Source organism: Synechococcus sp. W55.2 (genome assembly GCF_047461635.1).
GTDB lineage: Bacteria > Cyanobacteriota > Cyanobacteriia > Thermostichales > Thermostichaceae > Thermostichus.
On the sequence record NZ_JANSHM010000008.1, the window covers coordinates 1 to 57501 of the forward strand.

The 57501-nt window shown below is 59.1% G+C and carries 53 protein-coding genes and 1 tRNA gene (1 of these 54 only partly in view); 21 read left to right on the plus strand and 33 right to left on the minus strand.

Annotation, left to right across the window (positions count from 1 at the left end):
* Positions 1-106: 106 nt before the first annotated feature.
* Positions 107-244, minus strand: coding sequence for a hypothetical protein (locus NW828_RS03095; RefSeq protein ID WP_414350758.1), 138 nt, complete (start codon positions 242-244; stop codon positions 107-109).
* Between the two features lies 1 nt (position 245).
* Here NW828_RS03095 and murD point away from each other — a divergent pair, with 1 nt between their 5' ends.
* Both murD and NW828_RS03105 read left to right on the plus strand, forming a co-directional pair.
* On the plus strand, positions 246-1688 hold the full coding sequence (murD, locus tag NW828_RS03100) for a UDP-N-acetylmuramoyl-L-alanine--D-glutamate ligase (RefSeq protein WP_414381409.1): 1443 nt from the start codon (positions 246-248) through the stop codon (positions 1686-1688).
* Positions 1633-2757 carry an FtsW/RodA/SpoVE family cell cycle protein gene (locus NW828_RS03105; protein ID WP_414381412.1) on the plus strand — a complete coding sequence of 375 codons (1125 nt, stop codon included), beginning with the start codon at positions 1633-1635 and terminating at the stop codon, positions 2755-2757. Before murD ends, NW828_RS03105 begins: the two co-directional genes overlap by 56 nt.
* Before the next feature lie 457 nt (positions 2758-3214).
* On the opposite strand, the gene NW828_RS03110 is transcribed toward NW828_RS03105, so the two are convergent.
* Positions 3215-3826, minus strand: a complete 612-nt coding sequence (locus NW828_RS03110) for a hypothetical protein (protein ID WP_414343849.1) — start codon at positions 3824-3826, stop codon at positions 3215-3217.
* A gap of 331 nt (positions 3827-4157) precedes the next feature.
* Here NW828_RS03110 and NW828_RS03115 point away from each other — a divergent pair, with 331 nt between their 5' ends.
* Positions 4158-4337: a hypothetical protein gene (locus NW828_RS03115; RefSeq protein ID WP_414381414.1), complete on the plus strand. Its 180-nt coding sequence runs from the start codon at positions 4158-4160 to the stop codon at positions 4335-4337.
* A gap of 191 nt (positions 4338-4528) precedes the next feature.
* Here NW828_RS03115 and NW828_RS03120 read toward each other — a convergent pair whose 3' ends face one another.
* Both NW828_RS03120 and pdhA read right to left on the minus strand, forming a co-directional pair.
* A complete protein-coding gene (locus NW828_RS03120; RefSeq protein ID WP_414381417.1) occupies positions 4529-6115 on the minus strand; it encodes an NAD(P)H-quinone oxidoreductase subunit 4 in 1587 nt (528 codons plus the stop codon).
* A 256-nt stretch (positions 6116-6371) separates the two neighbouring features.
* Positions 6372-7373 (minus strand): pyruvate dehydrogenase (acetyl-transferring) E1 component subunit alpha, encoded by a 1002-nt coding sequence (gene pdhA, locus NW828_RS03125; RefSeq protein WP_414381420.1) that lies wholly within the window; start codon positions 7371-7373, stop codon positions 6372-6374.
* 326 nt (positions 7374-7699) lie between these two features.
* Here pdhA and NW828_RS03130 point away from each other — a divergent pair, with 326 nt between their 5' ends.
* Positions 7700-8512 (plus strand): phosphatidate cytidylyltransferase, encoded by an 813-nt coding sequence (locus NW828_RS03130; RefSeq protein ID WP_414381423.1) that lies wholly within the window; start codon positions 7700-7702, stop codon positions 8510-8512.
* A gap of 60 nt (positions 8513-8572) precedes the next feature.
* Here NW828_RS03130 and NW828_RS03135 read toward each other — a convergent pair whose 3' ends face one another.
* Complete coding sequence (locus NW828_RS03135; RefSeq protein WP_414381424.1) at positions 8573-8713, minus strand: hypothetical protein; 141 nt, start codon at positions 8711-8713, stop codon at positions 8573-8575.
* Between the two features lie 606 nt (positions 8714-9319).
* Between NW828_RS03135 and NW828_RS03140 the strand changes: the two genes are divergently transcribed.
* Positions 9320-12058: a valine--tRNA ligase gene (locus NW828_RS03140; RefSeq protein WP_414381427.1), complete on the plus strand. Its 2739-nt coding sequence runs from the start codon at positions 9320-9322 to the stop codon at positions 12056-12058.
* A gap of 224 nt (positions 12059-12282) precedes the next feature.
* Complete coding sequence (locus tag NW828_RS03145; protein ID WP_011431969.1) at positions 12283-12606, plus strand: RNA recognition motif domain-containing protein; 324 nt, start codon at positions 12283-12285, stop codon at positions 12604-12606.
* A gap of 205 nt (positions 12607-12811) precedes the next feature.
* Here the strand turns inward: NW828_RS03145 and cobN are convergent, their stop codons facing one another.
* The 11 genes from cobN to NW828_RS03200 all read right to left on the minus strand — a co-directional run bounded on the left by cobN (position 12812) and on the right by NW828_RS03200 (position 25699).
* Positions 12812-15028 (minus strand): cobaltochelatase subunit CobN, encoded by a 2217-nt coding sequence (gene cobN, locus NW828_RS03150; protein WP_414381429.1) that lies wholly within the window; start codon positions 15026-15028, stop codon positions 12812-12814.
* On the minus strand, positions 15016-15282 hold the full coding sequence (locus NW828_RS03155) for a hypothetical protein (protein ID WP_414374432.1): 267 nt from the start codon (positions 15280-15282) through the stop codon (positions 15016-15018). The genes cobN and NW828_RS03155 overlap by 13 nt, the downstream gene beginning before the upstream one ends.
* A 253-nt stretch (positions 15283-15535) precedes the next feature.
* Positions 15536-16843 carry an SBBP repeat-containing protein gene (locus tag NW828_RS03160; protein WP_414381431.1) on the minus strand — a complete coding sequence of 436 codons (1308 nt, stop codon included), beginning with the start codon at positions 16841-16843 and terminating at the stop codon, positions 15536-15538.
* 184 nt (positions 16844-17027) lie between these two features.
* Positions 17028-17192: a hypothetical protein gene (locus NW828_RS03165; protein ID WP_414381434.1), complete on the minus strand. Its 165-nt coding sequence runs from the start codon at positions 17190-17192 to the stop codon at positions 17028-17030.
* Positions 17193-17220: 28 nt separating this feature from the next.
* A complete protein-coding gene (locus tag NW828_RS03170; protein WP_414381437.1) occupies positions 17221-17742 on the minus strand; it encodes a gamma-glutamyl-gamma-aminobutyrate hydrolase family protein in 522 nt (173 codons plus the stop codon).
* Positions 17743-17909: 167 nt separating this feature from the next.
* On the minus strand, positions 17910-18974 hold the full coding sequence (locus NW828_RS03175) for an ABC transporter permease (RefSeq protein WP_414381440.1): 1065 nt from the start codon (positions 18972-18974) through the stop codon (positions 17910-17912).
* Positions 18975-19017: 43 nt separating this feature from the next.
* On the minus strand, positions 19018-20835 hold the full coding sequence (locus NW828_RS03180; protein ID WP_414381443.1) for an ArnT family glycosyltransferase: 1818 nt from the start codon (positions 20833-20835) through the stop codon (positions 19018-19020).
* 109 nt (positions 20836-20944) lie between these two features.
* On the minus strand, positions 20945-22696 hold the full coding sequence (locus NW828_RS03185; protein ID WP_414381445.1) for a DUF2254 family protein: 1752 nt from the start codon (positions 22694-22696) through the stop codon (positions 20945-20947).
* A 27-nt stretch (positions 22697-22723) separates the two neighbouring features.
* Entirely contained in the window at positions 22724-24232 is a 1509-nt protein-coding gene (ftsY, locus tag NW828_RS03190) for a signal recognition particle-docking protein FtsY (protein ID WP_414381447.1), read from the minus strand.
* A gap of 103 nt (positions 24233-24335) precedes the next feature.
* Complete coding sequence (locus NW828_RS03195; RefSeq protein WP_414381448.1) at positions 24336-25163, minus strand: DUF2993 domain-containing protein; 828 nt, start codon at positions 25161-25163, stop codon at positions 24336-24338.
* 68 nt (positions 25164-25231) lie between these two features.
* The gene (locus NW828_RS03200) at positions 25232-25699 is read right to left on the minus strand and encodes a hypothetical protein (RefSeq protein WP_414381450.1); all 468 of its coding nucleotides are present in this window, start codon (positions 25697-25699) and stop codon (positions 25232-25234) included.
* A gap of 327 nt (positions 25700-26026) precedes the next feature.
* On the opposite strand from NW828_RS03200, the gene NW828_RS03205 reads away from it, so the two are divergent.
* From NW828_RS03205 to NW828_RS03225, 5 genes are all read left to right on the plus strand, one after another.
* Positions 26027-26392, plus strand: coding sequence for a hypothetical protein (locus tag NW828_RS03205; protein ID WP_414381453.1), 366 nt, complete (start codon positions 26027-26029; stop codon positions 26390-26392).
* A 406-nt stretch (positions 26393-26798) separates the two neighbouring features.
* Complete coding sequence (minC, locus tag NW828_RS03210; RefSeq protein WP_414329647.1) at positions 26799-27533, plus strand: septum site-determining protein MinC; 735 nt, start codon at positions 26799-26801, stop codon at positions 27531-27533.
* A complete protein-coding gene (gene minD, locus NW828_RS03215) occupies positions 27530-28336 on the plus strand; it encodes a septum site-determining protein MinD (protein ID WP_414381456.1) in 807 nt (268 codons plus the stop codon). The genes minC and minD overlap by 4 nt, the downstream gene beginning before the upstream one ends.
* An 82-nt stretch (positions 28337-28418) precedes the next feature.
* Positions 28419-28721, plus strand: a complete 303-nt coding sequence (minE, locus tag NW828_RS03220) for a cell division topological specificity factor MinE (protein WP_011431985.1) — start codon at positions 28419-28421, stop codon at positions 28719-28721.
* 397 nt (positions 28722-29118) lie between these two features.
* On the plus strand, positions 29119-31392 hold the full coding sequence (locus NW828_RS03225) for a cation:proton antiporter (protein ID WP_414381459.1): 2274 nt from the start codon (positions 29119-29121) through the stop codon (positions 31390-31392).
* On the opposite strand, the gene NW828_RS03230 is transcribed toward NW828_RS03225, so the two are convergent.
* The 5 genes from NW828_RS03230 to NW828_RS03250 all read right to left on the minus strand — a co-directional run bounded on the left by NW828_RS03230 (position 31370) and on the right by NW828_RS03250 (position 36259).
* The gene (locus NW828_RS03230; RefSeq protein ID WP_414329655.1) at positions 31370-31738 is read right to left on the minus strand and encodes a gamma-glutamylcyclotransferase; all 369 of its coding nucleotides are present in this window, start codon (positions 31736-31738) and stop codon (positions 31370-31372) included. The genes NW828_RS03225 and NW828_RS03230 overlap by 23 nt on opposite strands.
* A gap of 42 nt (positions 31739-31780) precedes the next feature.
* Entirely contained in the window at positions 31781-32392 is a 612-nt protein-coding gene (gene plsY / locus NW828_RS03235; protein WP_414381462.1) for a glycerol-3-phosphate 1-O-acyltransferase PlsY, read from the minus strand.
* Between the two features lie 219 nt (positions 32393-32611).
* Positions 32612-34540 (minus strand): DNA topoisomerase (ATP-hydrolyzing) subunit B, encoded by a 1929-nt coding sequence (gene gyrB, locus NW828_RS03240; RefSeq protein ID WP_414381465.1) that lies wholly within the window; start codon positions 34538-34540, stop codon positions 32612-32614.
* A 201-nt stretch (positions 34541-34741) separates the two neighbouring features.
* A complete protein-coding gene (rimM, locus tag NW828_RS03245; RefSeq protein WP_414381468.1) occupies positions 34742-35281 on the minus strand; it encodes a ribosome maturation factor RimM in 540 nt (179 codons plus the stop codon).
* Positions 35282-35293: 12 nt separating this feature from the next.
* Complete coding sequence (locus tag NW828_RS03250; RefSeq protein WP_011431991.1) at positions 35294-36259, minus strand: SPFH domain-containing protein; 966 nt, start codon at positions 36257-36259, stop codon at positions 35294-35296.
* A 217-nt stretch (positions 36260-36476) separates the two neighbouring features.
* On the opposite strand from NW828_RS03250, the gene NW828_RS03255 reads away from it, so the two are divergent.
* The 3 genes from NW828_RS03255 to leuC all read left to right on the plus strand — a co-directional run bounded on the left by NW828_RS03255 (position 36477) and on the right by leuC (position 40261).
* Positions 36477-37499, plus strand: a complete 1023-nt coding sequence (locus tag NW828_RS03255; protein WP_414381470.1) for an NAD(P)/FAD-dependent oxidoreductase — start codon at positions 36477-36479, stop codon at positions 37497-37499.
* Positions 37500-37567: 68 nt separating this feature from the next.
* Positions 37568-38668 (plus strand): polysaccharide deacetylase family protein, encoded by a 1101-nt coding sequence (locus NW828_RS03260; RefSeq protein WP_414381472.1) that lies wholly within the window; start codon positions 37568-37570, stop codon positions 38666-38668.
* A 189-nt stretch (positions 38669-38857) separates the two neighbouring features.
* Entirely contained in the window at positions 38858-40261 is a 1404-nt protein-coding gene (leuC, locus tag NW828_RS03265) for a 3-isopropylmalate dehydratase large subunit (RefSeq protein ID WP_414329830.1), read from the plus strand.
* 18 nt (positions 40262-40279) lie between these two features.
* Here the strand turns inward: leuC and NW828_RS03270 are convergent.
* From NW828_RS03270 to NW828_RS03285, 4 genes are all read right to left on the minus strand, one after another.
* Positions 40280-40353: transfer RNA gene (locus NW828_RS03270), tRNA-Met, on the minus strand.
* A gap of 13 nt (positions 40354-40366) precedes the next feature.
* Positions 40367-41116 carry an XdhC family protein gene (locus NW828_RS03275; protein WP_414381475.1) on the minus strand — a complete coding sequence of 250 codons (750 nt, stop codon included), beginning with the start codon at positions 41114-41116 and terminating at the stop codon, positions 40367-40369.
* Positions 41044-41403 (minus strand): XdhC family protein, encoded by a 360-nt coding sequence (locus tag NW828_RS03280; protein WP_414381477.1) that lies wholly within the window; start codon positions 41401-41403, stop codon positions 41044-41046. Before NW828_RS03280 ends, NW828_RS03275 begins: the two co-directional genes overlap by 73 nt.
* A 355-nt stretch (positions 41404-41758) precedes the next feature.
* On the minus strand, positions 41759-42910 hold the full coding sequence (locus NW828_RS03285) for a serine hydrolase domain-containing protein (protein WP_414381480.1): 1152 nt from the start codon (positions 42908-42910) through the stop codon (positions 41759-41761).
* A gap of 134 nt (positions 42911-43044) precedes the next feature.
* Here NW828_RS03285 and NW828_RS03290 point away from each other — a divergent pair, with 134 nt between their 5' ends.
* Entirely contained in the window at positions 43045-44007 is a 963-nt protein-coding gene (locus NW828_RS03290) for a LysR family transcriptional regulator (RefSeq protein WP_414381483.1), read from the plus strand.
* A gap of 108 nt (positions 44008-44115) precedes the next feature.
* On the plus strand, positions 44116-45147 hold the full coding sequence (locus NW828_RS03295; protein WP_414381486.1) for an anthranilate phosphoribosyltransferase family protein: 1032 nt from the start codon (positions 44116-44118) through the stop codon (positions 45145-45147).
* 102 nt (positions 45148-45249) lie between these two features.
* Here the strand turns inward: NW828_RS03295 and NW828_RS03300 are convergent, their stop codons facing one another.
* Positions 45250-46530 carry a DUF4912 domain-containing protein gene (locus NW828_RS03300; RefSeq protein ID WP_414381489.1) on the minus strand — a complete coding sequence of 427 codons (1281 nt, stop codon included), beginning with the start codon at positions 46528-46530 and terminating at the stop codon, positions 45250-45252.
* 454 nt (positions 46531-46984) lie between these two features.
* On the opposite strand from NW828_RS03300, the gene NW828_RS03305 reads away from it, so the two are divergent.
* From NW828_RS03305 to NW828_RS03315, 3 genes are all read left to right on the plus strand, one after another.
* Positions 46985-47791 carry a hypothetical protein gene (locus NW828_RS03305; RefSeq protein WP_148202674.1) on the plus strand — a complete coding sequence of 269 codons (807 nt, stop codon included), beginning with the start codon at positions 46985-46987 and terminating at the stop codon, positions 47789-47791.
* A gap of 195 nt (positions 47792-47986) precedes the next feature.
* Positions 47987-49108 (plus strand): glycosyltransferase family 9 protein, encoded by a 1122-nt coding sequence (locus NW828_RS03310; RefSeq protein ID WP_011432002.1) that lies wholly within the window; start codon positions 47987-47989, stop codon positions 49106-49108.
* A gap of 248 nt (positions 49109-49356) precedes the next feature.
* The gene (locus NW828_RS03315) at positions 49357-50298 is read left to right on the plus strand and encodes a DMT family transporter (protein WP_238376852.1); all 942 of its coding nucleotides are present in this window, start codon (positions 49357-49359) and stop codon (positions 50296-50298) included.
* A gap of 24 nt (positions 50299-50322) precedes the next feature.
* On the opposite strand, the gene NW828_RS03320 is transcribed toward NW828_RS03315, so the two are convergent.
* The gene (locus NW828_RS03320; RefSeq protein ID WP_414381492.1) at positions 50323-51450 is read right to left on the minus strand and encodes an iron-containing alcohol dehydrogenase family protein; all 1128 of its coding nucleotides are present in this window, start codon (positions 51448-51450) and stop codon (positions 50323-50325) included.
* Positions 51451-51673: 223 nt separating this feature from the next.
* Between NW828_RS03320 and NW828_RS03325 the strand changes: the two genes are divergently transcribed.
* Both NW828_RS03325 and NW828_RS03330 read left to right on the plus strand, forming a co-directional pair.
* Positions 51674-51946 carry a hypothetical protein gene (locus tag NW828_RS03325; RefSeq protein WP_414381495.1) on the plus strand — a complete coding sequence of 91 codons (273 nt, stop codon included), beginning with the start codon at positions 51674-51676 and terminating at the stop codon, positions 51944-51946.
* A gap of 123 nt (positions 51947-52069) precedes the next feature.
* A complete protein-coding gene (locus tag NW828_RS03330; protein ID WP_414381498.1) occupies positions 52070-52321 on the plus strand; it encodes a hypothetical protein in 252 nt (83 codons plus the stop codon).
* Between the two features lie 23 nt (positions 52322-52344).
* Here NW828_RS03330 and NW828_RS03335 read toward each other — a convergent pair whose 3' ends face one another.
* From NW828_RS03335 to pgeF, 6 genes are all read right to left on the minus strand, one after another.
* The gene (locus tag NW828_RS03335) at positions 52345-53634 is read right to left on the minus strand and encodes a PLP-dependent aminotransferase family protein (protein WP_414381500.1); all 1290 of its coding nucleotides are present in this window, start codon (positions 53632-53634) and stop codon (positions 52345-52347) included.
* Between the two features lie 22 nt (positions 53635-53656).
* Positions 53657-54778 carry a hypothetical protein gene (locus tag NW828_RS03340; RefSeq protein WP_414381502.1) on the minus strand — a complete coding sequence of 374 codons (1122 nt, stop codon included), beginning with the start codon at positions 54776-54778 and terminating at the stop codon, positions 53657-53659.
* Positions 54779-54956: 178 nt separating this feature from the next.
* Positions 54957-55541 carry a hypothetical protein gene (locus NW828_RS03345; protein WP_414344494.1) on the minus strand — a complete coding sequence of 195 codons (585 nt, stop codon included), beginning with the start codon at positions 55539-55541 and terminating at the stop codon, positions 54957-54959.
* Between the two features lie 131 nt (positions 55542-55672).
* On the minus strand, positions 55673-56380 hold the full coding sequence (gene pyrF, locus NW828_RS03350; RefSeq protein WP_414381505.1) for an orotidine-5'-phosphate decarboxylase: 708 nt from the start codon (positions 56378-56380) through the stop codon (positions 55673-55675).
* Complete coding sequence (locus NW828_RS03355; protein ID WP_369791761.1) at positions 56377-56805, minus strand: DUF6464 family protein; 429 nt, start codon at positions 56803-56805, stop codon at positions 56377-56379. The genes pyrF and NW828_RS03355 overlap by 4 nt, the downstream gene beginning before the upstream one ends.
* A 485-nt stretch (positions 56806-57290) precedes the next feature.
* Positions 57291-57501, minus strand: partial view of a peptidoglycan editing factor PgeF gene (pgeF, locus tag NW828_RS03360; RefSeq protein ID WP_414381507.1) — the 3' end only. The gene runs 590 nt beyond the window's last position; the window shows 211 of its 801 coding nt (coding positions 591-801); the start codon falls outside the window, past its right edge; the stop codon is at positions 57291-57293.

Here is a 57501-nt window from a genome sequence, read left to right on the forward strand (position 1 = left end):
GGTAGTAATCCGTACTGAACATATTATACATTATTTTCAGTATAGTTGAGCTTATTATTGACTAGAGTCATGCTCCAGCCTATTCCCAAGTTAGCCATCCAGGCGGCTAGGAAAACTCCATCCACTCCACCAACTGGTTACCCCCATAAGCAAGGGGAGTGTCGAACAAAAACATGCGGGTCAAGGACGTGACCGGTAAGATCCAAGCAGGGATCCCCAAATAAAGAAACGAAGTAGAAACCAACGTGCAACATCAAGTTTTGGGGTTAGGCATTGCGGGGCTGGCGGCAGCGCGGCTGTTGCGGGCCCAGGGCTATGAAGTGCTGGTTTGGGATGAGCAAGATTCCCCTCTTCTCAGACAGCGGCAGGCTGAGCTCAATCAAGAAGGGATCCCGGTTCGGCTGGGGCAGCCTTTTCAACTGGCCGAAGGGGTGAAGCAGGTGGTGGTCAGTCCAGGCATTGCTTGGGATCACCCGCTGCTGCAGGAGGTGCGTCAACAGGGAATCCCGGTGGTGGGGGAGGCGGAGCTGGCCTGGATCTATCTTGACCACCTACCCTGGGTGGGGATCACCGGCACCAACGGCAAAAGCACCACCACAGCTCTGGTGGCGGAAATGTTCAAGGCGGCGGGGCTGCAAGGGATCCCCTGCGGCAACATCGGCCTGCCCCTGTCGCAGGTGGCTTTGGAAACGCTCCAGGGAACGCTAGAGCCGGACTGGATCGTGGCGGAGCTGAGCAGCTACCAGTTGGAGGCCAGTAGCCGCCTCATGAGCAGCACTCCTGGAGGGCCGCCGCGCATTGGGGTGTGGACCACCTTCACTCCCGATCACCTAGAACGGCATGGGACGCTGGAGCGCTATGCCAGCTTTAAGGCTCGCCTTTTGGATCGGGCCCAGTGGCGGGTGCTCAACGGCGAGGATCCCTACCTGTGCTGCCGCCGGCAGGACTGGGAAAATACCTATTGGACTTCCCTTGTTGCTACCCAAGGCTGTTGTGACCGGGATCCCACCGCAACCCTTGACCTGCGGGAAAACCGCCTCTACATCCAGGGGGAGATGGTGGCGGAGCTGGAGGACTTTGCAGAACGCTGTCCTGGCCAACACAACCTGCAAAACCTGCTCTTGGCGGCAGCAGCAGCACGTCTAGCTGGGCTCCCCAACGCTGCCATTCAAAAAGCCATCCGATCTTTTGCCGGCATGCCCCATCGGCTGGAGCGGGTGGCGCAAATCCAGGTGGGATCCACCCCTATCCGCTTTGTCAACGACAGCAAGGCCACCAACTACGAGGCCGGCTGGGTGGCGCTCAACGCCCTTTCCCCACCCATTATTCTGATTGCCGGAGGAAGGGCTAAGCAGGGGGATCCCGGCGCCTGGTTGCGGTTGATTCGGGCCAAGGTGGCCCGCGTGTTGCTGATGGGGGAGTCTGCCCCAGTGCTGGCAGAGGCCCTCCAGGGGATCCACTATACTGACGTTGAGCTGGTGCCAACCCTAGATGTAGCGGTGGAAAGAGCCTTTGCAGCGGCTTGTTCCCTTTCGCGTCAAGCTCAGAGCTTGGGGAAGCCCGCTCAACCCATCACCATTTTGCTGTCCCCCGCCTGTGCCAGTTTTGACCAGTACTCCAGCTTTGAACACCGTGGCAACCATTTCCGAGCCTGCTGCCAAGCTCTCCAGGGATCCCTGGAATGCTGAAGCTCGCTGGCTGCGCTGGCTCACCTTGATCTGGCTGGTGCTGGGGCTGATGATGCTGTTTTCCGCTTCCTACCCGGTGGCTCAGCGGATCACCGGCGATGGCCTCTACTTTTTCAAGCGGCAATTGCTCTGGGCCGGGTTGGGTCTGGGTTGCTTCTGGGTTCTGGTGCGGATCCCATTGCGGCGCTGGTTCCCCTGGGCCGGGATCCTCTGCTTGCTGGGAGTTGGCTTGGTGTGGGCCACCCAGGTGCCGGGATTGGGGGTTTCCCGCCTGGAGGCCAGCCGCTGGCTGGATTTGAAGGTGATCCCTGTTATCCAGCCTTCAGAATTGCTCAAGCCCCTGTTGGTGTTGCAGGGATCCTGGATCTTTGGCCGCTGGTTTCACCATCCCCTCTGGTTCCGCGTCCTCTGGGCGGGCATCTTCGCCTTTGCGCTCTTGGGGATCCTCGCCCAGCCCAACCTGGGCACCACGGCCATCTGCGGCCTCACCCTCTGGGTCATGGCTTGGACTGCCGGGATCCCAGCTTTCACCCTTTTGGTTACAGCGGGGCTGGGGATTCTGGCGGCTGTGGTGAGCATTCTCAGCAAAGATTACCAACGACGGCGCATCTTGGCTTTTTTGGATCCCTGGAGCAATGCCCAAGGGGATGGCTACCAGCTGGTGCAAAGTCTGTTGGCCATTGGCTCTGGCGGCCTGTGGGGCAAGGGATATGGCCTCTCCCAGCAAAAGCTGTTCTACCTGCCCATCCAATACACCGACTTCATCTTCTCGGTGTATGCAGAAGAGTTTGGCTTGGCCGGATCCCTGTTCTTTCTGGGGTTGCTGACCTTCTACACTCTGCTGGGCTGGCGGGTGATGGGGCGCTGTCGGGAGTTGACCATTCGCTTAGTAGCCTGCGGCTGCCTGATGTTTCTGGTGGGGCAGTCGCTGATGAACATCGGCGTGGTCACCGGGGTTCTGCCCACCACAGGTGTGCCCCTGCCTTTGTTCAGTCATGGCGGCAGCTCTATTCTGGCAGGGCTGATCACAGCAGGATTGTTGGTGCGGGCAGCCCGCGAAGCAGGGTAAAGTAAGGCTGCATGTTGCCAACCCAGCAAAGGGATCCTTTCACGCAAGCAGCAAACCCAGAGGGCCAGGGATCCCTATTGGATTGGTTAGTCTCTGCTTTAGAGCGGCTTCTTATGCAGCAAAACCAAAGCTGAAGTTGAAACCGAGCCTAGATCCAGCCCATTTCATCCAAAACGAGGGTAAACACCGTCGCGCAACAGGCCACCAACAGCGACACATAAGCCGGCTGACCGTGGGCAATGCAAACACCGGCTGCCACCGAAGCGCCCGCAGCTGCAGAAAAGGTACGACCTGCCCAATTGCCTTTGGAGGGTTTGTCAGAAGGATTGAATTTGTTAAACATTTTTACAGCAGAAAGAGGATTCAAAGGGAATCAATTCCATAGGAAACGGCCTCAGATTATCACCCCCCGACTCGATTCCAGAGGGATCCAAGGCCATTCTCAATATTTCTTCGCTTAGGCTTCAATCTTTCGTAAAATTGCGCTGAGATGCTCATAATCACCCCGCAACAGACAGCTCAACTGCCGACCTGCCTGTAGAAGCCAGTTGCGATCCCGGTTCAGGATTCGGTAAGTTTGGCGAATCACGGCAGCCACCAGCTCATCGGTTGGGATCCCGTTGACCCGTAGCAGGGTGCGCAAAAACTCGAAAGAGCGGCAGAACTCCCTCACTTCCGTATCGGAGCAGAGATAAACCGGCTGGTGAATCTGGGGAGGGCGTGGCGGCAAGTACTGATAGACCCGTCCCCCGCTGACAAAGCCGACAATGGCCGCGCGAAAATCGGTGCGCAACATAGCAAAAATCTGGGGCTGTTGCTCCCGCAGCTCCTGAGGGGAGAGGCCCAAAGCCCTGGCGCGATGGACGGTGTCGATGGGGGCGATGGCGGCATAGCAAACCACGCCATAGATCAGGTTGCCGGTCTCTTCGTCTTGGGAGCGCGTCCAACTGCCGAGAGCAGGCATGGGCGGGAAGGTCAGGCGTTCCGGCTCGAAGCACTGGGCCACAAAGGTTGTGGTGTCGGCCTCCACCACTTCTCCAAAAGCAGAGGCAGGCTGGGGGGCTCTCATCGGGATCTCAGACTTCTCAAGGGTTGCTGCTGCAAAGGCCGACGGAGGGAGACAGAGGAGTCAGGAGAAAATGGAATTTTTCCAGGTTTTAAGACTTGTGAAGATAGGGGCATCCCCTTGCCCAACATTTTGCCCCTTTTGCAACGTTTTGTCCGATCCCCGGACGGCAAATCGGCAACTCAACGGCCTATGAGATCTTCATTGCTAAGAAAGTTAGCCGACTCTGGGGATCCCTGCGTAATATATTTTTTCACACGCTCCCGCGCAAATTCGCCATCCTAAATATTAGCCATTCTAAGTATTGAGCAGTTGGCGAGCGGAGGGAGAAACAATGAATGCTCAGCAACGCGGCCAAATCATCGCTTCTGAGTGGATGATCGACAGCCAAAACCCAGTACACTCCATTTCTCGGCTCAAGCGTCGGGCGACCTACTCCGATGTAACCCTCTGGTGGTTGGTGGTGCAACTCAACCTGATGGAACAAAACTCTATCCCCACCGATCACCGATAGGATGGACGGCACAAGAACAATCGGCTGCACGAAAATCCCAGCCCAGGAACATCCCGGATCCTAAATCCAATCTTAAAACTTAAAAAAAACAAAAGAAGAGCTGAAAGTTGAGTCGGGTTGCACCTCGAACACCAGCTCTTCTGGACAGAGTAAGGAATAGAGATAAAGAAGAACCGAGTCTCGACCCCCCTTTAATCCTCCAGAGGCAAAGCCGCCACCTGAGCCGATTGCACTGGCAAGGGGAAGAAAGGCCGCTGCACAATCTCAGTTGCCAACACACTGCGCAACTGGGCAGCTACCGCCACCGTTGTGACATCGTAGGTTTGGGTAGCCAGGCGCGGGTAGAAGCCAATGCCGAGAATCGGCAACAGCAGACAGAGGGCCACCGCCATTTCTCGCGGGCGCATATCCCCCAGGTAATCTTCCAAAACTAGGCCGGGATCCTGAGCCCCGTAGAACACCTGCCGCAGCATGGAGAGCAAGTAAATGGGCGTCAGAATGATGCCCACTGCCGCCAGCAGGGCAATTCCCGCTTTGAAGGTCGGCGCATAGGCATCGCTGGTGGTCAAGCCCAAGAACACCGTCAGCTCACCCACAAATCCGCTCATCCCCGGCAGCGCCAGAGAGGCCAGGGATCCCGCTGTAAACAGGGCAAAAGCCTTCGGCATCTGCTTGGCCAACCCTCCCAACTTGTCGAGGGCAAGGGTGTGGGTGCGCTCGTAGGTGATCCCCGTCAGGAAGAACAGAACCGCGGCAATCAGACCGTGGGAGATCATCTGCAGCACTGCCCCATTGATGCCCAGCTCCGTGAAGGCGGAGATCCCGATCAACACAAAGCCCATGTGGGCAATGGACGAATAGGCCAAGCGCCGCTTGAGATGGTTCTGACCGAAGGCGGCCAACGCCCCGTAGATGATGTTCACCACACCCAACACCGCCAGCACCGGGGCGAAGTACACGTGGGCTTCCGACAACATGCCCACATTCATGCGGATCAGGCCATAGCCCCCCATCTTGAGCAGAACCCCCGCCAAGATCATGGAAATGGGAGCAGAGGCTTCGCTGTGGGCATCCGGCAGCCAGGTGTGCAGCGGGAAAATCGGCAGCTTCACCCCAAAGGCGATCAGCAAAGCCGCATAGGCCAACAGCTCCAAGGCCAGTGGGTAAGACTTAGCGCTCAGCTCTGCCATCTCCAGGCTGAAGCCCTCGCCGTAGAAGGCCATCGCCAGGGATCCCACCAAGATAAAAATGGAGGCGGCGGCGGTGTAGAGGATGAACTTGGTGGCGGCGTACTGGCGCTTCGGCCCACCCCAAATGGAGATGAGCAGATAGACCGGCACCAGCTCAATCTCCCACATCAGGAAGAATAGAAGCATGTCCTGCGCCAGAAATACGCCCACCTGGGCGCCGTACATCAGCAGCAGCAGGAAGAAAAACAAACGCGGCTTGTGGGAGAGATTCCAAGCCGCCACAATCGACAGGGTCGTGATCAAACCGGACAGCAATACCAGCGGCAAGGACAGGCCGTCCACCGCCAGCGACCAGTGGAATCCAATTTGGGGCACCCAGGCGTAGCGCTCCGCCAGTTGCAGAGAAAAGTCCTGCAGGTCATAGTGCCGCGCAAAGACATAGGCCATCAGGCCCAAATCAAAAGCCCCCACAGCGAGGGCATACCAACGCACCCAACGGCTCTGGGGGATCAAGGGGATCCCAAAGGCTGCCAGCAGAGGCAAGAGCACCAGCACCGACAGCCAGGGAAACTCAAGAGAATTGCTCATGACCGGGAATAAATACTCATGCTCGATACCTCAATGATATGAAGCTGTGTAAACAAATGGGAAGCGATATTTACAAAAAAATCTGCGCCATCGCGCAGATCTCGAGAAAGTTTCTCTGATGCCGATCCTCGAGAAGCCTCGAGGGATCCAGCAGGACAGCACTCCGCCAGGTGGATGAGCCACCCGAGTTGGCCAGAGAACCTTGTGGGGATCCCCCGGCAAGCGACTCCCCCGCTACCGGGGAAGTGGCCAGGATCTACTCGTCTTCGGCAAAGACAAAACGGTGCAGCTCGTCCAGGGTTGGCTCTGGGCTTTCCAGAGCAAAAAGAACCGCGTCCTCAATCACGGCGCTGACCTCCGCGTGGATGGCTTGGAAGTCTGCCTCGGTCATTAGGTTGTGCTCCAGGGCATAGCGTTCCAGTTGCTTGATGGGATCCCGCTGCCGCCAGAACTCTTTTTCCTCAGGACTGCGCAGCTCGTCAGGGTCGGCCAGAGAATGGCCCCGGAAACGATAGGTGATGCACTCCAGCAAGGTGGGGCCTTCTCCGGCACGGGCGCGGGCGATGGCCTGTTGGGCGGCCTCTCGCACTGCTAGCACATCCATCCCATCCACCTGGTAGCCGGGCATGCCAAAAGCCGGGCCTTTGCGGTAAATATCGGTGTCGGAAGTGGCGCGTTCATGGGCCATGCCAATAGCCCAGAAGTTATTTTCCACCACATAGACGATGGGCAACTTCCAGAGGGCGGCCATGTTGAGGCACTCGTAAAACTGGCCGTTGTTGCAGGCTCCATCCCCAAAGAAGCAGGCGGTTACCTGGTCAGTGCCCCGGTATTTGGCAGAAAAAGCAGCCCCCGTCGCCACTGGGATCCCTTCGGCCACAAAGGCATAGCCCCCCAAGAAATTGTGCTCCGCCGAGAAGAGGTGCATGGAACCACCCCGACCCTTGCTGCAGCCGGTGGCCTTGCCGAACAACTCTGCCATGACCGCCCGCGGCGGGATCCCGGTGCTGAGGGCATGCACATGATCGCGGTAGGTGCTGCACACGTAGTCGGTGGGCTTGAGCGCCTTGATCACCCCCGTAGAGACGGCCTCTTGGCCGTTGTACAGATGCACAAAGCCGAACATCTTGCCCTTGTAGTACATTTCGGCGCACTTGTCTTCAAACAGGCGGCCCAGCACCATGTCTTCATAAAGAAGACGAGCCTCTTCGGCAGAAATGCGAACAGTTGTGGAGCGCGAAGTAAGTTCTTGAACCATGCTGCAGTGCAACGAATTAGGAGTATCTCAGGCGGTCAGCTGTGAGCTTTGCGGTTTGCCCATTATCTCATGCTCCAGTCTGTCTGCCACCTTACCTGGAAATCCCATCCTGCAGGGCCGAAAGCGGTTGTTTCGAGGCCAAGGGAGTTAAACTGAAAGGCTAGGGCAAGAGGCGTTTCCATTGCAGCAGCCGCATCAGGACTCCGTCCCGCAAACGCGAATCTTGAACACCAGAGGGGGGGTTTCTTCTGCTCTCGGCTTGGACGTCGATCTGCTGGAGCCGGGGGCAAGAGGTATTTGGCCAGCCAACGTGACGGGGTGCGCCTATGGGAGCCCGTTGGGTTAGCGGTTTTGCGGCCATGCTGTTTGCGTTGGCGGTCACCCTTTTGGGGGGCTGGTATTTCACCGCAGCCATTGGGCTAATCATTTTTTTGGCCCAGTTGGAGTTTTTTCGCTTGGTGCAAGCCAAAGGCAATGCGCCGGCCATGCGCACCACCATGTTTTCCAGCCAGGTGCTGGTTGTTTTACAGCAGGTCAAGCCGGAATGGACGAGCCCTGCTTTTATTGTGGCGGGATCCATCATCTGTTTTTATTTGCTCTTTAAGCCCAAGGTGGCCACCATTGCCGATATTGCCACCTCAATTTTGGGACTGTTTTACTGTGCTCTGCTGCCCAGTTTTTGGATTCGGGTCAGGGCTTTGTCTTTATCCAAGGGCATTGGCGAAGGGCTATGGATTACGCTGTTGGCCATTGGCTGCGTGATCGCTGCCGATGTGGGGGCCTACCTGTGTGGTCGGGCCTTTGGGCGCACCAAGCTCTCCATCCTCAGCCCGAAAAAGACGGTGGAAGGGGCGGTAGCCGGGATTGCCGCCAGCATGACCCTTGCGGTGGTTGGAGCCTATTACCTGGGCTGGCCGTGGAGCTGGTTGAGTGGGGGCATTCTGGGGTTTTTGATTGGGTTAACCAGCCTGCTGGGAGATCTCACAGAATCTCTGATGAAACGGGATGCAGGGGTGAAAGATTCCGGGGATCTAATCCCGGGCCACGGTGGCATCTTGGATCGGGGAGACAGCTATGTGTTCACCGCGCCACTGGTGTTTTACTTCATGGAATGGCTCAACGCTTACTCCGGGCTCTAGAGCCATCTCGTAAGCCTGCCAAAACCCAAGAACGCACACCAGTTACAAGTGGAGGAGTCCTCAATTCAAAATGGCTTGGCACTGGGGATCCTCTAAAAACTCGTCCGGCGAAATGAGGTATCCTGGAGGCGCAGTCACAGGCACGAACCCCTCCAAGTTCAACTCGGTTTCGTCGTAAACCACCAGTTGGTCGTAAACCACCAGTTGGCTGATACTGAAAGTGTGTTTGTATATCTCGAGAATGCGGGCTTTTCGCTGGATAATCTGGGGGGTTTCTACTTCTAGTTCAGAAGGGGTTGAGGGGCTATCTAGGCCAGAGATGAGCTCTCCACTTCGACCGACGAGAATTGCCTCCAGGCTACCGGGCTTTCTTGCACCTACAAAGCAAAAAGAGTAGTCAGCGTGCGGGATAAAATACAGGCCTATCAGGGGTAGTGGAGGCGGCCAGGATTGTTCATCCGGATGAAGGCGAGCACTGAAGCAAGCTTCATAACCTGCCAGAGAGCCTGGTTCAAAAGGCTCCCCACGACAAAGTAGGATGTCTCTCTCTGATCTCTTCCAGTCCTGTTGCGCGAGGGCAGGGATCCCAGGGGATAGAGCCATCAGAGCCATCAGGACCGTTGCCGTCAATGATCTGGACATAACGCCGTACCCAAAGCTGAGGATGGTAGTACCCTAGCTCGAAATCCCTCTCTAGCCGTGTGATTAGGGTCAAGACCGATGGGCCACTCTACCCCGAAGGGCAAAGGGTTGAACTGCTACTCTATAAAGTGATTCATCCTTCTCAGCCGTTGGCCTATTCTCCCCATGACTGCTGCAATTTCCTCTGTCAACCTGCCCAGCCAGTACAACCCCTTCGAGACCGAGCCGAAGTGGCAGCGCTTTTGGGAGGAGAAGGGCTTTTACGTGGCGGATCCCAAGGCACCGGGAGAGGCCTTTAGCATGGTGCTGCCCCCGCCCAATGTGACGGGCAACCTGCACATGGGCCATGCTTTTGCCTTTACCCTGCCGGATGTGGTGACGCGCTACAAGCGGATGCGCGGCTACAACGTGCTCTGGCTCCCCGGCACGGATCATGCCAGCATCGCCGTGCACACCATCCTGGAAAACCAACTGCGCCAAGAGGGCAAGACCCGCTTCGATCTGGGCCGCGAGGCTTTTCTGGAGCGAGCTTGGGCTTGGAAGGAGCAGTCGCAGGGAGCCATCAAGAGCCAGTTGCGGCGGCTGGGTCTCTCGCTGGACTGGACGCGGGATCGCTTTACCCTCGACGAGGGGTTGAGCCGGGCGGTAACCGAGGCGTTTGTGCGGCTGTACGAGGCGGGGCTAATTTACCGGGGGGAATATCTGGTGAACTGGTGCCCGGCCACCCAGTCGGCGGTGTCAGACATTGAGCTAGACGACAAAGAGGTCAAGGGCCACCTGTGGCATTTTCGCTATCCCTTGGCCGAGGATCCCAGCCAGTATCTGGTGGTGGCCACCACTCGGCCCGAGACCATGCTGGGGGATACGGCGGTGGCGGTGAACCCCCAAGACGAGCGCTATTGCCATCTCATCGGCCAGTTCATTCGCCTGCCCATTAAAAATCGCCTCATCCCCATCATTGCGGATGAGTATGTGGATCCCTCCTTTGGCTCCGGGTGTGTGAAAATTACCCCGGCCCACGACCCCAACGACTTTGAAATCGGCAAACGGCACCAATTGTCCTTCATCAACATCCTCAATAAAGACGGCACCCTCAACGAAAACGGGGATCCTTTCACCGGCCTAGATCGCTTTGTGGCCCGAGAAAAGGTGGTGCAGTGGTTTGCCGAACATGGCCTGCTGGAGAAGGTGGAGGACTACAACCACACCGTTCCCCACAGCGACCGCGGCGGCGTGCCCATCGAGCCTTTGCTTTCCATTCAGTGGTTTTGCGATGTCTCGGGGATGGGGGCTCGCTGTTTGGAAGAGGAATACCAACGAAATAGCCCCCGCTTTATCCCTGAGCGCTGGACCAAAGTCTACACGGGCTGGCTGGAAAAGCTGCGCCCCTGGTGCATTTCTCGGCAGTTGTGGTGGGGCCATCAGATCCCAGCTTGGTATCCAGTCCTCAATGGCCAGCTTCTCGAGGATCCCCAAGCTTTTGTGGTGGCCCGCAACGGCGAGGAAGCGCTGCTCAAGGCACGGGAAAAGTTTGGCCCAGAAGTTGAGAGGGTAGAGCAGGATCCGGATGTGTTGGATACCTGGTTTAGCTCTGCCCTGTGGCCCTTTTCAACCCTGGGCTGGCCGGAAGAGACCGAGGATTTCAAACGCTACTATCCCAACTCCCTGATGTCCACGGGCTTTGACATCATTTTCTTCTGGGTGGCCCGCATGGCCATGATGGGATCCCAATTTACCGGCCAGATTCCCTTCAAAGACGTGTACATCAATGGCCTGGTGCGGGATGAGCACGGCGCCAAAATGTCCAAGACCAAGGGGAATGGTATCGATCCCCTGGAGCTGCTGGACAAATACGGCACCGACGCCCTGCGCTATGCCCTGGTCAAGGAGGTGGTGGGGGCAGGGCAGGATATCCGCCTGGCCTACGACCGCAAGACGGGGGAGAGCGCCAGCGTGGAGGCCGCCCGCAACTTTGCCAATAAGATCTGGAACGCCTCCCGCTTTGTGTTGATGAACTTGGAGGGACAGACCCCCGCCCAACTGGGATCCCCTGTTCCTGAAGCGCTGGAATTGGCCGATCGCTGGATCCTGTCGCGGCTGCACTCCACAGCCACCCAAGTTATCACCGAGCTGGAAGCCTATGGCCTGGGCGAGGGGGCGCGCCTGCTCTACTCTCTCATTTGGGATGACTTTTGCGACTGGTACATCGAGCTGGTCAAGCCCCGGCTGCGGGGAGAAGACCTGGCTTCCAAACGCGCAGCGCAGCAGGTGCTGGCCACCGTTTTGGAAACCATTCTCAAGCTGCTGCACCCCTGGATGCCCCACATCACCGAGGAGATCTGGCAGCTGCTCACCCAGGCCAACCAAACCACCTCTATCTCCGTGCAGCCCTATCCCACCCCAGATCCCAGTTGGATCGACCCTCAACTGGAGCGGGAGTTTGGCTTGGTGATCCAAACCATTACCAGCCTGCGCAACCTGCGGGCAGAAGCCGGCCTCAAGCCCCAGCAGGCCGTCACCGCCCTCCTGGTTACCGACGATCCCACCCAGCAGCAAATTCTCAGGGCTGCCCAAGCCTACATCCGGGATCTAGCTAAGGCTGAGGCTTTGGAGATTACGGGATCCCTGGCCACGGAGCCCAAACAGGTGGCGGCTGCAGTGGTGGGCACGGTGCAGGTGCTGATGCCCTTGGCAGGACTGGTGGATGTGGAAGCGCTGCGGGCCAAGCTGCAAAAAGACCTGGCCAAACTGGAAAAAGAGGCCCAAGGGATCCGCGCCCGCTTGGAGAACCCCAATTTTCTCAACCGGGCCAACCCTGAAGTGGTGCAAGCCAGTCAGGAACAACTGGCGGAGCTGGAAGCCCAGATGAGATTGCTGGGATCCAGGCTGGAGAAGCTGGGCTGAGATGGCATCAGCGCAGGCAGAGCGGCGGGGTGATGAAGGCAATCTTCCCAGGATTTGGAAAAATCGGAGTGGCGAGCCCCTACTTCTGTGTTAGGATAGGGGATGAGATCGTTGTCGGTTGTAGTGCTCGTTTCTTCTGGTCTTGACGGATTTTCACGTTTTGTATTGGCAGACGGCTCTCCGAACATCTCACCCTTTGTTACTCTCTCTTTCGGAGATCGTCTATGTCGATTTATGTTGGCAACCTTTCCTTTAAGGTGACAGAAGCGGATTTGACCGCTGTTTTTGCTGAGTACGGTTCTGTCAAGCGGGTGCAAATCCCCACTGACCGCGAGACAGGCCGCATTCGGGGCTTCGGGTTTGTGGAAATGAGCTCTGAAGCAGAGGAGCAAGCCGCCATTGCTGCGCTGGATGGGGCGGAATGGATGGGGCGCGACCTCAAGGTGAACAAAGCTCGCCCGCGAGAAGAACGCCCCACCTCAGGTTTCCGCTCTGGTAACGCGAACAGTGGCGGTGAGCGGCGGCGGAGTTTTCAATCTCGCTATTGAAACGCCCGCTAGGGCTTCCCGGTAGCTGGCCAGGGGGCACCTAGGCGCGAGCCGGTCTTGGGCTACGATTCCGGGATCCAGCTGTTTCTCTAGCCTGCTTCCATTGTTCCAACAGAGGAGTTGATGAGGGATCCCGATCAACTCCTCTTACTCTTAAGATTCTTCCTTGCTCCCTGAGAGAGGAAAATAAAACGCTTGGCTTGGGTTACGGCGAGTTCGGGGATCCCTCTGGCCAAGGATCTGTCAGGTCGGCGGTCAAGGGATCCCAGTCCCATCCCCAATCGCGGGCAATGGCCTGAGTAATCCCCAGTTGCCCGTGGCCAGGGTAGCGGGCCAGGGCTACCACCAGATCAACAAGCTGCTCACCGGCAGGGATTCGACCAAAGATGTGCAGCCCATCGCGAATCTGAGATTCTTTTAGCTCGCAGAGATAGCCATCCAGGCGATTCCAATCTTCTTCTTTTTCCAAGTTGAACTGCTGGTCTAGATGCTCGGCTCGAACCAGCTCCTGAATCTGGGCGCGAATCAGGGGACAACGACTGGGATCCAACTGTTGGGCCTGCACGTACTCATCCATCAACCGTTCCAAGTCCGCCAGGGGGCCGTACAGCTCAGCACGAGTAAGGGGCGGGGTGAGGTGGTCGATAATCACTGCCTGGGCTCGCCGCTTGGCCTGGGATCCCTCTCCCGGATCGTTGACAATGAAGGGGTAGAAGTGGGGCAGCGGCCCCAGGGCCATCTCCGGGTAGCAGGTGGCGGAAAGGGCGGATCCCTTGCCGGGCAGCCATTCCAGGTTGCCGTGCTTGCCCACATGCACCACCGCTTGAGTGCCGAAGACCTGCCGCAACCACAGGTAAAAAGCCAGGTACTCGTGGGGGGGCACCAGATCCGGGGCGTGGTAGTTCAACGAGGGATCCCGGTCGTAGCCCCGCGGGGGCTGGATGCCAACAAACACCTGCCCTAACTGCAGTCCCACCACGGGAATATCTCGAGAGGGCGGATCCCCCCACTGCCGGACGAGGTCGGTCTGGATGGGCTCAGGCAAGCGGGCAAACCACTCTCGATAAAGGGCAGCAGAAAGGCATTGCCGAGCCGGGCGCAGGGATCCCAAGGGGTCGTAGGTCTGGCCTTCGGTTAGCCAATGGATGAGTTCATCTCCAGTCTGGGGCAGGGGATCTACTGAGTAGCCAGCTCCCGCCAAAGCTTTGAGAATTTCCACACAACTGGCAGGGGTATCCAGACCCACCCCATTGGCCAGTCGCCCGTCCCGACTGGGGTAGTTGGCCAGGATCAAAGCCAGTCGCCGCTGGGAAGGGGGGGTACGCCGCAATTTCACCCAGTTGGCCGCCAAATCGGCTACAAACTCCACCCGATCCGGCACAGCCACGTAGGCCACCACCTCCGTTTGCAAGTGGGGATCCCGCTGTTGAACCGCCTTGAAGGAAACGGCGCGGCTGATGATGCGCCCATCCACCTCCGGCAAAGCCACATTCATGGCCAGATCCCGCGCTCCCAGTCCTCGCGTGGAGTCCTCCCAGCTCTGGCGGGATCCGCTGCTAAGGATTACCTGCAAAACGGGCACATCCAATTCCTGCCACAGGCTTACATCGGGCTGGTGGCTGTCCAACCGCGCCAGCGAAAAACTGGTGGTGTTGAGCAACAGGTCAATCTGGCCGCCGAAGTGATCCCGAATGGCTGGGGGCAAGTCTGGGTCTTGAAGGCTATAGGTATACAGGCAAAGGGGTTGTAGCCCCCGCTCCACCAAGGCTTTTGCCAATTGATCCACCGGCTCTATGTTCCCCGCCAGAACATGGGCTCGGTAGAGCAAAATCCCCACCTTGGGAGCTTGGGGATCCGCCAGCGGAGCTATGGGGGGTTGATAGATCCCTAGACGAGGCAGCACTTGAGGATCCGGCACCGAATATTGGCCCCCCAGAAACTCCCTAGCCAGAAACAGCAGGCAGGCGGCCACATTCTCCGCTCCCCCCTCCAGCCAGTACCGCCACACCCGATCCGCCACCGCCAGGGGCACAGTGGAATGGCTCACCAAATCCCAGTCGGGGCGATCGTCCCCAGGAATGACGATCAGGGTGGATCCCTCCTCGGCGGCCACCTGCTTGGCTACCTCCAGGCCATAGCTCCAGTAGGCCCTTCCCCCCAACAGGCGAAGGAGCACCACCTGCGCCCGCCGCAGCACCCTCTCGGCATAGTCATCCAGGCTTAGGGGCTGTTGCAACTGCAACAAATTGGCCGCCCGCACCGCCGGAAAATCGCCGGGCAACAGGCGCAGGGCTGCGCTCAAGGCCGTGAGATCCGTATCGGCTGCCGAAAGGATAACGATGGGAGCGGGATCCTGCTCCAAGAAAATGACGCCGGATTGGGAAGGATCCCATCCCCCTGGCAAAGCAGCTATTCGGTGCATGGCCGCTCTCCCAAGGGAAGGAAGCTCAGGCTTAGCGACTGTACTTGAAGCACAGAAGCACCCCAGCTCCCAGCGCTCAACTGGTCAGGAAGGGCTCCCGTAGTGGTTCCCGCTACCCAAGCATTGCCCTGTCCAAAGTGCTCCGCACCGCTGGCGCGAAAGTGCTCCGCACCGCTGGCGCGAAAGTGCTCCGCACCGCTGGCGCGAAAGTGCTCCGCACCGCTGGCGCGATCGACAGCAATAGAGTCAGCCACCTCATTCGCAGGAGTTCCGAACTGGCGAGCCCACTCGATTGAATGCGAACCGTAGGCTCTCAGAAGAATTGAACTGGCAAAAAAAGTTAAAGCACTTGCGAAAACTACCCTGCCCACCCTTTTTTTCATATCCTTCAAGTCGCCCCTTGCCGACTAGGGCAGCACCGCCTAGAGCCTAGCATGGGGCAGCTTTCTGCTGGCTACTGGGGTGTTGAGCTGCCGCAGAGGGATCCCGCCCTGGCAAAGCCTCAGCCTAACGAGCGTATTTGAGTACCAAGACATCTTTCATGCCCGCTCGGGGTTGGTCAGGAAAGGCTCCCCAAGTTACCCCCGCCACCCAAAGATTTCCCCCTTTGTCCGAAGCAAGAGAACGGATCCATTCAAAGTCAGGGGTTCCAAACTGGTGGCTCCAGAGTTCATTGCCGTTGACGTCGTAAAGGCGCACAAAGGCATCGCTAGGCAACTGACCCGCTGGGGTTCCCTGGGTATGTCCTGCCACCCAAATGTTCCCGCTCCCATCCACAGCGATGGCCAGGACTCGTTCCCTCTGTTTGCCTGGGAATTGGCGGTTCCAGAGTTGGTTGCCGTAGGCATCGTACTGCTGCACAAGAACGCTGTACTCCCCTGCCTGGCCGGTAGGAGCTTCTTGGATGAATCCCGCTATCCAGATCCCCATCTCGCCCACAGCGAAAGTGCTCCGCACCGCTGGCGCGATGGAAAAAGCCCCGTCACCCCTCCCGCCTGAAAACTGGCGAAGCCAGAGCTGGTTGCCCTCGGGATCATACTTGCGCACAAAGCCTCCCGCTCTGGGACTCCGTCCCGCTGACGCGACCGACTGTCCCGGAAGGCTTTCTTGAATGGATCCCACCACCCAGACATTTCCCTCCTCGTCGGCAGCCAGGGCACCGGCCCGCCGATGGAGCTCGAGCTCTCGAGTCCAGAGCAGGTTGCCATTGGAGTCATACTTGTGCACAAAGCTTTTACCCCTGGATTGGCCGGAAGGGGCTAAGGACTCCGTCCCGCTACCGCGAACGGCATCCCCCGCCACCCAGACGTTGCCCTCTGCATTCACGGCAAGAGCCGTGACCCCGTCCAACTCCCCACTGCCGAACCGACGAGTCCAGAGTTCCCTGCCCTGGGGATTGTACCTGCGCACGAAAGCTTCCTTCCCCCCGGCACTGACCTGGTGGGGGAAAGTCCTGTAGGTAACCCCTGCCACCCAGGCATTTCCCCACCTGTCCACCGCTACGGCTAGCGCTTCGTCAAGACTGGAAGTTCCAAACTGGCGGGTCCAGAGTTCCTTACCTTGGGCGTTGTACTTGCGCACAAAGGCATCTCCCCCACCTGCCCCGGCCTGCTTGGGAAGAGTTCCGTGGGTAACTCCCACCACCCAGGCGTTTCCCCTCTCATCTACAGCGATGGAGTGGGCCTCGTCGGAGCTAGGGGTTCCAAACTGGCGGAGCCAAGGAGCAGGATCCTCGCCGCAGGCACCCAAAAGAGCCGAGCTGGCAAAAGCCAGCCCTAGAGAGACAACCCTCTCCAGCGGTCGCTTCCTGTTCATATGCGTACGGCACCCTGACGGGAAAGGACTCCGTCCCGCTACCGCGTTCGCGTTAGCGTCGCGTAGCGACAACGGCGCTTCTTGACAAGGGGGCACCGCCTAGAAGTTAGCACGGGATAACTGACGGGATAACTGTTGGATGATTCTCCAACGGCAGGACTGTCCTCTGGCTGGGAACCTTCCTTTAGGCGACTTGGGGTACGGGCTCAGGGTTGGGCAGCAGGCCAGCTAGGCGCGGGGAAAAACGCAGTGCTGCCTGCACAAAGGCTTGAAACAGACGGAAGTGCAAGGACTCCGTCCCGCTACCGCGAACGGCTTCTTCAAAGGTGAACTCGGAGTGCCACTGCACGGCAACAGCCTAGGGGTGGGTTTCGTGTTCAATGGCCTCGAAAGGACTCCGTCCCGCTACCGCGATCAGCGGGGTTGAAGTGATCCAGCTCGTCGTACACATCAGGCACATGGGGGAAAGGACTCCGTCCCGCTACCGCGAACAGCTTGCCGCCACTGACCACATTTAACAATTGCATCCCCCGGCAAATGCCTAAAACAGGGATCCCCTGGGCCAGCACGGCCTGAGCCAAGGCCACCTCAAATCGATCCCGCTCCGCGTTCACATAGCGCACCTGGGGATGTTGCGGATCCTCTCCAAAGGACTCCGTCCCGCTACCGCGAAAGGTGCTGGGGCAGAGGTCGCCGCCACCAGTCAACACCAGGCCATCCACCCAAGACAGCAAAACCTGGGGCTCGCTTTCGCCTGGGGGAAAAAGAACAGGGATCCCTCCGGCAGCACGAATGGCATCCACATAACGGCCTGGCGCTACAAAGTCTCCCTCGTCATTGCGGTTGCGGGTGGTAACGCCGATGAGCGGTCGATTTGAAAAAGGGGATGTCCGATTCATCCTTCTACGATAGCCTCATTTCCCAATGTTGATGGTGCTATGCCTACGGCAGAGGAACCGCACCACTGTCCTGAGCAGAAAAATCCAAAGTTTTCCCCCGCGATAGGAGTTAAATCTCGTTGTTGCGCAACGCTAACGCAAAGGGATCCCAGAAATCGCCGAAGCCATTAACCTTTCTCAAGGAAATAGCGGCGGCTGATCCCTTGGGCCAGCAAGACGAACAACACCAGGGATCCCTGAATCACACCGGCCAAAGAAGACTCCAATTGCAAAGAGAGAGGCAGTTGCAAGCTGCCGATGTTAAGACTGCTGAAGAAAAAGGCAATCGGCAAAATCAGCAGGGGGTTAAAGCCTGCCAGCATCACCACCAACAAGGCCAGAAAGCCCAAATTGCTGGAGATATTGGGGATGAGGCGATGGAACAGAGCCAACACCTGCAAGGCGCCCGCCAGCCCTGCTAAGCCCCCACAGCAGGCAAATGCCATGAGCAACCTGCGGGTAGCCGGGATCCCCAACCGGAAAGCAGCTACAGGGTTTTTCCCCACCGCCCGCAACTGCAGGCCGAAGCGAGTGTTGCCCACCACCAGCACCGTCAGGGCCAAAGCCAACAGGGCCAGCAGCAACGCCACCGGACTGGCCTCTGACCGCCCCCAGGTGGGCAACCACAGACGGGGATCCAACACTTCCGTCCCGCTCATGGAAGCCACCCCCGGCCTTTTCCAAGGGCCGAAGATCAGGTAGAGAACCCAACCTTGGGCAACAAAGTTCAGCCCCAGACCGGCGAAGATCTCGTTGACCCGCCCCCACACATTCAGGATCCCGGCCAACAAGCCCCAGCCCGCCCCGCCCAGGATCCCGGCCAAAAGCGCCAAGGTAATGACCAGTGGCGGCGGCAACCATCCCGCTTCCAGACGCACCAGAAACGTGGCCGCAATTGCCCCGACCACCATTTGCCCTTCGATGCCCAAGTTGTAGAGACCGGCAACAAACGTAAACACCAGCCCACAGCAGCAGAGGACAAGGGGAGCCAGCGTCGCCAAAACCCGGCCAAACTGAGCTTCGGTGCCAAAGGCCCCCTGCCACATGCTGGCCGCTACCTGGAGAGGGGAAGCCCCCGCCAGCGGGATCACCCCCGCCACAAATAGCAGCGCTGCCAGCCAAGCCAATCCCTGGATTACCCAGGTACGCTCTAGAGACACCCACGACCGGCCCGATTCCGCTATTCCCGCCATGCTTTAACACTTCCTAGGATTCTTAAACTTAAGATTTTTAAACTCAAAGAGGCTCCCCGCTGCCCTGCTCCAAGAGGGGATCCAAACGGCGCACCAGTTGCCAGCCCTCCACCTCCGCCAGAGGTTGTAACCCCAAATCCCGGATCTCCACCTTCTCTGCCTGCACCGGAGAAACCCAAAGGTAGTCTCCATATTCCCCTCGTTGCAGAGCCTGATCATCCACCCATCTCCCCGGATTAGGGGTATAAAAAGCGATGGCCTGGGCCTGACAGACATCCGGCAAGCCGCTGCGGCCAATATCCACCACCGTCTCCCCAGCCTCTGTCGAGGACTCCGTCCCGCTAACGCGAACGGACGGGGGCAGCATTTGGTTCCAATCCATTTGGGCAAAAGCAGGGCTGAAGTTGCCGAAATCAGGCCGCAAGACGATGGTGATCATGGCGAGAATCCCGGCCAACAAGAGGGTTCCCACCCACAGACTGCCGGCACAGCGCAACACCCGCCGCCAACTGCAGATCCCTGGCAGCAAGAGGTACAAAACACCCATCACCACCAGCGGCCAAGCATGAGGCTGTAGGAGCTCCAGACCGTCTACACCTAGCCGGACGGCCACCCCCAAACCCAACAGCAGCAGCCCCACCGCTGCCAGTCCCCAAGAGAGCACCTGAGCCAGACGGGGCTTTAAGTGCAAGGACTCCGTCCCGCTAACGCGATCCGCACCGCTGACGCGACCCCGCATAGCCAACGCTTGATCCAAGGCTACCCCGGCCAAGAGAGCCAGCCAAGGGTAAAGCTGCACGGTGTAGTAGGGGGTTTTGGTGGGATAAAGCTGCAACAACAACAGCAGCAGCAGGGGGAAAGACCAGATCAGCAGCGTGGATCCCGGCTGCTGGCGCACCAGGAGAAAGCCACCCACCAAAGCCAAAACCGTCCACGGGAAGCCATGAACGGGAATGTGCCAAAAGTAGTACCAGCCGGTGGCATCCGCATGGAAGGGCTCTTGCCCCAGATCCCACACCTTCCCCACCAGGGTGGTCAGCACCTGTGGGCCATACACCTGCATGGCTGGACCTAGCCAGAGGCCAAAAATCCCCAAGCCCAGCCCAAGCGCCAGCCAAAATGGGGCGGATCCCATCCAGCGGCGCCGTTGCTGCACGAGATAGGGGATCAAAGCCGCCCCCGGCAGCAGGATCATGGCACTTTTCATCAGCAGGCCCAGCCCGAAGGCCACTCCGGTTAGCCAAAACCAAACCCTGTGGCCGCGGATACCGTTGACCAGCCCCAGGATCCCCAGCAGCTCCAGAAAGGTCAAGGGCACATCCTGCCCCACCAGCCGCCCCTGCTGCACCCAGAGGTAGCACAGGGGCAAAACCGCCATCCCCAAAAAGGCCGCCCGCATCGGCAAAAAAAACCACCCAATCCAACCCACCAGGGGAATGGAGAGCAAAGCAGCGAGGATCCCTGGCAGCCGCGCTGCCCACTCGTTTACCCCGTACAGGGCAAAACTGAGGGCCACGCTCCAGGTGAGCAGAGGGGGTTTCTCGAAAAAAGGCTCCCCCAAAAAAGTGGGCCCCAGCCAATGCCCTCCCCGCAGCAGCTCGCGGGCCATTTGGGCATAAAAGCTCTCGTCGCAGCCAGCCAAACTGGGATCCGCCCCCGAAAGCACAAACAGAGGCACTGCCAGGCCCATGACTAGTAGGCTTAGGCCCCAAAAGGGCACAAGGACTCCGTCCCGCTTACGCGATAGGTGCGGGTCGCGGCGAAACTGAACGAAGGAGCTGGATCCCGGCAGGGATCTGCGGCTAGGAGAACTGCCCAGACGGTTGGGGTTGCCGAAAGGACGCATGGGACAAGTCAGCAAGGGGCGGCTCTAACCAGACTAGACAAGGACTCCGTCCCGCTTACGCGAGCGGCAGAATTTTTTAGGGAAGCTCCAGAGATCCAGAGGAGCTCTAAGGACTCCGTCCCGCTTACGCGATCAGCTTATCTGCCGGCAAGGTTAAGCCCTGAAACCAGCTAAAAAACTGCTCGGCATAGGGCCAAAGAGCGGGCTCCAAGTAGTAGAAGTTCTCCCCCCGGTCGGTAAACTCCCAAAACTCTGCAGCCGTAGAGAGCAGCTCTTGGTGGATGCTCTGCAGGCGCGCCAGGGGCTCGTGCTGCATATCCTGATAGATCAGCCTGGCCCAGTCCTCCCGGCCACGACTGAGGAAATAGGCTGCCAAGCGGACTTGGGTTTTGCGGATCCCACGCAGGGTGGTTTCCTGTTGCTCGCTTTCGGGATCCTGATCCAGACGTAACAAGGCTTGCACAATGGCTTCCGTTGTTTCAGAGCCCAGAGCACAGCTCGACTGGGCCAACATTCCCAGATCAAAGCCAAAGGTTTCAGATAGGAAAAAGAGGCCAGCTTTGTAGGCAATTAAGCTGTAGTAGCGAAAGTAGCCAACAATCTGCAAGACCAGAGCCGACTGGCGGTGTTGTAGGGCTGCCTCGGCCAACAAGCGGTACTGCTTGAGCAGGTTGTAGCCGCTGCGGATGTCTCGCGCGTTGATGACGGCCCGCAGATAGGTATTGAAAAACTTGATCACCCACCCCGCTACCGTGAGTTGTTGGGTTTCCAGGGCGCGGATCCCCAGCTCCCGGCTGTGAATGGCCACCAGGGTGCTCGCCTGGCGCATGCCGTTTAGTCCTTCGGCAAATAAGGCTTGATACTGCCGCAGGATCTTCAGCTCCAGCCAGGATCCTTCTGCCTCAATCTGGCTCAAGAGTCCCTTATCCACCGAAGCAAAGTCTGGATCCCGCCGCAGAGCAGGGGTAAAGAGAAACCAGGCAGGGGGCAGTTGTGCTTTGTGAGCAGCATAGAAGACCCACAGAGACTTCAAGCTGTCCAAGGCTTCCAGGAGAATGCTCCCCTCCTGCTGACGGAGAGCACTGGTGGCGATGCTTTTGATTTCATCCAGAGCCGAGAGGCAGCGCTGATGAGCTGGCGAGCATTCGCCCATTGGAGAGTGCTGCTCTGTTGCTATGCCTACGGCACCCTGTATTCCTGCGCATCGCTGTTGCTGCACAACGTTGTCGTGACGAGGCCGCAGTTGCAGTGAACAACGGGAGAAATAGCCCCTCTTGGATCCGGAGTCCGATCCTGATCTCCTGGAAGCAAGGGATCCCAGGATGGCCTGCCGCACTTGCTGCTCAATGCGATGGATAATCGAGGCCGGTTGCAAGAAGTGAAACACGAAGCGAAAGTAGGGGATCAGCATCAAAAACGAGGCTGTGCCCAGCAGCAAATTCAGACCGATGAGCAGCCCCAGACGTTGTTGCTCCACACCGCCGACGCGAACGTAAAGGCTCAGGGCTGCCGAACTCCACAAACTGACCACATTGGCCAGAATCAGGAAAAAGAAGAGGTAGAAATTGACTTTCTCGCGCAAAAACAGCTCCGTGACCTTGGGGGTGAAGCGATCCGCGCTCAACTGCACCACAATGGCCACCACCGAGAGGGTAAAGCCCAGCACCCCCGACAACACCTGAGCCAAGGTGGTTACAAATTCCTGCAAAGCCCCTGCATCCTGCGTGGATCCCGCCCGAACCAGGTTCAACCCGCTCTGGATCCAGCGGTGCCCACCCCAAGCCCAAAGCAAACCTGCCCCCACCACTGCAGCACTCCAGGGCAGAAAGCGGGGGCGACGCCCAACAAAGCCTGGATCTGTGTGTCTCTCTTTCACAATGGCCCTTCTCAGAGAGGGGGTGCCTCAATACTCGCTTAGAAGAGCTTCCACAAACTCGTAGCTGGAAAAAGGCCGCAGATCTTCTAGCCCCTCGCCGGCGCCGATAAAGCGGATGGGTAGGTTCATCTGCTGCGTAATGGCCAGGGCAATCCCCCCCTTGGCGGTGCTATCCAGCTTAGTCAGGATCACGCCGCTCAACTTGGCAGCCTCGGCAAACACCTCGGCTTGGCGCAACCCGTTTTGCCCTTGGGTGGCATCCAGCACCAGAAGGCTTTCTACTTTGGCTTCGGGAGCTTTTTTATCGACGATGCGGCGGATCTTGGCCAGCTCGTCCATCAGGTTTTTCTTGTTTTGCAGACGGCCTGCCGTGTCCACCAACAGCAACTCGGTGCCCCTGGCCTTGGCGGCTGTGATGGCGTCAAAAACCACCGCTGCCGGATCGGCATTGGGAGAGGGATTGGCGATCACCTCTACCCCTGCTCGCTCTGCCCAAACCTTGAGCTGCTCCACAGCAGCAGCCCGGAAAGTATCAGCAGCAGCAATCAGACAGCGGTATCCAGACTTGCGGGCGACATGGGCAATTTTGCCAATGGTGGTGGTTTTGCCCGCCCCATTCACCCCGACAATCAGCCAAATGTTGAGCGTGTCCCGTTGTGGGGCAAAGGTGGGATTCCCCACCGTCAACATCTGCCGCATCTGCTGCTTGAGGTATTTGACGGCCTCCTCTGGGGGCACCACCTCCTCTCGCATGCGCTTTTGTAGGGCTTGGATGATCTGCTCGGTGGCGTCGATCCCCACATCGGCCTGCAGCAACAGGGCCTCAATTTCTTCCACAGCCTTCTGATCCAGAGGGCCGCGGCCTACCAGGGCTTTCAACTGGTTGATCAGGTTAAGGCGGGTTTTGCCCAAGCCTCGCCGCAGCTTTTGCAGCCAGGAGATTTCCTCAACGGAAATCTCTTCCGGTTTGCGCCCTTGAGCCGCCAAGATCTCGGCTGACCAGCGGAAGCCCTCATCGAAGACCAGCTCTTCCGGCCCCGTCTCTGGAGAGGGAGCAACGGCTGGAGTCACCGGCTCGGGTTTGGGCTCATCCACGGCGCTGGCTTGCAGGGCTTGGAGACGCTCAGCAGCACGGGGAGCCAGATCGAAAAACGAGGGAGCTGCCGCCGGCTGCACAGGGGGCGATTCTGGAGATGCTGGTTCTTGTGTTGGAGTGGAGGACTGGACGGGTTCACGGGGTTCTGCTTGGGCAAGTGGGCCGGAGTCCTCAGTCGAGGCCGGTGGCTGTGGCTGGACGGATTCTGCAGGGATCCCTTCCGCTGGCGCAGGTGGGACAGAGTCCTGGGTTGCCGGTGGGGCTTGGGCAGCAGCACGGGCCTTCAGGTTGGCATAGGCGGCTTTGGCAAAAGCCAAATAGTCTTCAGGGGAGATCTCCGCCGGTTCTGTGGCTGGCGCGGGGGCTGGTGGCGAAGACTCCGCTTCACCAGGAGAGTCGGTAGAGTCGGTATAGCGGCGGCGAAACCAATCGAAGGCCATAATCCCATCTCCAGCCTGGCTGATCTTTATCCAGTTTGACAGAGCAGCTCTCCTGCTAGAGCGCAGCCCTGGGGAGCTCATCCCTGCTCAATGGGGATCCCCGTTAGCGGGACGAGGTCCTTTCCAACCCTTCCACCCGCACAAACCCAATCACCTGCAACTGGTCAGGCTCTATCTCTAGGCTGAGCACCCGCATCAGGATCCCAATCTCTTCCAGCTCTTGCAGGTCAAGCACCTCATTGAGCCCGCCCAAAAACGCTGCTGAGATCTCATCGGGAACCCGCACAGAACCGATCACAAACTCCGGATTCTCCAGCTTTAGGCTGCGCCCTTCTTCCACGCGGATCCCGGTGTTAAACACCACCTCCACTGCTCGCGTTGGCTGGACGGAGTCCTTCTGCTCGGTACCGCCGTCTTCCTCCACCAAAAGGGCAGAGAGCTGAATGCGGCTGGGATCCAAAAACTCGACGCGGGGCTGACGCAGATCGAAACGGCGAGCTTCCCTTCCCGCTCCCCCAAAAGGCAGATCGGCGCGGATATCCTGAAACTGGCGGAGCACCTCTGGCTTGTTGAGGGCAGCATTCAAGTCCTCTTCTCGCACCACCACCCGCACCGCAGCTTGCAGAGGTCGCGTCAGGCGCAAGGGAGCCCCCTGGAAAAAAGAGGGGTCAATTGCCACCGGATCGGTTTCCAGCTCCAGAAGCTCGATGCGGGGAAAGGGCGCTCGATAGAGCCCGCGACCGGCAATCAGCAGGCGATCCGCTTGGCCATTCAGCAGCCGGTAATTGGGCTGGCTTTGAATACGCACCTCCAAAACCTCTGCCCGATCCAACTGATCCAACAGAAGCTGCCGCGCCGTCTGATCCGCCAGATAGCCCGCTCCTCCTCCCAAGCCCGCCAACAGCCCCAAGAGAACTGCCAGGATCTCCATGATCACTAACCGGATGTGCCCCAACCCAGGTTAGCAAGGGGATCCCTGGCCCCCCTTGAGGATCTGGGCTAGCGCAGCACCTTGAGAGGGCTGGCCTCAATGGGTCGGTTGCCCATAAAGGTTTTGGCAATTTTCAGGCCATCGGCCATTATCGGCCGATTGAGCGCGGGGTCATGGATGAATTTGGCGCCAGAGGCAACCGTTGGGCGTCCCTCCCCCCAAGTGTCCACGACTTTGAGAGTTGCAGCAGCAACTGGACGTCCGTCGGCATAGTAATCCACCACTTTCAGGGTTGAAGCCCCAACCGGACGGTGGTCAATCTCAATTTCGCTGAACTTGACAGGGCTGGGAAACACGGGCGGGCCGGATTTCTCCCCCAGCAGTACCGGCATCTGAGCAGCCGCAGAGGCCCCATCAGCAGGCAGGGGAGCCAGGTTTAGAGCGTTACCCGTTTGCGTTAGCGGGAGGGCGTCCTTTCCCATAGAAGAAGCCTCTTGCTCTGGAAGCGTGCCGGGATGACCATTTGGAACGGCCATAAGAAACTCCTGAGTTGGTAGAGATAATGAACAAAACAAGACGGGAAAGGGCAGGAAGCTAGATCCCAGTGGAGCGCTGCAGAAGAGGGATATCCTTGGCAAGGCTAAAGGTTGGCCTCCCCAAGTTCAAATGAGTGAGACTAAATCTCGAATCTAAAAATATTCTAAACCAAAGTTTGGCATGGGATCCGCCGGCTGTGACCCAACGGTTCCTGAGACGATGCCGGCCAGTCGCGTTAGCGTTGCGTAGCTATGACGTCCTCTTCGCTCCAGCCACCCCCTGGCAAAATCCAAAGCGGACGGTACACTAGTGAGTTAGCAAAGTCTATGGCAGGGATCCCCTATTCCTATTGGCGCTGGGCAAGGTGGCCGGCACCGGCTCTGTGGGCGTTGCTGCTTTGGTTTGCTCCTGCAGCTCGAGCTTCTACCCTGGACGCGCCCCCATTTGACCTGAATGTTGTCCGCTCCCGTTCTCTGCCGTGGAGACATCCTCTTCTTGTTCCCGAGCAGAAGGATCCCATCCCATCCGCTCGCGTTGGCGAGACGGAGTCCTGGGTTGAGGTCGAGGTGACAGAGCATCCCTTTCTGGAGTTCACCCTTGAAGAAAGCAACGCAGCTGTTGCCCTATTTGGATGCGATTGCCCGGCCCACCTCAACCAGTTGCGGAGACTACGCGGTCTGCCTTTGCTGTGAAGCACAGCTCCACCAGTAACTGTCCCTGACAAAGAAACACAGGGAGCCATCCAGCCGGTCTTGGGCAGAAGGGATCCCCCTGGGCCGGGTTAGGGCAAGGCAGGGAGTACCGGCAGGATCTCAATCCCGTCAACAGTCCTTTTTCATGGGCAATAAACTCATTTTCACGGCTCTGCGGGCGCCGTACCCCCAATTCCAGGGCTAGAGCAGCCAAGGTACCGTCGTCATCAGCATTGGCTCCATCCGAGACAGCTTACCCTCAAGTTAGCGATCCCGAAGCAAGATTGTCCTGCCACCCAAGCGAAACCGCTTTGCTATCAAGGGCAACCGCCGAGAGAGGCTCCCCTGGTTTGGCGGAATGGAATAGGATAGGGCTCTATATTCAGGCAGACGTTTAAGGGCGGTCATGACGGGATCCCCTACATGGAACCCTGAAATCTCCCCATCTCCAGACTCCTGGGCCACGGGCAGCGTTTACTTTCGGTCGGATGCACAAGGGATTCATCTGCACTTGCCCAGCACCTTGCCTTGGGAGGAGCTTTGGGAAAACCTGGTTTGGCAGTTGCGCAGCCGCAAACCCTACTGGGCCGGGGTCGCTCCCCTCACCCTCTGGAGCCAGCAGCGAGAGCTGGACATGCCCACCCTACAACTTCTTGCTGCCCTATTGTCTCAGCATGGACTGCAACTGTGGCGCGTTCAAACTCGATCCCGCTCGACAGCGATTGCAGCAGCGACGTTGGGGTATTCTGTGGAGCAATCTTCCCTTTTGGAGGCAGTTCCCCCTGCTCCCCCAGACACCACACCTCTGTACCTACGTTCGACGGTGCGCTCTGGCATGTCCGTGCGTCACAGGGGCTCGGTATTCCTGTTAGGGGATCTCAACCCCGGCGGCGAGATCATTGCTGGAGGAGATATTTGGGTTTGGGGACGCTTGCGGGGCCTGGTTCACGCGGGGGCCGACGGCGACAAGGGGGCTGTAATTTTGGCTTTGCAGTTGGAGCCCACTCAGTTGCGCATTGCCGATCAAGTGGCCCGTCCGCCAGAAGGTGGATCCCTGCCCAACACCCCTGAAGTGGTTTACCTGCAGGAGGATGTCATCTGCGTCGCCAGCCTTCAGGATTTTCTGCGGAGAGGAGTATGAGCCGAGTCATTGTCATAACCTCTGGTAAAGGTGGAGTCGGCAAAACCACCGTGACGGCCAACCTGGGCACTGCCTTGGCGCGCTTGGGTCGCTCGGTGGTGGTGGTGGATGCAGACTTTGGCCTGCGCAACCTGGATTTGCTGCTGGGGCTGGAGAATCGGGTGGTGTACACAGCCCTAGAGGTGATCGCCGGGGAATGTCGCCTCGAGCAAGCTTTGGTGAAAGACAAGCGCACCCCCAATCTCTCGCTGTTGCCGGCAGCCCAAACCCGCAACAAAACGTCGGTGCATCCGGATCAGATGCGCCAGTTAATCGAGAAGCTGGCCAGCAGCCATGACTATGTGCTGATCGATTGTCCGGCAGGGATCGAACAAGGGTTTCGCAATGCCATCGCCGGAGCCAACGAGGCCATCATCATCACCACCCCAGAAGTGGCAGCGGTGCGGGATGCAGATCGCGTGGTGGGCCTGCTGGAAGCTGCACAAATTTCATCGACTCAGCTGATTGTCAACCGCCTGCGCCCGGACATGGTGGCAGCCGGCCAGATGATGTTGGTGGAAGATGTGGTGGAGGTGCTGGCCATCCCCTTGGTGGGTATCATTCCAGAAGACCGCGAGGTGATCGTCTCCACCAACAAAGGGGAGCCCCTGGTTCTCTCCGCCAATCCAACTCTGGCTGCTCAGGCCATCCAGCGCATTGCCCGACGGCTGGAAGGGGAAACAGTGGACTTCCCCAAGATGGCCAGTTTGGGCGAGTCCTTTTGGGAGCGGGCCAAACGGTTTTTAAACCAAAAGGTGCTCTGACGACTGTTCCATCTCTAATTCATCCAGGTTGCAATGGCAATTTTGACCTGTTTACAACTGAGTAACAAAGCCAACAAAACCTATGCTCCTCGATTTTTTGGATCAGCTTTTTTCTCGGCACTCCGGCAACAGCCGCCAGCAAGCCAAGCAACGGTTGAAGCTGATCTTGGCCCATGACCGCGCTGACCTCACCCCGGCGGCGCTGGAATCAATGCGCCTGGAGATTTTGGGGGTGGTGTCCCGCTATGTGGAGCTGGATTCAGAAGGGATGCAGTTTCACTTGGCCACGGAAGGGGGAACGACTGCTCTTATTGCCAATCTGCCTATCCGTCGCGTTAAGCCCTTAGAGACCGGTCTCAGCCGCTCAGAAGGCGAGAAAGCCTAGAAGGGGAGATTTCTGGCAGCATGTTAATTGGCCTTCATTCCAACAGGGCTCCCAATGCCAGAGTGGTCGTCAAGCTCGCTCTGTGATAGGTTGAGGTAAGTCGTGTGTACTGTAGAAAGAGTGGATCTGGGTGTAGCTTTTGCAACTTTATGGAGCCAGCACACAGAGGCTAACTAAATGTTAACTCTGCATGTTCGAGCTCATGAACTGCTGACGTGATGGGCAGAGCCACCTTGACGATTGGAGACTTTCCAGCAGTCTGTATTGGCGTTAGCGTTGCGGAGTAATAACGACGTTAACGATGGAAACAAAACGATGGAAACAATGAGAGGGTTGGCGTTCAGTAGCTGGAAAGGTAAGGGCTCCGTCCCGCTATTGCGTTCGGTTAAGCCTCAATATGCAAGATTCATTTGAGCTGACGACCCTGTTTACGCTAGCCCTGGTGGCTGGGATCGCTGCTCAGGTGCTGGCCAATTTTGTCAAAGTGCCTAGCATTGTATTCCTGCTGCTGTTTGGCCTGTTGCTGGGGCCAGATGGCTTGGGCTGGGTTCATCCCCAAGTCATGGGATCCGGGCTGGAAGCGCTGGTGTCGTTGGCGGTGGCTCTGATCTTGTTTGAGGGGGGACTGAACCTGCGGCTGCAACGTCTCAATCAGGTATCCGATAGCCTGCGCAATTTGGTTTTGTTGGGATCCCTGCTGACCTTGGTGGGGGGAGCGGCAGCAGCTCACTATCTGGGGGAGTTTCCCTGGCGGCTGGCTTTTTTGTTTGGATCCCTAGCGGTGGTGACGGGGCCGACGGTGATCAACCCTATCCTGAAGCGGGTACGAGTCGATCCGGCAGTCAGCACCCTCCTGGAAGGAGAAGGGGTGCTCATCGATCCCATCGGGGCCATTTTGGCGGTGGTGGTGCTGCAGGTGGTGCTCTCTGGCCATCCCAGTTTTCTCATGGCCCTGGAACAGTTGTCCAGCCGTCTGGCCATCGGGTCGGCGGTGGGAGCGCTGGGGGGCTGGCTGATGGGATCCTTCCTGCTTTGGTCGCGGCAGTTTTTAACCGAGGAGCTGCGCAACTCGGTGGTGCTGGCGGGGGCGCTGGGGGTGTTTGCCTTGGCCCAGTCGCTGCGATCGGAGGCGGGGCTGATGGCAGTGGTGATGGCGGGCCTGGTGGTGCGGCAGAAGGCGGCCATTGCCGAGCGGGGTGTGCGGCAGTTTCACGGCCAGTTGGTGGTGTTGGCCATCTCGGTGATCTTTATTTTGCTTACCGCCACGCTCTCCCTCAAGGCGGTGTTTGCCCTGGGCTGGGGATCCCTGGCCACAGTGCTGTGCTTGATGCTGGTCATCCGCCCCTTGAGCGTGTGGCTGTGTACCTGGCGCAGCGACCTGAATTGGCGGCAGAAGCTGTTTGTGGCTTGGCTGGCTCCTCGGGGCATTGTGGCGGCTTCGGTGGCCTCCTTGTTTGCCATTCTGCTGACAGAACGGGGCATTACTGGGGGGGATGCCCTCAAGGCGCTGGTGTTTTTGACCATCTCGGTGACGGTGACGGTACAGGGGCTGACCGCGGCTTGGGTGGCCCGTTGGCTGGGTCTGGATCAGGGCAGTTCCACCATAATCATCGGCGATCATCCCCTCACCAACCAATTGGCCCAGTTGATGCGCTCGCTCAACCAGACGGTCGAGGTGATCCCACTGCTTTCTGGGGCTTCCAAAAATGGGTATGGCAGCTACGAAGCTTCCCATTCAGCGGACGCCAAAGACTCCGTTTCGCAGAAGCGTCGTGCCGCCATCGCGTCAGGGATGCGGAGCAACAGTGGTGCAGAGCAACATGGCAATGGCACCCACAAACCTGACCCGAAGCCAGAGGCTGCCCCCGGATCCCTGCAGGAGGCCGTGCTGAACGAGTCTGCTCTGTTGAAGGCTGATATCGACCATGCGGAAACCCTGTTGATCCTCACTCTGGATCCGCAGGTGAACTGGGCCATTGCCGAGTTGATGGTTAAGCTCTCGGTTTCTGCCACCATCTGGACGGTGTTGCTGCCGGATATGCCCATCTCAGAAGGGATCCGCACCTTGCAGCCTTCCTTCCCCCAACTGCAGCGCTGGGCCGGCTACCTGGAGGCCAACCGGGCTGAGCTGCGCTCGATCACCCTACCCACGTTGGCGGACTTGGGCCTACCCCTCCCCTTCTCGGCTTCGGCCCTGCCAGAGGCAAGCAACAAGGCTGTTCGCGACAGCAGGACGGAGTCCTTTGTCTTAGCAGCTCAAGAGTCGCTCCCGACAGCGCTGCCCAATCCCTTCCTGGCCCAGATGGGACTGGAGGATCCCACCCTTGAACGGCTGCGGGATCAGTTTGCCTATCGAATCAAAGCCGATCTATGCCTGCCCTTGTTGTTGGTGCGCCCGCAGCGGCTGAGGAGCGGCTCATCTCGACCGGGTCGGCTCTTCTACCTGCCTGAGCCAGACATTTGGCGACGCGGGGATCGCATCTACTACCTGGAGCGCGTTTCCAGCCCTGTGGATGCCGGTGCTCTCTCCGCCAAAGAGTCTGATTCCCAAGAATGGGATCCGTCGGCAGCCGTTCGCGTTCGCGACAGCGGTGCGGAGCACAACAGTGGGATAGAGTCTTTGGTGCTGCCCCAGTATGTTGAGGGCGTCAAGCTCCACTTTGATCTCTAGCCAGCCAGCGGCCACTGGGGATGAGGGAACACCCCTGCACCTGCTCAGGCCGACCCAGATAAACCCAAGCAAAGGTGCCGCTATCCAGTTGCACCCACTGCCGTTCGTACACCCGCGGGTGGTCTTCCAGCTCGTCCAATCGGGGCAATAGACTCAAGGGGATGCGGTAGCACTCGCCGTAGAGCCGGTTTCGGCCACGAACTGCCATCGGGTAGGGGCCGAGACTGTAAAGATCAATGTGGTTGAGGCTGTCTGTCCCCAGGAATTCTGCCCCCTGCAGCAAGCTGTGGTATTGGCCGCCCCGCAGCAGGGATCCGTAGACAAAAACCACTGTGGTCGGTTGCATAGCGTTGCGGAGTAATACAGCTGCTTCACAGTGCCTTGAAAATTAGGGAGATTGCGTCCATTTTTGGCCAATGCGCGGCTCCGACCCGGCCAGTAGGCGCTTGATGTTGCGCCGATGAGCACCGATCACATACACCCCGCCCGCCAACGCAAACAACAAATACGGCAAAGGTTGAGCTGTTGCCCACATCACCACCGGAGCCGCCACTGCCGCCAGCAGGGAGCTGAAGGAAACGATGCGGGTGAGGGCGAGCCCCAGCAGCCAGACGCCGAAAGTTGTCAGGGCTACTGGCCAAGCCATAGCCAACAAGATCCCCAGGCTGGTGGCCACCGATTTGCCCCCCCTGAAGCCCAGCCAGCAGGAACGGCTATGGCCGATCACCGCGAACAATGCCGCCAAAACCACCCACCACGCGGATCCCAAGGCCGATCCCAGAGCCACTGCTGCTGCCCCCTTGGCAGCATCCACCAGCAACACCAGCAGGGCGGGCCCCTTGCCCAACGTCCGCAACACATTGGTTGCTCCGGTAGAGCCGGATCCCTGTTGGCGAATATCGATGCCTCCCCACCAACGACCTACCCAGTAGCCGGTTGGAATGGATCCCAGGAGATAGCCCCCCAGCACCGCAAGAAGAGCCGTAAGCAATGCAGGCATAGCAGGATCTGGAACGCTCTTCCCTCACTTTGCCACAGGGTCTGGGCTGCAACTGGGATCTTGCCCCGTCCGGGAGCTTTTGGCTGCTCGCGGCCTCGTCTGCAACACCGTTACGTTCGCGCCAGCGGTGCGGAGCACTTTCCCCCTGCCGTGGGCCCCGAAGAGGCGGGACAGAGTTCTCTCCACCCAATATCGAGAGTCGCTAAATATCGAGAGCCGCTAAATATCGAGAGCCGCCAGATCCAAATGGGCACTGTGGGCCTCAATAAACTCCCGTCGGGGACCAACAGCATCTCCCATCAAGATGGTGAAAATGCGATCCGCCTCCACCGCATCTTCGATGGTGATTTGTTTGAGGGTGCGCGTTGCCGGGTTCATGGTGGTCTCCCAAAGTTGTTCAGGCATCATTTCCCCCAGACCCTTGAACCGTTGGATGGTGTACTTGGTGTTGGCAGGCAGCCCCCGCAGGATCTGGTCTTTCTCGGCGTCGCTGTAGCAATAGCGAACATTGTTGCGACCCCACTCGATTTTGTAGAGCGGCGGACAGGCGATATAGACATAGCCCTGTTCCAGAAGCGCCTTTTGATAGCGGTAGAAAAAGGTCAGCAACAGGGTGCGAATGTGGCTGCCGTCCACGTCAGCATCGGTCATGAGGATGATGCGGTGGTAGCGCAGTTGGCTGGGATCAAATTCATCCCCTTTCACCCCCAAACCCAGCGCTGTGATCATGGCCTGAATTTCGGCGTTTTTGTAGATCTTGGCGGGATCTGCCTTTTCAATGTTGAGGATCTTGCCGCGCAAGGGCAACACCGCCTGAAACTGCCGATCCCGACCCTGTTTGGCGCTGCCGCCTGCAGAGTCGCCCTCCACCAAATACACCTCAGATTCCGCCGGGTCGCGGCAACTGCAATCGGCCAACTTCCCCGGCAGCGTGGAAGATTCCAGGGCAGATTTGCGCCGCACCAATTCCCTGGCCCGCCGGGCTGCCTCGGCAGCATTGAAGGACTGGATGGCCTTATCGACGATCCCCCTGGCCACGTTGGGGTTGAATTCCAAGTACTCCGTGAGCGCCTCGGAGACGAGGGTTTGCACAATGCCCCGCACCTCGGTGTTGCCCAACTTGGTTTTGGTTTGCCCCTCAAACTCGGGGTTGGGCACCTTGACCGAGACGATGGCCGTCAACCCCTCGCGCACATTTTCTCCGGCCAGGTTGCTGTCGGAGTCTTTCAGCTTGTTGAGCTTGCGGGCTTGACTGTTGATGGTGAGGGTAAGAGAGGTTTTCAAGCCCTCCAGGTGGGTACCCCCTTCGTTGGTGCGGATGTTGTTGGCAAAGCCGATCAAATTGTCGGTGTACACATCCGAGCACCACTGCAGGGCCACTTCCACCTCCACACCATCCCGCTCCCCTCGGATGTAGATGATGTCGGAGTGGATGGGCGTTTTTTCGTGGTTGATGAAGGCCACATATTCCTTGATGCCGCCTGCATATTGATAGGTTTCGCAGTGAGGCGGATCCCGCCGCAGATCGCTAAAGGTAATTTTCAAGCCGGCATTGAGGTAGGCCAATTCGCGAAAGCGGGCCGCCAATACGGCATAGTCAAACTCTCGCTCGGGAAAGATCAGCCCATCCGGCTTGAAGCGCACCTCTGTACCCCGCCGGTTGGATCCCTTGGGTTGGGGTTCAGATTTCAGGGATCCCACCACCGCCCCGCGCTCGAACCGTTGAAAGTAAACCTTGCCCTCTCGCCAAACCGTCACCTCCACCCATTCGGAGAGGGCATTCACCACCGATACGCCCACCCCGTGCAGCCCGCCGGAGACCTTGTAGCCGCCACCGCCAAACTTGCCCCCCGCGTGCAGCACCGTCAGCACCGTAACCAGGGCCGACTGACCGGTTTTGGGGTGGATGTCCACCGGAATGCCACGGCCATTGTCCAAGACAGCTACCGAGCCGTCGGGATGCAGGCTGATCTGAATATCATTGCAATAGCCGGCCAGGGCCTCATCAACGGAGTTGTCCACCACCTCGTACACCAAATGGTGCAACCCCTTCGGCCCAGTGGAGCCAATGTACATGCCAGGGCGTTTGCGCACAGCCTCCAAGCCTTCCAAAACTTGGATCTGCTCTGCACCGTAGTTTTCCGTCATTCCCAACTCCAATCCCGAGGAAGGCTCCCGGCCAAGATCAACAGAAACCCAGAAAAATTGACCTTAAAGGCCAGGAATCAGCTTATCATCAAAAAACTGTCCCCATGATAGCACAAAAGGCTAGAACGGCCACACAGACGCTTCTGAGGGCCAAGTTCAGGATGGGATGCAGGTACGGAAGTCAGGCCGTCTTGCCGAACTCTAACCCAGAAAGCTCTCCACCAGCCCCGGCGGCGGCTGCACGTGAAGCGCGCCTTTTTCCAAGTCCACGACAGGCACCAGGGCTTTCACAAAGGGGATCAACACCTGCCGGTGATCAGGGGTTGTTATCTCCAGAACATCCTGGCCGGCTGCCAAAACCCCCGAAACATGTCCCAGCAGCTCCCCCTGGCGATAGACGGTCAAGCCGATGAGATCGCGGTAGTGGTACTCTTCCGGCTGCAAGGGCAAGCGGTGGGAAGCCGGTACCAGCAGCCTAGCCCCCACCCAGGTCTCAGCCACCGTTCGATTGGGGATCCCTTCCAGTCGCACCAAATAAAGACCCTTAGCCGGGAAAAACTGCCCCTCGATCAAGGGGTGCAGCAGGGGCTCGGGATCCGTATCCCGCTGCAACCAGCGTGGTCCAGGCTCTGTGAAGCGCTCTGGAAAATCCGACCAGCACCTAACCCGCAGCCAGCCCCGCAAGCCGTGGGCCGCCACCACCTGTCCCACCAGCAGCCAATCGGGATCCCGGGCCATCATGGTCGGTCAAACTCAGTCGAGCCGCGGAAAGTCCACTTCGGTTGGGAAAGAAGCCGGGGTACGCAGCTTCTGAGAGGCCGCCGCGCGAGATCCTTCCCCACCCTTGGCCACGTCCACCATGGAGAGCAGCCCTTGCAGGGTGCCAGGGATCGAATTGGGATCCATGAAGATTACCTTGGCGCTGGGACTGCTGCCTACCTTGAAGCCCATGTCGATATAGTTTTGCGCCATCAGGTATTGCAACGCATTGGCTGCCTCTGGATTCTCTTGCAAAGTGGCGGCGATGGTCTTGATGGCTTCAGCCGTGCCCTCAGCCAACAGCAGCCGCTCCCGTTTCTCCGCTTCTGCCCGCAATAGCTGCGCCTTGGCGGCCCCAGCCGCTTGGTTGATGCTGGCCTGCTGCTCCCCTTCTGATTTCAGAATGGCGGCCCGCTTCTCCCGCTCGGCAGCCATCTGCTTTTCCATCGAGTCTTGCACAGTCTTAGAGGGTTGAATGTCCCTGACTTCCACGCGGGTGATCTTGATCCCCCAGGGATCTGTGGCCTCGTCCAGCTCTGTCAAAAGGCGGGCGTTGATCTCGGCGCGGGAGGAAAAGGTTTGATCCAAATCCATGCGGCCAATTTCTGCCCGCAGAGCCGTCAGCACCAGGTTAACCAAAGCCCGCTGCACGTCCTCCACCGCATAGCGGGCCTTGATCATGTCGGTGATGCGCCAATAGACCACCGCATCGGCCATCAAAGAGACGTTGTCGCTGGTGATGCACTGCTGAGGAGGCACGTCCAACACCTTCTCGCGGATGGTTTCCTGGAACACAATCCTATCGATAGGGGGAAGAATAAAGTGCAATCCTGGGGTCAGCTTGCGATGAAACCTGCCCAAACGCTCCACCAATGCCTCATACCCCTGGCTGATGATTTTGACCGAGTTGAACAGGTAGCCGACAAAGATCAGGGCAATGGCCGCTAAGATACCTGGCATAGGGCTTTTCTCCTAAGGGGGAGTTCAGTCCCCATTCTAGACGGTTGCTAGACGGTTGTTGGGACTGCTCCCTTCACTTGGATCACGCCTCAACAGAAATGTGGTGGACTCAGCAGGATAAGCAGTCCTCGGAACATATAGAGTTTCTTAAGATTTTTCAGGCCGCAGCCAACGACCTGAGATCACCCGGCAAAAAGCTCGTGAGGGGATCCCGTCCATGAAACTGAGCAGCAGGAATCTAGAGGTTGGTTTGGGCAAAATCTATGACGTGATTGTGGCCGGAGGGGGAGCAGGGGGGTTGTCGGCGGCAATCTATCTGGCTCGTTATGGATTGAGTTGCCTGGTGGTGGAGAAGGGCAGAGGCCGCTCTTTTTGGATGCAGGATTTGCGCAATTATCTGGGATTGCCTCCGACCACTCCCGGACGAGAGCTGTTGCGACAGGGAACAGAGCACGCCCTCAGTTTAGGGGTAGATTACCTGCGCGGCTTCGTGGAAGATGCCACCGATGAGGGAGACCTCTTTGCAGTCAAGGTCAAGGTGGGAAAAATGAACAGCCTCTACCCCATTTTTCGGAGCAAATATCTGATTGCAGCAACCGGCATTATGGACGAGCTGCCTCAGTTGTCGGATATGCAGAATGTTTACGACTACGCCGGCTATTCACTGCATGTCTGTATGATCTGCGACGGCTATGAAATGCGGGATCAAAAGTCAGTGTTGATCGTCAATTCGGAAGATCGGATCAATACAGCTTTTGTCCTCAACTGGTTTACACCCTATATCTCGGTGTTGACCCACGGCCTCTGCTCGGTCGGCCCCGACATGCGCAAAAAACTGGCGGATCATGGCTACCCCCTCTACGAATCTCCTATTCGCCGCTTTCTTGGAGAAAACCATCAATTGCAGGGTGTGGAGTTGGAAGATGGCACTTACATCGAAGCAACTACCGGCTTGGTGGCGATGGGCGCCAGATACCACAATGCCTATTTGAAAGGGATCCCCGGCTTGAAATGGCAAGGGGAAAACCTGTTGACCGACGAGTGGTGTCGCACTGCCCATCCGCGGCTGTTTGCGCTGGGCGATTTGAAGCAGGGCCTGAACCAGGTGGCGATTGCGGTTGCCGATGGTACCTTAGCTGCCACAGCCATTTGGCGGGACATCCGACGGGCCTCGCCTGCACGTAAATGGGAAGAGCGGCTGCTCTCGCCACCCAGAAGCCCAGCAGGGCCTTCCGGTTAAATTGATGGGCTCTATCGAGCTCAGGTAGCTTCTGTCCTATGATTGGTTGCGAAGGATTAAGCCATTCCATGCACTCTCTGAAAGCGTTGAAAGCGTTGATATTTTGCCTAGCCTTCCTACTGGTTGGACTGATCTACTACTCCACGGTAGGGGCCCAGCCTCTTTTTGAGCTGAACCTGACGGCCACCTCGGAATACAACCTCATTCTTCCCATTGAAAGCATTCGGGTGGTGCGCGGCGCCAATCCCCAAGATTTGCTCATTTATTTATCAGCTCCTTCTGCAGCCTGGATCCATCAAGAAGAGGTGAACGGGCATTATGTGATCGACATCCCCTACGGAGTCATTACCCGTACAACAACCGTCGAGATTGCCTCGGATCTGCCCTATCAACTGAGCTGGGGCAACCAAAATGAGCAGACGGGGCGACTGTTGATTACCCCTGCTCCCCCTCGTGTGGAGGTGTTTCTGCAGCATAGCTGGATCCCGGATCCCGACTTTCTCGATCCGGCGGAAAACAGCCAACCTTTGCAACTGCCCTTGGAAGAAATGCTGGGGCCTTTACTGGAGGTGCCGCCTCGTTCTGCCTTTCTGACCATTGACGATGGCCCCTGGCCTCAGTCTACCCCCCGACTTTTACAGGTTTTGGATGATCTTCAGATCCCGGCCACTTTCTTTGTTATTGGCACCCACGTTTCCCGATTTCCTGAATTGGCTCAATTGATCCAGGCCCATCACCACACCATAGCCAATCACACTTTTACCCACGATTATCAACGTCTCTACGGAAGCAACGAGCTGTTTTATGCTGAGGTGGATCAGACAACCCAACTGCTCAAAACGCTGAACTTGGATCCCCAACTGGTTGTTCGCCCACCGGGAGGTTTTCGCCTAGACTCTGCTTTGCGCCATTCTTTAGAGCAGGCAGGGTATCGCGTTCTTTACTGGAACATGAGCGCAGAAGATGCCTACGCCAGCCAAAGTGCAGCCCAACTTTTGGAGCGCATTCGAGCCCAGTTGCCGGCGATCCAGGCTTCCGATCAGCCCCTGGTTTTGCTGCTGCACGATCGCTGGCCCCACACTGCAGAGGCCCTGCCGGATATCGTCGCCGCCATTGAAGGGGCGGGCTATCGCTTTTTGCCCTGGCCGGCCATCAGGGATCCCGTTTGAAGGGCTGGCAACAGGTTTTCTGGCTTGAGGACTCCGACCCGCCTTTGCCGGCTGGGGATGTTCAAAGAAGGGCTGCATCTCGCTCAGCTCAGCAGCGTTGCCCAGAGATAACGGAGGCCTGTGCCTTGACAAGCTTTTCCCCAAGTAGCACATTGAAAGTTTACAGGACTTGGCTGCGGGCCGAGGAAGATGAGCGAGAGGACATTATTCGATAAGGTGTGGGATGCCCATACGGTGCGGATTTTGCCCTCTGGGCAGACGCAGTTGTTCATCGGCCTGCACCTAATTCACGAGGTGACCAGCCCGCAGGCTTTTGCCATGCTGCGGGAGCGCCATCTGCCGGTTCTGTTTCCCGAGCGGACGGTGGCCACCGTGGATCACATCATTCCCACCGACAACCGGGCACGGCCTTTTGCGGATCCCTTGGCAGAGGAGATGATCCAGGAATTGGAGCGCAATTGCCGGCAATACGGCATCCGTTTCTACAACAGTGGCTCCGGTCGGCAGGGGATCGTGCATGTGATTGCCCCGGAGCAGGGGTTAACTCTGCCGGGGATGACCATTGCCTGTGGGGACAGCCACACCTCTACCCACGGGGCCTTTGGGGCCATTGCCTTTGGGATCGGCACCAGCCAGGTGCGAGACGTATTGGCCACCCAAACTTTGGCTTTGTCCAAGCTCAAGGTGCGCCGCATTGAGATCCACGGCAAGTTGGGGCCGGGAGTTTACGCTAAGGATGTAATTCTGCACATCATCCGCAAGCTGGGGGTCAAAGGCGGGGTGGGCTACGCCTACGAGTATGGGGGCAGCGCCATTGAAGCCATGAGCATGGAAGAGCGCATGACCCTCTGCAACATGTCCATCGAGGGAGGGGCCCGCTGCGGCTACGTCAACCCCGATGGGGTGACCTTTGAGTATTTGCGGGGGCGAGAGTTTGCCCCCCAGGGATCCGATTGGGAAGAGGCGGTAGCCTGGTGGAAAAGTCTGGCCAGCGACGGCAATGCCCGCTACGACGACGTGGTGGTATTCCAAGCCGCAGACATTGCGCCGACGGTTACTTGGGGGATCACCCCCGGCCAAGGGATTGGGGTGGATGAGCGGATCCCTGCCCCAGAAGATCTGCCGGAAAGCGAGCGGGAACTGGCCAAAGAGGCCTATGCCTACATGGACTTGCAGCCGGGGGATCCCATTGTAGGGACACCGGTGGATGTCTGCTTCATCGGCAGTTGCACCAATGGCCGCTTGAGCGACCTGCGGGAGGCAGCCAAGATTGCCAAGGGGCGGCGGGTGGCCCCAGGGGTGAAGGCGTTTGTGGTGCCCGGCTCAGAACGGGTAAAGCAGGAAGCAGAACAGGAGGGCTTGCGGGAGATCTTCGAGGCGGCAGGGTTTGAGTGGCGGGATCCCGGTTGCTCCATGTGTTTGGCGATGAACCCGGATCGGCTGGTGGGGCGCCAGATCAGCGCCTCTTCTTCCAACCGCAACTTCAAGGGCCGCCAGGGATCCCCCAGCGGGCGCACCCTGCTCATGAGCCCGGCCATGGTGGCAGCGGCGGCAGTCAGCGGCAAGGTGGTGGATGTGCGGACACTGCTTTAACCAACCGTCTCTCAGGCATAGCGGGGACTGGATTTGAACCAGTGACCTTCGGGTTATGAGCCCGACGAGCTACCAGGCTGCTCTACCCCGCGGCGCTTTTCTAGCCTAGCTTGTCCTCCGGCTAACCGGCAAGCCTACACCTTGGGTTTCGCCGGGCATTCTCTTCGGGGATCCCCGTCGCACCTGGATGAGCTGGGCGGTGATGCTGATGGCAATCTCGGCGGGGGTTTCGGCGTGGATCTCCAGGCCAATGGGGGCAAAGAGCCGACTAAAGGCGGTCTCCGGGATCCCTTCCTGGGCCAGGGTTCGCAGTACGGTTTGTACCCGCTTGCGGCTGCCGATCATCCCCAGGTAGTGGGGGGTCAGGCCGGAGTGGTAGATGGCCCGCAGGATTTGGCAATCGAGGCTGTAGCTGCGGGTCACAAGAGCGATGTAGAGCTGCGGGATCCTGTGCAGATGGGGGATAAGTTGGGCAAAGGGTTCTGAGCACAGCCGCTCGGCAACGGGAAAGCGCTGAGGGGTTACCCAGTCCGGGCGATCGTCCTGAACCCAAATGCGAAAGCCGGCCAAATGGGCGATCTGGGCCAGGGACAGGCCGCAGTGGCCCGCTCCGACGATCAGCAGGGTGGGGGAAGGGAGGAGGGGCTCGACCCAGGATCCCGCGAGGAGCTGTGGGTGGGATGGCAGGGGGGCAAAGTGCTCCGCACCGCTGTCGCTAAGGCTGAGGTAGGGGAACCCCTGAGGATGGAGGGGAGTGATCAGCCAAGCCCTTGGCCCTTGGGTCAGAGCCTGGAGGATCTGGGCCGCCAATGTTTGGGCAGGGGATCCCTGCCATCGCTGTAGCCAAATGTGCATCCGTCCCCCGCAAACGCCCAAGGGAGGGCTGTTGAGGTCAAGGGAAACTTGCATCCCACAGCCGGCGAGGACTCCCCATCGCCATCGCCAACGGGAACAGCGGTCTGCAAAAGGGTTTGCGCTCGGGCAATGACTTCCGCTTCGGCAGCCCCACCGCCAACAGTGCCCAACAGGGTGCCATCGGATCCCACGGCCAGTTTTGCCCCCGCCTGGCGAGGCACAGATCCCTGGGTGCGGACCACCGTGGCCACCACCAGCGGCCCGCGGGAGAGCATGACTCTAGTCAATAATAAGCTCAACTATACTGAAAATAATATATAATATGTTCAGTACGGATTACTACCAGTTGATCTTTCTGTTTACTTTCGAGTCTGCCAACATGGTAGCCAAAGCAAAGCAGAAAATTGGTAGTAAGACGACACGGAAACTGCGCTTTGGGTATTCTACTCAAAGCTTTGCGGGATACCGCCATTCTGTTTGGAAACAAGCAGAATGCTATCGCTGCATAGTTGAACAGTGATGTTCAGCAGTGTTCAGCGTAAATGTATCAGCATGTCTGCCAACTGTCGGTAAAAGGTCTCGTCCACCTCAGCCTCGGTTATGCCTACGGCACCCTAGCGGGAACGGTCAGGGACTCAATGATCAAGAAAGCCCCTCTAGGATGGCCTGATGGAAGGCAACCCGGAAAGCCTGGAACCCGTTCTCCCGCCGACCGTGGTAGACGGCGTTGGTGAGCAGCGTCACCACCAGCTCCCGCTCTGGATCGATCCACAGGGAGGTTCCGGTGAAGCCGGTGTGGCCGAAGGCGCTGGGGCTGAACGGGGAGCTGCTGGCCAAGGGATCCGGGGAGCGCAAGGCAAACCCCAAACCCCGGCGCTCGTGACAGCGGTGGGCATCCCCTTGCCGAGGCAACTGCTCGCGGGTCATTTCCCTCACCGTTTGGGGCTGCAACAGGGATCCCGTCAAAAAACTCTCTCCGAAAGCGGCTACTTCCTCTGCCGTGGCGAATAGTCCGGCATGGCCGGCGATCCCGCCCAGGCGGGCGGCATTTTCGTCGTGAACCTGCCCCTGTAGGCGGCGCTTTCGCCAAGGACACAGCTCGGTGGGGGCACAAGAGACAGAGACAGGGGGTGGGTCGAAAGGATCCCCCGGATAAAACTGAGTTTGGCTCAGGCCCAGAGGCTGCAAGATCCGGGCGTACAAGATCTGATCCAGACGGGTTCCGCTCAGACGTTCCAAAGCCAGCCCCAGCAGGATCAATCCAAGATCGCTGTAGACTGTGCGGGATCCCGGCCTGTAGGCCAAAAAGGTGTGCAGGGCCATGTGCCGGGCAGATTCGGCATCGGGCTGTCGAAAAAGGGGTCGCCAGGCGGGCAAACCGGCGGTGTGGGCCAGCAACTGCCGCACCGTCACCTGTTCTGCTGCAATAAGCTGGCCCAAGGACTCCGGCTCCGCAGCTATCCATTCCCCTGGTTGCAGAGGATCTTCATAGGGGGCAATGGGGCGGGATCCCTGAAACTCCGGCAACAGGAGACTCACCGGTTGATCCAGCAGCAACGCTCCGGCTTCCACCAGGGCCATGCAGGCGGTGGCGGTGTACAGCTTGGTCAGCGAGGCCAGGTCAAAACGGGTGGCCGAGGTTGTCGGTTGGCGCCGGGTCTCAGGGTCGAGATGGCCTGCCGCCCTTGAGTAGATACACCTTCCCTTGTGGCGGATGACCACCTGGGCAGCGGGGAAAAGGTGGGGAATGGCGGAGTTGAGCAGCCCCTCCAGCAAGGTCGGATCCCAGCCCATCTGCTTCTCCTCCTGGCTTGGGGATCCCCAGTTCAGCCAACAACTTGTAACAGCATTTACAAAAGCCTACCGCTTCCCCGGCTAGGATGCCAGCACGGCTGGTTACATCATCACATCAAATCAAGGGATCCCAGGTGCGGCTGGAGTTGTTGCAAGCTTTTTTGAACGTGGTGGAAACAGGTAGCTTTTTGGCCGCTGCTCGCCTCAGCGGTCTGACCCAATCGGCTATTAGCCGCCAGATCCAGGCCCTGGAAGAAGCAGTGGGCGCTCCGCTGTTGCATCGCAAAAGCCCGGTGGCCCTAACTGTGGCCGGGGAACGGCTTTTGCCCCATGCCCGTCGCATCTGTCAAGAATGGCAGCGGGCTCAGGAAAGCATTCGAGAATGGCTGCAGGGCCAGCAAACTGAGCTCTGCATTGCCGGGATCCATTCTCTGATTGCCCATCAACTGCCGCCGGTGCTGCAACAGTTTTGCCGGGAGTACCCAGAGGTGCAGTTGCGGGTTACCGCTCTGGGCAGCGACCGCGCCTTGAAGGTGCTCAGGGATGGGCTGGTGGACGTGGCCCTGGTAATGGAGAATCCCCTGATGACCCGGGGGGCAGAACTGGTGGTGGAGCCACTGTACTCGGAGCCAATTCAAGTATTGATGCCCGCCACCCATCCCCTCAGCCGCTACGAGCGGATCCCCTGGAAGGTGCTGGCGGAGTATCCCCAGGCTGTGTTCAAAGATGGCTATGCCATGCGCTCCTTGGTGGGATCCCATCTGGCCCGACAGGGGCTTCCCCTGAAAGCAGCCCTGGAACTGAACACCTTGGATGCCTTTCGGGGGGTGGTGCGACAGGGGCAGTTGATTGCCCTCCTGCCGGAGTCGGCCCTGGTGGACTGCTGCGCCGATCCGGATTTGCAGGTGCGGCCCACCGAGCCCCCTCTCTTGAGACGACAGGTGGTTATGGTCACCACCAGCGATCGCTATCGGATCCCTCCCATTCGCCGGTTTTTGCAGTTGGCCGCCCAGCTGATTAGGCAGTCTGGTAATGCTGAGCCTGCTTCCGGCGCAGATCCCCATTGCCCCTCTGCTGGGCTGTTGTCGGTTTTGTAGAGACCTTTTGTAGAAATTTCTGGTCAAATACCCATATCGGTAGTTTCAAGTGTTCCGCCCTTATCTCCCCCTATCCTGAGTAGCCCAGCGCTCCCGACCGCCGATGCTATGAGCCAAGAGTTTCGCGAGCTGTTGAAAAAAATCGGCAGCGGCACCCACACCCACCAGGATCTCAGCCGGGCAGAGGCCGCCAGCGCTGCTCGAATGCTCCTGCGGGGGGAAGCCACTCCCGCCCAGATCGGGGCTTTTTTAATTGCCCACCGCATCAAGCGCCCCACTGCCGAGGAGCTGGCCGGTATGTTGGATGCCTATGCAGAGTACGGCCCTCTTCTGCCCCGGCAGGATCTGCCTCATCCCTTGATCATCTTTGGCCATCCCTACGATGGCCGCTCGCGGACTGCGCCGCTGGGGGTGCTGGTGGCTTTGCTGCTGGCAGCGGCAGGGTCAGCCGTTTTGCTGCATGGCTCTGGCTTCTGTCCCACCAAGTATGGGCTGCCCTTGGAAGCGGTGTGGCGGAGCTTGGGGGTGGATTGGCGAGGGCTATCCCTGGAGCGGGTGGGGCAACTGCTGGAACAAACCGGGCTGGGATTTTTGTATTTGCCCACCTGTTTTCCCCAGGCTCAGGCTCTGATGGACTACCGGGATCAAATCGGCAAGCGCCCCCCCTTGGCCACCTTGGAACTGGTCTGGACGCCCTACCAAGGCCCCTTTCACCTGGTGGCCGGCTATGTGCATCCTCCCACCGAGGCCACGATGCTGGAGCTGTTTGCCCTGCGGGAGATTCGGCAATTCACCACCGTCAAAGGTTTGGAAGGCAGTTGCGACCTGCCGCGGGAACGGGCGGCCATTCTCAACCAGGGCGGGAAACGGCTGCTCTTGAAGGCTCGCGATTGTCACTTGGCAGGCCCGGAGATTCCCTTCTCCGGCGAGAAAGAGCTGCTCCAACAGATGCAGCAGGTGCTCAGCGGGGATCCCTGTGAACTCACCCCAGCCGCTCTCTGGAATGGGGGTAGCTATCTGTGGCTCCTCGGGCTTGCTCCATCCTTGCCAGAAGGGATCCAACAGGCGGAAGACCTACTTCGCTCCGGACGGGTGATGGAGAAGCTGAAACAACTGATCCGGGTGATCGACCTCTCCTAGGGCTGGGATCCCCTGTTTCGATGACTAGAGTCAAGCTCTCCAGCCCAGGAAAGAAAGCCCCCCGGCCAGCTCCAGGGGGCAAGAAGGGAAAGGTTGGATCCTTCAGGGCAACAACTCTTCGATGGCCTCTTCTTTGGTGTTGGTGCGGCGGGAGAGGGTGCGGCGGTCGAAAGTCATGTGGATCTCCCGGTTTTGCTCGCCATCGGCAGCCACGGCGAAGATGGGGAAGTCGATGTTGCCGTCTGGGAAGGCCATGTGGAAGCGGAAGGTGCCATCGGGGTTGAGCTGGATCTTCCGCCCGCCAATGGTGACGGTGGCATCCGGCTCTGTGGCCCCATAGACAATCAGCTCGGCATCGGCCACCAGCCAGAACTTGCGAGAGCGCTGCGGCAGCACTTCGGAAGCCCCCGAGAACAGGCCCAAGCCGGATCCCGAAGCCATCCAAGGAGCAGCAGGCACTTCGGCCATGGCCATCCCCATCATGCCCACACCCGAGGGGATGATAAACGAGCTGATGGCCTGCCCGGGCACCAATTGGCGGCTGCCCATCTGGTGGCTGCCAAACAGGGATCCCGCCACCCGCATCGCCTCAAAGCCACCCACCATTTCCAGGAAGGGATCGACCGTGGCACCCTGCTGCGGCTCATCGCCTTTGTAGTCCACCACGCCCATGCCGGTGGCGCTGCGCTTGTAGGGCTCGCTGAGCTGGTAGAGGGTGCGGCCCTGCAGAGCCATGTCGAAGGGCACTGTCAGGAAGTGCTCTTCAAACCAGTCGGAGGGAAAGACTGGCGGCACCATCACCGCCGCCGAGCGGGCCAACATCAGCCAGCGGCCATCTGCCGTCCGGTAGCCAATTTCCACAATGTAGGAACGATCGCTCACCGGGATCGGCAAATACCACTCCCGCGCCAACTCATCACAGGGGTACTCCTGCATGCTGTGGGCCGGCTGGTAGCTGAAATCGATATCCGTCACATCGTAGAGGCGCAGCGCCAACTGTTGGCCGCCCTCGCGGCGCTTGCTTTCTTTAGCCTCGTTGGGCACATCCCAATAGGCGTAGGCCCACTGGGGATCCCGCGGCAGCAAAACGATGCGGCTTTCCCCATAGCCCTCCGGCAGATCCCCCAGCCCTTTGTCCACATCGGCCAGATCCGTCTTGCCGGCAACCTCTTGACCCCTAAACTTCGTTTGGGTGACCGATTCTTGCCCCTTGGGCTCCGGCATGGCATCGACAGGGCGGCCAGCTTTGACTTGGGCCTCTCGAATGGCCTCAATCAGCTGGTCTTTGGTCATGCGGCTGTACTTGGGGATCTGATAGCGGGCAGCTTCTTCCCGCAACTGCCGGATGGTCATTTCTTCCAACGGGATCCGCTCTTGTGGCATGGTCGGGGTCTCCTGTCTTCGACAAATCGGGCTTCGTGCAATGCTCCAGCTTTTGTCCTAGGGGCCGATCCCAGCTTGTGGTTCTGAGGACAACCTTGAACCTGCTGATGTATCGGCTTGCCTCGGGCTCTCCAGCCGCTGATGACCACAGGTGGGGATCAACGGGGATCATCAAGAATGATGAACCCATGTTTGCGTATTTTTGCCTGTCGGTCAAGACCCTGGGGATCGCTGGGGATCAATCTCTTGTTCTCCGACCCACCTTTAGGGAGAGGCCAGGAGCCCCAGCTGCTCTCAAGCCAAGGGGAAGACTGCGCGGAATCCCCTGCCGAACCGGCCCTGCCTGGGTAGCATGGGGGAGGATGAGCGGTTGCCGAGCGGGCCGCAGGTTTTGAGGCCAAGAGGTGTGGGCATGAGGTGGTGGAAGTATAGGATTCAAGGCATACGGATCCAAGTGAGCTGGGCAGCACTGGGGATCCTGCTGGCGGGGCCGGTCTTGCCGGTGGAAGCTGTGGATGCCCAAACGCTGTTTCCTCCCCTTTACCGCTTGCAAGGGGGATCCCCTACCCTGCCCGCTTCTGAAGCAACGCCCTGGCGTCCAGTAACCCAGGATTCTGTTCCGCTCCCACAAACAGATCAAGCCGATCCAAAAGTCCAGCCGGCCCAACCCGGCCATGGAGAAGTGGCAGAAGGCCCGGTTTTCGATCTGGATCTGTTGCGGCAGTTCGGCACCAGCCCTGGCGGCAGTGGCTCTGGATCCCGGCAGGGGGAAGTGATCGGGCCGGGCAGCGGCCAGAGTGGGGTGCGCGGAGCCAGTCCTGGCTCAGGGGTGGGCACAGGCCAAGGGCCAGGGGGCGGAACGGGTCTGGAGGCGGGATCCCAGCGGCGGGAACCGCAAGTGACAGGGTTGATTGTGGATGCACGAGGCTTGGATTTCTTGCCTAGCCAGTCAATGCGCTTGTTTGATCCCGATGGCAATCAAGTCTATACCCCCGTTACTCTTGGCCAAGACCTCAACGCGGCCTTTGTGGGCAGCGAGGGCACAGCTGCCTATGCCACCTCGGAAGAGCAGGCCCGCTCACTGGTGAACCGCATCGGGGAACGGCCTCACCGCATTCGTGCCATCCGCACCCTGGGCTACGACCTGGTGATTTCCGCCGAAGATGCTTTTAGTCTGCGCCAGATGAATGCGACAGATGGCTTTCTGGATCGCTTTGCTGTGGTGGTCATCTGGGATGGCAGCCAAGCCAGTCTCCCCTGAGGCCCAGGGATCCCAGCATGGCCATCAAAGCACAGGACAGAGGAATGCTAGCCTAGCAAAAGTGCTCTGTCTGCACCGCCCCTGGCGGGGTTGTTGCTGTGCCTGCGGCACCCTATGTTGCCACGCAACGCTTACGCGAACAGGAACCGCAACGCTGTCGCGACGAGGCCGCAAACGCTATCTTCCCCTAGCCCTATGCAACGGTTTGCCAACCAACCTCTGCGGGAACATCCCCACCTGGCGGTGTTTTCCTCCAGCAAGGTGGGCAATTTTGTGGTTACCATCCCGCTGTTGCGGGGCCTCAAGGAAAAATACCCCGGCTGTGTGCTGGATTTTTTTGGCAGCGAGATTACCCGCGACTTTGAGCTCCACTGCCCCTACATCGACTTCAGCTTTCCTCTCTACAGCCGTCGTCCCGATTACCTCGAGGCCCTGACCGCTGCTGTGCGAGAACGGGTGACCCAGGCCGGCCCCTACGACTTGGCCATCAATTGCGACGAGTTTAGCGAGCTCAACCTGGTGGCGGTAACGGCCCTGCGCCCCCAGTACATTGCCGGGGCCGGCTTGACTCTGGATTTTCGCCGCAAGTTGGACCCCGGCTCCGACCCGGTACAGCGCATGCTCCAGGATGACGACTGGAACGGCCTGGAGTTTCTGCAGCGCTACAAAGGGATCCTCACCAGCAACTACATCGCCGAAATCTTCTGTCGCCTGGCGTACGTGGAGACGGATTTTTTCCGCCTGGAGCTGCCCAGCCGGGATCCCGGTTTTCCGGTGCCAGAGGTCTTGGTGCACATCACCACTACCCGCCGCGCCAAGATGTGGCCTCTGGAGTACTGGCGGCAGGTGATCCAGTGGTGCCAAGGCCAGGGCCTGCAGGTGGGGCTAATCGGCAGCGCGCCAGAGCTGCAGCGATCCCTCTACCACGGCGGCAGCAGCGAAGACGAACTGCTGGCGCAAACGGGAATGGTTGACCTGCGGGGCAAAACCAGCCTCATGGAGCTGGCGGGGGCCCTGAAGCGGGCGCGGGTGTGTATCTCCGTGGATGCGGGGCCGATGCACATCGCGGCGGCAGTGGGCTGTCCCACCATTGCCCTGTTTGGCAACGATGCCGATGGGGATGGGGCCAGCCCGGTGCGACTGTGGGCTCCTCGTCTGCCCCACGTCTATCTCACCCAAACCGCCTACAAGTGCCGGGTCTGCGCAGAGAACAAGTTCAAAAACGAAACCTGCCTGGTGGAGGGTCATCCCTGTATGGCCCATCTCAAGCCGGAAACGGTCATCGGCTACTTGAAAGAGATTCTCAAGCAAACCTAGAGGTTCCACGCCCTCACCCCCAGCCCCTCTCCCAAAGAGAGAGGGGAGCTATGGAGCGACGGGGTGAGTTGTTTCATGGCTACTTGAAATGGCCATGTCTTGGGATCCCCATCTTTTTCCCCCTGGGAATCAGGGGGGCCGGTGGGCAGCAAGGAGTGCCCAGGGGCGCAGTTCGGATCCCTGGAAGTCCGTTTAAGCTGAGAGTTCAAGGCTGAAAACTTAGTGCCTAAACCATTTGGGTGTGAGCTGTGACTTTGGAGATGTGGTATCGCCACCAGCTGAGCCGCTTTGCAGAGTGGGGAAAAATAAGGCTCTGGCAAGGAGTTGCCCTGAAGCTGCTGGCCACTGCTTGCTTTGCCTGTTTAGGCGCGATCATCCGGCTCAACACTCCCGCCCTTCACCCCTTTCAGATTGTGTTTTTGCGCAACCTATTCGGGTTTCTCGCCCTGTCGCCGCTGGTGTTGCGGGCTGGGATCCAGTCTCTGCACACCGCCAAGATGGAGTTTTACCTCCTGCGCTCGGCGATCAGCACGGTGGGGATGTTGCTCTCCTTTTGGGCAGCCAGCCTGTTGCCTCTGGCAGAAGCTACGGCGCTGAGCTTTGTTCAACTTTTGTTTGCCGGCACGATGGCGGTATGGGTGTTGGGCGAGCAGATGCGCTCGTCCCGCTGGCTGGGATTGGGCCTGGGGTTTGCCGGGGCTTTGGTGATGTTGAGGCCAGGCTTCCGAGAGTTTTCTCTGGGAACAGGGCTGGCCTTGGGGGCGGCAGCACTCTTTGCCTGGGTGACCATCGTGCTCAAGATCCTCTCCCGCACCGAGTCCAGCCTCACGATTACGGCCTACATGGGCCTGCTGCAGACCCCCCTTTCCTTTCTGGCTGCCGTCTGGGTTTGGACCTGGCCTTCTCCTGAGCAGTGGCTGTGGATGGTGGCCATGGGGCTACTGGGCAGCATTGGCCAGGTGGCCCTCGCCCAGGCCTACAAGCTGGCTGAGGTGACGATGCTGCTGCCTCTGGATTTCTCCCGTCTGCTCTGGGCCAGCCTAATCGGGTTTTGGGTGTTTGCCGAGATCCCGGATGGGTGGACTTGGATGGGCGGAGCCTTGATCTTGGTGGGCGCCACCTCTGGAGCCTACGGCGAAGCCCGCCTGCCCACAATGCCGACCCAGGCCCGTACCGGCGGAGTTGGATAGCAGACAGATATCCTCTGCCAGGACTTACAGCCGAGGGAGAACAGGGCTGGAGCTGGTCAGGTCTGTGGTGGTAAGGGCCACCAACAGGGCTTCTGGACTGACGGGGAAGGGCAGGTGGTGGATGTCGGATCCTGGCTGGCAGGCCACTTGGGCAGCATGCAGCAGGTCGGCGGATCCCAAGTGACCTAGCTTGAGATCCCGCAAGTTGAGGGGCAGCCCCACCTGGCGGTAGAACTCCAGCAACTGGGTACGTGCTGCCAGCGCCAACTGGTTTCCTTGCAAGATCTCCTCCAGGCGCAATTGCACCAGGATACCGAAGGCTACTTTTTCTCCGTGCAGAGTGGCCCGATGCCCCAGCAAATGGGTTAGCCCGTTGTGGACAGCGTGGGCAGCCACCGTCCGACATTTGGCCCCACCCATGCCGCCGACGATCCCTGCCAGGCAGATGCAGGCATCCACCACCTGCTTCCAAGCGGTTCCGCCCGGCTCCCTCAAGGCCGCCGCCGATTGCTGGAGGAGCAAATCCCGCAGGACGCGGGCCTGCTGCACTGCCCCAATCACCAGGGCATCTTCCGATGCGCCGCTGCTGACAGAAGACTCGTACCACTTGGCCAAGGCATCTCCGATCCCAGCCACTAGGGTGCGCGCTGGAGCTTGCAGAATCAGCTCATAGTCCAGGATCAGGGCAGCAGGGGCGCGATCCAGGCTCACATCCTGCTGAAAAGCGCCGCTGTCGGAGTAGATATTGGATAGGGCACTCCAGGCGGCACAGGTGGCAGCAGAGGTGGGCACGGTAACCACCGGGATCCCCAATCTGTGGGCCACCAGCTTGGCCGTATCCAGAGCCTTGCCCCCGCCTACCCCCAAGATGCCGGTTGTGGACTCCGCCATGGCTAGCGCCTGCAAACGCGCCAGCTCCGACTCGCTGCAGTCTACCCCGTAGGTAGTCCAGTGAACTTGGAGGGCGGGATCCCGGACGAAATTGCGCTCCAGGGGGGCCTCAACTACAGCCAAGGAGCGTTCCCCCCCGATCACCAGCACACGGGATCCCAGTACCGCAAGGGGCACAGCTTCCAGAATGCCGCTGCCGCGGTACAGCCGACCTGGGGCCGGAATGGCAAGATCCAATTTGTAAGGAGAGGCGCTTAGCATTGCAAGAAAGGGCGAGAAAAAGGACTCCGTCCCGCTATCGCGGTAGCTCAGTGTCCGTGAATACAGATAACGATTCTAGCCGCAAAAAGGGCTGCGCACCGCTGGCGCGAATGCAGATGGCTCACCTAAGGTCTGGCTATAGTTGTTGAAGCTGGTCATCCCCTCAACTCTTCAGCCTCTAAGGCCTCCGGATCGCTGACAGTTCTCAGCAAGGGATCCCACCATGAACCCCACAACTCAACATCAGCTCATGCTTAAAATTGTGGCCGGCTCTGCTTGGGCCGATGGGCATTTGGAACCCCAGGAATTGGCCTACTTGGGATCCCTGCTGCGCCGCTATGGTTTGGAGCACGATACCGAGCTGCGAGAAGTAAACTACCCGACCCTGACCTTCGCAGTACAGGGCGAGCTTTCGGTAGCCCTGCAGTTGGCAAGCCAACCACGAGCCTCTGGGGTGGTTTACAGCACCCCCAATCGACCGTTACCAGTGCCTTAAACAACCGTTTCTGGTGTCCGCAGTACAATTATAACCATGGAGGCGGACTTTCCTCTCGACACCGACCCTACGGGTACAGTGCGGGGCTCCTGCGATTTCTAGCTGATCCAAGAGCCTATCCCGATGGAGCAAACCGAGCGCTGGATGGCCGATTATCTTGCCCAGGCTAGCGAAACCGAGCGTATGCAACTTTTGGGAGCAATCGGCAACCTGATGATCGCGGACGACACGGTCTCTCCAGAAGAGCACACCCTCTTGGATGACTACTACACCCTCATGGCCGGGATCCCGGCTCGTCCAGAAGCTGCACCTAACCTGGTGAAGGGCGTTGGGCAATTTTTCCGGCGCGTGGCCAAGGCTGTGGGGGGCAGGTGAGCGGGAAATCTGCGCTCTGGGCTTCAAGGATCCATGCTTTTGGAGAGCTCCTTCCCTTGCTGCTCCGCACCGCTGGCGCGAGAGTGCATCAGTCTGTGCAGTTGCTCCCCAATAATCTGGATGCCGCTGACAATGCGCTCTTCCGGTTGGTAGCTAAAGGCGAGGCGCAGGGCGTGCTCCCCTTGGCCATCGGCAAAGCAGTGGGTGCCCGGCAGGAAGGTGACCCCCAGGGCGCGAGTAGCCTGCAACAAGGTGCTGGCGCTTAGGGAAGGGGGCAGCTCACACCAGACGAAAAATCCACCCCCAGGGGCCTCCACCTTGACTTCGGGCGGAAAATATTGAGCGATGGCCTCCAGCATCACCTGGCACTTTTCTCGGTAGCGACGGGTGAGGAGTTGAATGTGGCTTTGCAGACGGCCCTCCCCGCAATAGCGGGCCACCACCCGGCCCAAAAAGGGCCCCAGGGATCCCTCGCTGCGAAACATCTCCAGGCGGCGGATGATCTCAGGGTGACCACAGGCCCAACCCACCCGCACCCCCGGCACCACAATCTTGGAGAAGGTGCCCACATGAAGAACCCAGCCTTCCCGATCCAGCGCAGCCAAACTGGGCAAGGGATCCCCGGCAAAGCGCAGGTCGTAGTAGGCCTCGTCCTCCACCACCACCACACCGTACTCAGCTGCCAACTGCACCAATTTCTGCCGCCGTGGCCCAGAGAGGGTGCAGCCTTTGGGGTTTTGGAAGGTGGGAATGGTATAGACAAATCGGGGGCGGATCCCTTGGCGAGCCAGATCGCGCAGCACCTCTTCCAAGCGATCCACCACCATGCCCTCCCCATCCACCGGAATCGAGATCAGACGCGCTCCTGCCGCCGCAAAACGGCTGACAGCCCCCATGAAGGTGGGCCCTTCCACAATGACTACATCCCCCGGCTCCACGAAGACCTGAGGCAACAGGCCGAGGATCTGCCCAGAGCCATAGCCGATCAGTAGGTTTTCCGGCTGGGCCTCTACCCCTCTATCCCGCATCAACTGCAGCACCACGTTGATCAGCCCGGCAAACGTGCCGCCGTAATTGAGGGCATTGTCCCCATCCTCTGCCAACACCTCCGCCGTGGCCCGCGCCAAGTCGGCCTTGGGAAACAGGCGCGGATCCGCCAGCCCAAAAGTAAAACTGGTAACCACCGGTGCTGCACCTGGGATCTCCGCCCCGAAAGGAGAAGGGATCACAGCCTGAGCCCGTTGGGCAAAAAGGGTTTGCAACAAGGGCCGCGAAGTGCTACGCGGTGCCGATGCGGACGAGGTCTGGGTCATGGCAAGCAAGAGAAAGAATACCTTAGGCCAATGCCTGCCACGATAGCAAGAAAGAACTGCCCAAGAGCAGGGATCCCAAAACCCGCCGCCAGCTCCGGTAGGGGATCTCTGCTAAGACACCACCGGCGCTCAGGCACAGGAAGGGGAGCACCACCAAACCCCAGCGAGCACTTTGCTGTAGGGTGTTCACTTGGGGATCCCAAAACACTGCTGCCAGCACTCCCACCCAGAGGACATGGCCCAAGCCGGCCAAGCTGAGCAGGGCTTGTTGCCGTTCCGCCCAAGGCCAGCCCAACCGCACCAAGCTCAACCCCAAGGGCAGCATCAAAGTAGCCAAAACGGCCAAGCCACCTTGGGAGCTGAGAGGATGGGGAATCACCTCAGCAGAGGTAGCCGGCAAATTAAACCGTCCCAGCCAGGAAAGCCCCATCACCAGCAGCAGCAAAAGCAGTCCTGATATTCCGAGCCGCTGACGCGAACGCAACGGTTGCCGTGGCCACTGCTGGCTCGTCCACAGCCCCGCCCAGAGCAGAGCCAAGGGCCAAACCTTATAAGACAGGGCACAAGCTAAGGCCAGACCCCACCAGCGCAAGGTGGATCCCGGCCCAACACCACAACTGCAAAGCAAAACCAGGCTGCCCAAAATCTCGCTGCCTGGCTCCAACCCTTGGGTCAACACCCAGGGGCTGAGTCCCCATAGACCGGCACTCCAGAAGTTGCCCCAGCTCCAGCACAACAGCAGAATGGCCAAGCAGGCCATAGCTGAGAAGATGTGCAGGATCCCTTCAGCCGAGATCCCGGTTCCCTGAGCCAGCCAGGGCAGTAGCCTGTCGGCAAAAGCGCTCCGCACCACTGACGCGAACGAGTGGTAGAGAGGCAGTTCCGGTTGGACAAAAGTCAGGGATCCCTCAGAACTGCTCACCGGCAAAACGCGCCACCACTGCAGAGGAGCCGGTTGCCCCCAAGAGCGGAGTCGCTGCCCCAAAAGAAGGCCCATCCCTCCCCATAGCAGCCAGTGGCCCATGAAACCAAAACCAACCAAACGCCGACGGCGATGGTTGTCCCTGTTGGAGGAGCTCAGGCGGGGAAATGAGCCGCGGGGCAGCCGCTTGCCCGGGCGGGGTGTGGCGGGGGGAAACTTCATGGGTAAACCCTAGCCTGTTCGCATGAGCAGTGCAGAACACTATCCCTACACGGGGTGGGCCCTCGACCGGCAGCAGAACATCCAACGCCCTCTACTCTTGGCCGGTTGGGGAGAAAAAGTGCCCCTTCGTTACTTCCAAAAGAGAATCTCCCCGCGTGACATACTCCCGCACTCATCGCTAGAGAGAAGGTCTAGTCAACTCTAGATCGCCCGTCAAGGGGCAACCCGACTGTTGCCAGCGGCGGATGGCCTGGGCAGTGAGTCCATTCGTTACATCGCGAATGGGGATCCCCGATCCGGTTACCTGCAGACGCACCAACCGCCAGGGATCCCCAGGAGCAGCCCGCAGAACATAAGCCTCGTAGGCCAGTTGCAGGGTTTCGCTGCGCCGACCGGCCAAGGAGTTGCCCTCCTTTTGGGGGTGTTGGGGCAAGACCAAGCGGCGCTCCAGCGTGGTGAAATACAGCCGAAAAGCTTCTGGCGAAACAGCAGTTGCGGTGTCCGGCAAAACCGGAGCCAGCTCCTGTTGGCGTAAGCGGGCCGGAGACCCTGGAGAGAGCATTTCAACCTCCGGCTTCCCCACCAGCACAACCTGAAACTCAGAGCGGGAGCGGCTCAAGGCCAGATTGAGAAACAAAGGCAACTGCTCCGTTAGAGCCTCAGCCCAAACCTGAGGAGCAGCCAGGCAAGTTTCCCCTCTTGCCGGAACGAAATGCTCCGCACCCCTAACGCGCCCAGGAGTGCTGACCAGGCCCAAAACCACCGACAAACCGACTCCTAGCCAACATCTCCTGCCGGATCCAGCCGGCCTTTTTTCAGGGATCCACTGCACAAGCCTACGGCGTCGTTGCATTACAGAACTACCCCAATAACATCGGGCATCTCCCCACACCCTCACCCGGCAGCATCCCATGAGGCTTGGAAGCGCTGCAAGGCGGCCATGGGATCGGGGGAAGCGGTGATGGGGCGGCCCACCACCAAATAATCGGCTCCTGCCCGCAGAGCTTCGTCGGGCGTGCAGATGCGCCGTTGATCATCCTCACCATCCCCCCCATTGGCCTGGCTCAGACGGATCCCGGGAGTAACCAGCAAAACCTCCGGCCCCAAAGCTTGGCGCAGCCGCGAGACCTCCTGAGGAGAGCAAACCAGTCCGGTAAAGCCTTGGGCTTGAGCCAGCCGGGCCAAATGCAACACATAGTCGGCGGGATCCATCTCGATGCCTAGTTCCTGTCGCACCTGCGGGGGGCTGAGGCTGGTTAAGAGGGTAACCGCCAACAGCCGACAAGAACTGCCCTGGGCGGCTGCCACGGCTGAGCGCAACATAGCACTGCCACCGGCGGCATGGACGGTGAGCAGATCCACTCCATAGCCGACGGCCACCTCCGTAGCCCTCCCCACCGTGTGGGGAATGTCGTGCAGCTTCAAATCCAGGAAAATGCGCTTGCCCCTTTCCTTGAGAGCCTGCAGGATGGAAGAACCCGCAGCAGTGAACAGCTCCAGACCCACCTTCCACCACAGCACCTGCGGCAAGGAGTCCACCCACTCCAAAGCCTGCTCTTGAGAAGGAGTATCCAGCGCAACAATCAGGCGGTCACCCTTCATCGGGGCTCATTCCGGGGCTCATAGTGGGGACAGCCCTCACAGGGGCCGCAGGGGTTGACGGCGCAGCGCAACTCTGGAGAATGGGCATTGTAGCGGCAGGTGGGATCCCCGATGTATTCTGGCGGCGAAGCCACGTAAGTGTAAACAACCACGCCCCCAAATCCTATCGGGCTGACGAAGAAACGACTGGTGGTGAAAGATTCGCCAGAAGGGTTGAGGGTTTCCTCAAAGGGTTCTGGCTCAGGCTCCAGCTCCACTTCCTCCTCCAGATTCCAGAGGGCTTCCCACTGCCTAAGGGTTTCCTGTAAAGGCACAGCCAAGTGCTCTGCCAGCTCCATCAGGGCAGTCTCCAAAGAGGCCAAACTTTCTTCGGCCACTTGGGCAAAGGCTGCAACCCATTCCTCCAAAAGTTTCTCAAAATCCATGCAGCAGCGACCTAGAGGCTCCTTCTTCACCTTACCGCCAGCCTGGGCAACCTTTAACTTCCTCCCCGGCAAACGGCATCCACTAGAGCTTGATTCACCAATGGAAACAGCTCCGCCAGTTCTTCTGTGGATAGGTTTCCGGTACAGACATTGGCGCGAATATGCCACTCTGCCCACATTTGTGCCGAAGGAGCAGCAGGATCCCGGCCCTCCTCAGAACCTGAACCGCCCACAGGTACCCGAGGGAGGCTGCGTCCCGACCCAAGGTTCAGTTGCAGTACGCTGTCACGGTTGATGCCAGTCAGCGAGGTTTGAGCGTTAGCCTCCTCAAGGAAAGCGAGAGAGAAAGCCAAAGCCATCCCAGCTAATCCCCAGAAAACAGCGCGGTAAACCATGGGATCTCCAGTAGTTAGATAGAGCCCTGTCTTGAGCGCAATTATAGCCACTACTTCCCGTTCCTCCGGGCAGAACTGGGTCAAGTCTGCCTACGACCGCAGTCCAATTCCCGACCACTGCACGCGAGGACGGCCCTGCTCATCCTTCAGGGATCCATCGCGGCGGTAGGAAAAGAAATCTTGGGGTTGGCTGAGGGTGCAATGGGGGCTGACGGCAATGTGTTCAGGGGGGATCCCTTGGGCTTGGGCTTGGGCACCGTTGACCCAGCGCAGATCCAGGCGAACCTTGCCGGGCAGAGGA

Coding starts and splice junctions, on each gene's coding strand:
- NW828_RS03110 (WP_414343849.1), bottom strand. CDS start 3,826: ATGAGAGCCCCCCAGCCTGCCTCTGCTTTTGGAGAAGTGGTGGAGGCC.
- NW828_RS03115 (WP_414381414.1), top strand. CDS start 4,158: ATGAATGCTCAGCAACGCGGCCAAATCATCGCTTCTGAGTGGATGATC.
- NW828_RS03120 (WP_414381417.1), bottom strand. CDS start 6,115: ATGAGCAATTCTCTTGAGTTTCCCTGGCTGTCGGTGCTGGTGCTCTTG.
- pdhA (WP_414381420.1), bottom strand. CDS start 7,373: ATGGTTCAAGAACTTACTTCGCGCTCCACAACTGTTCGCATTTCTGCC.
- NW828_RS03130 (WP_414381423.1), top strand. CDS start 7,700: ATGGGAGCCCGTTGGGTTAGCGGTTTTGCGGCCATGCTGTTTGCGTTG.
- NW828_RS03140 (WP_414381427.1), top strand. CDS start 9,320: ATGACTGCTGCAATTTCCTCTGTCAACCTGCCCAGCCAGTACAACCCC.
- NW828_RS03145 (WP_011431969.1), top strand. CDS start 12,283: ATGTCGATTTATGTTGGCAACCTTTCCTTTAAGGTGACAGAAGCGGAT.
- cobN (WP_414381429.1), bottom strand. CDS start 15,028: ATGCACCGAATAGCTGCTTTGCCAGGGGGATGGGATCCTTCCCAATCC.
- NW828_RS03160 (WP_414381431.1), bottom strand. CDS start 16,843: ATGAACAGGAAGCGACCGCTGGAGAGGGTTGTCTCTCTAGGGCTGGCT.
- NW828_RS03170 (WP_414381437.1), bottom strand. CDS start 17,742: ATGAATCGGACATCCCCTTTTTCAAATCGACCGCTCATCGGCGTTACC.
- NW828_RS03175 (WP_414381440.1), bottom strand. CDS start 18,974: ATGGCGGGAATAGCGGAATCGGGCCGGTCGTGGGTGTCTCTAGAGCGT.
- ftsY (WP_414381447.1), bottom strand. CDS start 24,232: ATGGCCTTCGATTGGTTTCGCCGCCGCTATACCGACTCTACCGACTCT.
- NW828_RS03195 (WP_414381448.1), bottom strand. CDS start 25,163: ATGGAGATCCTGGCAGTTCTCTTGGGGCTGTTGGCGGGCTTGGGAGGA.
- NW828_RS03200 (WP_414381450.1), bottom strand. CDS start 25,699: ATGGCCGTTCCAAATGGTCATCCCGGCACGCTTCCAGAGCAAGAGGCT.
- NW828_RS03205 (WP_414381453.1), top strand. CDS start 26,027: ATGGCAGGGATCCCCTATTCCTATTGGCGCTGGGCAAGGTGGCCGGCA.
- minC (WP_414329647.1), top strand. CDS start 26,799: ATGACGGGATCCCCTACATGGAACCCTGAAATCTCCCCATCTCCAGAC.
- minD (WP_414381456.1), top strand. CDS start 27,530: ATGAGCCGAGTCATTGTCATAACCTCTGGTAAAGGTGGAGTCGGCAAA.
- minE (WP_011431985.1), top strand. CDS start 28,419: ATGCTCCTCGATTTTTTGGATCAGCTTTTTTCTCGGCACTCCGGCAAC.
- NW828_RS03225 (WP_414381459.1), top strand. CDS start 29,119: ATGCAAGATTCATTTGAGCTGACGACCCTGTTTACGCTAGCCCTGGTG.
- NW828_RS03230 (WP_414329655.1), bottom strand. CDS start 31,738: ATGCAACCGACCACAGTGGTTTTTGTCTACGGATCCCTGCTGCGGGGC.
- plsY (WP_414381462.1), bottom strand. CDS start 32,392: ATGCCTGCATTGCTTACGGCTCTTCTTGCGGTGCTGGGGGGCTATCTC.
- gyrB (WP_414381465.1), bottom strand. CDS start 34,540: ATGACGGAAAACTACGGTGCAGAGCAGATCCAAGTTTTGGAAGGCTTG.
- rimM (WP_414381468.1), bottom strand. CDS start 35,281: ATGATGGCCCGGGATCCCGATTGGCTGCTGGTGGGACAGGTGGTGGCG.
- NW828_RS03250 (WP_011431991.1), bottom strand. CDS start 36,259: ATGCCAGGTATCTTAGCGGCCATTGCCCTGATCTTTGTCGGCTACCTG.
- NW828_RS03255 (WP_414381470.1), top strand. CDS start 36,477: ATGAAACTGAGCAGCAGGAATCTAGAGGTTGGTTTGGGCAAAATCTAT.
- NW828_RS03260 (WP_414381472.1), top strand. CDS start 37,568: ATGCACTCTCTGAAAGCGTTGAAAGCGTTGATATTTTGCCTAGCCTTC.
- leuC (WP_414329830.1), top strand. CDS start 38,858: ATGAGCGAGAGGACATTATTCGATAAGGTGTGGGATGCCCATACGGTG.
- NW828_RS03275 (WP_414381475.1), bottom strand. CDS start 41,116: ATGCACATTTGGCTACAGCGATGGCAGGGATCCCCTGCCCAAACATTG.
- NW828_RS03285 (WP_414381480.1), bottom strand. CDS start 42,910: ATGGGCTGGGATCCGACCTTGCTGGAGGGGCTGCTCAACTCCGCCATT.
- NW828_RS03295 (WP_414381486.1), top strand. CDS start 44,116: ATGAGCCAAGAGTTTCGCGAGCTGTTGAAAAAAATCGGCAGCGGCACC.
- NW828_RS03300 (WP_414381489.1), bottom strand. CDS start 46,530: ATGCCACAAGAGCGGATCCCGTTGGAAGAAATGACCATCCGGCAGTTG.
- NW828_RS03310 (WP_011432002.1), top strand. CDS start 47,987: ATGCAACGGTTTGCCAACCAACCTCTGCGGGAACATCCCCACCTGGCG.
- NW828_RS03320 (WP_414381492.1), bottom strand. CDS start 51,450: ATGCTAAGCGCCTCTCCTTACAAATTGGATCTTGCCATTCCGGCCCCA.
- NW828_RS03325 (WP_414381495.1), top strand. CDS start 51,674: ATGAACCCCACAACTCAACATCAGCTCATGCTTAAAATTGTGGCCGGC.
- NW828_RS03330 (WP_414381498.1), top strand. CDS start 52,070: ATGGAGCAAACCGAGCGCTGGATGGCCGATTATCTTGCCCAGGCTAGC.
- NW828_RS03335 (WP_414381500.1), bottom strand. CDS start 53,634: ATGACCCAGACCTCGTCCGCATCGGCACCGCGTAGCACTTCGCGGCCC.
- NW828_RS03340 (WP_414381502.1), bottom strand. CDS start 54,778: ATGAAGTTTCCCCCCGCCACACCCCGCCCGGGCAAGCGGCTGCCCCGC.
- pyrF (WP_414381505.1), bottom strand. CDS start 56,380: ATGAAGGGTGACCGCCTGATTGTTGCGCTGGATACTCCTTCTCAAGAG.
- NW828_RS03355 (WP_369791761.1), bottom strand. CDS start 56,805: ATGGATTTTGAGAAACTTTTGGAGGAATGGGTTGCAGCCTTTGCCCAA.